Here is a 45,099-nt window from a genome sequence, read left to right on the forward strand (position 1 = left end):
CATTGTTGAAGGACAGCGAAAGCGTGCAGATCGCGCCATTGGCGGCCTTGAGCTGGATGCTCATGTCCATGGCGATGCCGAGAGTCGGATGGATCGGCCCCTGGATCGCATTGGCCTTCACGATCGGGCTTCCCGCCTGATAGGCGAAAAGATCGACTGTGTGGGCCGCGTGATGCCACAGGAGATGATCGGTCCAGCTCCGGGCTTCGCCCAGCGCATTCATATTGGTGCGGCGGAAGAAATAGGTCTGAACATCCATCTGCTGGAGATTGAATTCGCCCGCCTTCACCTTGCGATGCACATATTGATGGCTGGGATTGAAACGGCGGGTATGGCCGCACATGGCGACGAGGCCGGAGGATTTCTGCAGCGCGACGACGTCCTGCGCATCCTTCAGGCTGTCGGCGAGCGGGATCTCGACCTGAACATGCTTGCCAGCCTTGAGGCACTGGATGGACTGCGCGGCATGCATCTGCGTGGGGGTGCAGAGGATGACGGCGTCCACTTCCTTCAACGCGAGGCTGTCCGCGAGGTCGGTCGTGACGTGGCCGATACGATATTTGTCGGCGATCGCCCTGGTCTTGTCGATATCGCGACTGACTAGAGAAACGACTTCGACGCCGGCAATATGCTTGATGCCGTCGAGGTGCTTGACGCCGAAGGCGCCGGCCCCAGCCAGAGCGACTTTGATGGGTTTGGTCATAACAGGCCTCAGTTGGAATTTTCGAGAATGAGATGGCCCACCGCCGTGTTCGACGCGGGAACATGGTAGAAGCGATGGGCCAGTTTCGGCGCCGGGCCGCCTGCGACATCCGCCATGGCGCCGCGCGCGATCAGCCACATCACCAGTTCAATGCCTTCGCTGCCCGCTTCGCGCACATATTCGATATGCGACACTTTGGAGAGGCCGGTCGGATCGGCGATGAGCCGGTCAAGGAAGGCGTTGTCCCAGGCGGCGTTGATGAGGCCCGCGCGCGCGCCTTGCAACTGGTGGCTCATGCCGCCGGTGCCCCAGATCTGGACATTCAGCGGCTCGTCATAGCTTTCCACCGCCCGGCGGATCGCCTGGCCGAGCGCGAAGCAGCGCGCGCCGGAAGGAACCGGATATTGCACGACATTGACCGCGAAGGGGATGACCGGGCAAGGCCAGGCTTCAGGCTGTCCGCACATCAGGCTGAGCGGCACGGTCAGGCCGTGATCGACGTCCATCTTGTTGACGATGGTCAGGTCGAAATCCTGCTGGATCACCGATTGGGCGATATGCGCCGCCAGCTTGGGAGCGCCGATGACTTTCGGCACGGGACGCGGCCCCCAGCCTTCGTCGGCAGGCTGATATTCCGCCCCCGTGCCAATGGCGAAGGTCGGAATCAGATCGAGGCTGAAGGCCGTGGCGTGATCGTTATAGACCAGGAAAATCACGTCCGGCTTGTTGTCCTTCAGCCATTTCTTGGAAAACTCATAGCCCTCGAACACAGGCTGCCAATAGGGCTCCTGCGTCTTGCCCTGATCGATGGCCACGCCGATGGCGGGAACATGGGAGGTGTAGACGGATGCTGTAATCTTGGCCATGTCAGGCGCCTCCCTTTTCATTGCGCGCCTTTTCTCCCGCCTTCCCCTGCGGTTGACGGTGAGGCTGCGCGTCCCCGTCTTCGCCGAGATAGCGATTGCCTTCGACCGAGCGTCCGCCGCCGACCATCATGTCGCGATATTCCTGCTCGCTCATGCCGGTCATGCTTCCCGCCATTTGCTGGAAGCTGGAGCCGTCGGTCGCGCCGATTTTCGCCAGAAAATAGATATTGCCGCCAAGCGCGATGCAGCGATTGAGATCGCGCGCCATCACGGCCAGCTTCTGGTCCTCGGTCATCGCCCACTCGTCGAGATAGGCGCGCTCATTGGCTTTGAAACGCGCGCGGTTTTCGGCCTTCATCAGCGACATGCAGAACTGGTTGAGCCAATAGCCAGCGCGCGATTGTTCGGCGTCGAAAATCGTCGTGCCAGGCACATCGAGATAGGGTTTGTCGAGCGACATATCAGGCTCCTTTTTCTTCGGGCCAGTACAGCCGCATTGGGTTGTCGACCAGCAGCTTGCGCTGCAATTCGGCGGTCGGCGCGATATGCGGGATGAAGTCGACCAGCAGCCCGTCGTCGGGCATGTGATCTTTCAGATTGGGGTGCGGCCAGTCGGTGCCCCATAAGACGCGGTCGGGGAATTCCTCGACCACGCGGCGCGCGAAGGGAACCACATCGCGATAGGCGTCACGTTCGCCGTTCAGAGCGCGCGGACCACCGACAGAGAGGCGCTCGGGACAACTCACCTTACTCCAGACATTCTCATGTTCGCGCATGAACTTGAGGAACAGGCTGAATTCCGGCCCGTCGATGGGTTTGGAGACATCGGGCCGCCCCATGTGATCGACGACGACCGTCGTCGGCAGAGCGGTGAAGAAGTCCCAAAGCTCAGGCAAATCGACCGCTTCGAAATAGATCACGACATGCCAGCCGAGTTTGGCGATCCGCCCTGCAATTTCCAGCAGTTCGTCCTTGGGCGTGAAATCGACCAATCGCTTGACGAAATTGAACCGCACGCCCCGCACGCCCGCCTGATGCAGGCGCTGCAACTCCTCATCCGTCACACTGCGACGCACCGTGGCGACGCCGCGCGCCTTGCCGTTCGCCGCAATGCAGGCGTCCACCATCGCGCTATTGTCGGCGCCGTGGCAGGTCGCCTGCACGATGACATTTCTGGCGAAGCCGAGGCGGTCGCGCAGCGCGAAAAGCTGCTGCTTGCTGGCGTCGCAGGGCGTGTATTTGCGCTCCGCCGCGAAAGGAAACTCGCCGCCGGGGCCGAAGACATGGCAATGGGCGTCGACCGCGCCGGCAGGCAGGACGAAGCGCGGCTTGCTCGGGCCTTCGTACCAGTCGAGCCAGCCGGGCGTTTTCTCGAAGGGACCGGATGTGGGTTTGGACACGGGAGCCTCCAGCTCAATCGATATATTTGAAACCGGCTTTCGCCAGCGTCTCACGCATTTCATACAGGTCGAGACCGAGAACGCCCGAGGCGAATTTCTCGCGCTTCTCGCCTTCGAAGGATTCCCGCTTTTCGCCTGCGTCCGCGACTCTATTGGCCCAGTCGGCGGGCACGACGACAATGCCGTCGTCATCGGCGACAATCGCGTCGCCGGGATTGACGAGCGCGCCGGCGCAGACAATCGGAATATTCACCGAACCAAGCGTCGCCTTGATCGTGCCCTTGGCGCTGATGCATTTGCTCCACACCGGGAAGCCCATTTCCTGCAAGGTCGTCACGTCGCGGCAGCCGGCGTCGATGATCAAGGCCCGCGCGCCGCGCGCCATAAAGCTGGTGGCCAGCAGATCGCCAAAATAGCCGTCGGTGCAATCGGCCGTGACGGCGGCGACGACAATGTCGCCGGGCTGGATCTGTTCGGCGGCGACATGCATCATCCAGTTGTCGCCGGGCTGCAGCAGCACGGTGATGGCCGTTCCCGACACCTGCGCGCCGGGATAGATCGGGCGCATATAGGGCTTCATCAGGCCGACCCGGCCCATGGCCTCGTGCACGGTGGCCGAGCCGAGACGTTTCATCCGGTCGACGGCGCCCTTGTCGGCGCGGATGATGTTGCGTTTGCAGATTCCGAGTTGAGTCATGAATGAGTCCTCCCTTGTTGGCTCTTAGAGGCCCTTGGCCTTCAGTACGGCGTCGAGGCGTGGGAACACGCGGCGGGCGTTGCCTTCGTAAATCTGGAACCGCTCCTGCTCGTTGAGGTTCAGCGTGTTCTCGATGTAGCGTTTGGTGTCGTCGTAATAATGCCCCGTCTCGGGGTCGATTCCGCGCACCGCGCCGATCATTTCCGACGCGAACAGCACATTCTCGACGGGGATCACCTTGGTCAGCAGGTCGATGCCGGGCTGGTGATAGACGCAGGTGTCGAAGAACACGTTTTTCAGCAAATGCTCGGACAGAAGCGGCTTCTTCAGCTCCTGCGCCAGACCGCGATAACGGCCCCAATGATAGGGCGCGGCGCCGCCGCCATGCGGGATGACGAAACGGAGCTCGGGGAAATCCTTGAACAGGTCGCCCTGGATGAGCTGCATCACGGCCGTCGTGTCGGCGTTGATGTAATGCGCGCCGGTAGTGTGGAAACAGGCGTTGCAGCTGGTCGAGACGTGGATCATGGCGGGAACGTCATATTCCACCATTTTCTCATAGATCGGATACCAGTGCCGGTCGGTCAGCGGCGGGCTGGTCCAGTGGCCGCCGGACGGATCGGGATTGAGATTGATCCCGACGAAGCCATATTCCTTGACGCATTTTTCGAGTTCCGAGACGCAGGTCTTCGGATCGACGCCGGGGCTTTGCGGCAGCATGGCCGCGCCTATGAAATAATCGGGGAACAATTGCGCGACGCGATAGCAAAGCTCGTTGCAGATCGCCGCCCAGGTCGAAGACACTTCGAAATCGCCAATATGGTGCGCCATGAAACTGGCGCGCGGCGAGAAGATGGTCAGGTCGCTGCCGCGCTGCTTCATCAGGCGGAGCTGGTTGGCCTCAATGGTTTCGCGCAATTCATCGTCGCTAATTTTCAGATCAGCGACCTTGGGCTTTTGCGACGGATCCTTAATGCCGGCGATCTGCTGGTTGCGCCAATTTTCAAGCGCTTTGGGCGCGGTCGTGTAATGGCCGTGGCAATCGATGATCATGGTCGTTCCTATCGGATAGTTTGATTTGATATTTCAGTTTTGGCCGCCCCATACGGCCGCCGGAACCATGGCCTCGCCGCGCATCAGAAGACGCGCCGTGCGCAGAAGCGCGGCCTTGGTGACTTTGGTCGGGTCAGCGGGGTCGGTCTCCAATGTCACGCTGAATTCGCCCGTCGGATGTTCGACCGAAACGATCGGCGCCGCGCCCTTCGACATTTGCGCGACGCCTTCGCAGACCGACCCCGGCAGGACGCAAGCGGTGGCGACAGTGACGGCCGCCATGACGCCAATCGCGTCATGGCAAACATGGGGAATGAAGCTGCGGGTGGCGATCGCACCCCCTTCCCGGGGCGCGGCGATCAGCGTCATTTTGGGATAATTCTTCTTGGAAACGTCCCCGAGCCCCATGAGGCGCGAGACCTGGAGGCGCAGCGCCTCGATCCGCGTCTTCAACTCAGTATCGCCATTCATCTCGGCGACGCTTTCGTAGCCCGTGCGGCCGACGTCGCTCGCTTTGAAGATCACCAGCGGCATGCCGTTGTCGATGCATGTAACGTCGAGCGTGAAAGGCGCGAAACCTTCGCCCTCAACCGTCACACGATCCTTGACCTTGCCTGTCGGCAGCAGGCCGGAGCAGACCGAGCCCGCCGTATCGAGGAAATTGATGGTGATCGGCGCCGAGGTTCCCGGCGCCCCGTCAATGCGGGCGTCGCCGTCATAATTGACGATGCCGCCGGGCGTCTGCACCGCGATATCGCATTGCATGTCGGTATTGAGCGTCAATACGCGAAAACTGCTGACGTCTCCCTTTGCGGCGACCATCCCCGTTTCCAGCGCGAAGGGCACGACGGCGGCGAGCATGTTGCCGCAATTGGGCGTCGTGTCGACGGTGTCCTTGTCGGGCTGCAATTGCGCGAAAAGAAAGTCGAGATCGACGCCAGGTACCGCGCTCTTGCGCACGATGCCGACCTTGCTTGTGAGCGGATGCGCGCTGCCTAATCCGTCAATCTGGCGGCGATCGGGCGAGCCCATGACCGAGAGCAGAACCTTGTCGCGGGTTGCGACATCCGCGGGCAAATCGCTTTCCTTGAAAAACGGCCCCTTTGAGGTGCCCCCGCGCATCAACAGGCAGGGAACCGCCGTTTGCGACGTCCGTGTCATTCACATTCCTCCCCACGCGCCGCTGAGCGGCTTGTCGTGCTTTTCGTCGTTACTTGGCGATTGCCGCCCGGCGTTGATGGCTGTCGGCGACCGCCCTGATCAATTCCGGATCGCGGCCCATATCGGCGAGCATGGCGGCGGCTTCCCGCATCTCTGCGGCGCGGCGCACGCCATGTTTGGCGACGCGCTGGTCCATCAGTTGCGCCAGTTCCGCCCAGTCGGCGCCGGAAAAAGTCTGATTGAGCGAAGAGAATACGTCCTCGCTGACTCCCCAATGAGCGCTGGCCTTGGCGCTTTCGATGATCAGCGCCTCAATGCCCTTGATCATGATCGAACGGCACAGTTTGGTCGCCGAAGCGCGTCCGATCCGGTCGGAAACATGGCGCAGATTCATCCCGAAACCGTTGAGCGCCTCTGTCAGTTCCGCCGCCCGCGCGCCGCCGGTCAGGATCGGCACGCGAATGCCGGGTCCGACGACAGGAGCCATGACGGCGCCTTCGACATAATCGAGGCCTTTGTCTTCGAGCGCCTTGGCGCAGCCCGCCTTGGTCGAGGGAGAGGCCGAATTCACGTCGAAGAAGATCTGGCCGGGAGCGAGATAGGTCGCGGCTTCCTCCGCCACCTCGGCGGCCGCGTCAGCGGTGACAGCCGAAATGATGATTTCCGCACCCGAAGCCGCGTCGGCCGCGCTGCGCGCCAGATGCACGCCGGAAGCTTGCCCGGCCGCGATCAACGGCGCGGCGTCTTCCGCGGAATTCAGCTTGAGGTCGAAGGCCGATATCTGCACGCCGGAGCCGTCTCGCAATTGTTGCGCGAAAAGGCGTCCGACCTCACCGTAGCCGATAAAGGCCAATTTATTGATTTTGAACATGTCGTGCTCCCAAACCCGACGGTTTGAAAGTGACGCACCCGATTGATGATTTCAAATGACAAGAATAGGACGATTAATGAATTGACTTCATCCGTCACCATCATCCGCGTCGCGGAATTTCTGGATGACGATGTCGAGCATGATTTCGCCGGCGGCGGAAAAAGGATAGCCGCGCTTTGAGACAAGCCCAAGCGTTCGCGTGATCGTCGGATTTCGGATCGGTAGGGCGGCAATGCCAGGCGTGATGGAAACATCGACAGCGAGACGCGGCGCGACGGTCAGCGCGACACGCTCCAGCACCAGACGAACGGCAGTGGCGATATGCTGGACCTCGTAGCGCCATTGCATGAATTCACGACGACTGCCGAGGGCCTCGTCAATGATGGCGCGATTGGCGGTTTGCGGACTGATGCGCACGAGCGGAGCGCCTTCGAAATCGCTCCAGCTGACGAAATTTTTCGCGGCCAGCGGATGATCCGCGGGGCAAAGGAGAACATAGCGCTCCTTCATTAGAGGCTTCATTTCAAGATCCCAGCGACTGGCCGATAGCACCGTAATGCCGAATTCAGCCTCGCCCTTCTCGACCAAAGCGGCGATTTCATTGGCCGAATTGTCGTGGACGCGGACACTGATATCCGGCAGGCGGCGTGAAAACTCCTTGAGGAGGCTGGGGAGATAATAGGTTGCAATGGTGGGCAGGCAGCCTATCGATAACCGCTCCTGCCGCTCGCGGCCTTGCGCCCGCAAGGCTTCATAGGACTCCGTCAGATTTTCCAGCATCGCCCGCGCCTTGGGCAAAAGCTCGGCTCCCGCGGGAGTCAGCGAGACTTGTCTTGTCGTGCGCATGAAAAGTTTGACGCCGAGATCGGCTTCGAGTTTTCGGATCCGATGGCTGAGCGCCGTTTGCGACAGATTGAGATGCGTCGCGGCGCGCTGAAAACTTCCGCGTTCGGCAATGCTTAGAAAGGCTTCAACGCCGAGAAAGTCGATCCGCATGAGGACGCCTGTCCAGAGGACTGTAACTTGAAGACAAGCCAATGTGACGATTTGGCGCGGGATAACAAGACGGGCGACCGGTACGAAACGACATCGGCTTTGCCGCCTTTGCGGTAAATCGAAATCGCCTTCAAGATGACTGAAGGAAAAATGTCACACTCGGTCGAGTCACGATGTGCGAGGACGGATTCCGGCGGCGCCCCAAACCGGCCAAGACCCCATGAAAACAAGGAGAAACAGCACCCTCCGACATCCATTCAACTAACATAATGTTACGACAGCCACCGAAATTTATAGTCGCGTTATATGAAAAAAAATTTATTGACGAACGAGGCAAAAAAAACAGCGCGGCGGCCCGAAGAACCGGAAACCGGTCGAAGGCCAAACAGAAAACGGCGGCGCAATCGGCGGGAGGACGCAGGATGTCGATTTTGAAGAACAGTTCCCCCGCCATTGCGACCGGCGGATCCTGTCCGAGGCGATCAACATGAGTCTCACGGACCTTACTCGGGCTTGCTCACAAGCCTGACAAAGAGCCGTCGCAGTCGGCAAGATTGCTTGATGCAAAACCAAGAGGCGCCCGCGACCAAGCGGAGAGCGTCGAAGCTGGAATGTTGTTTCACGCGGCGTGACACGCCTCGCATCGATTCAGATTTTCCTCGGGGGAGTTAAATGGAACATCGTGACCGCACGGCGACGCCGCGCACAAGCCTTAGCCGCAAGCGGGCGCTGACCGCCGCCATCGCCATTCCGGCTTTCGCGCTCATCGCTTGCGCCGCTCAGGCGGATCCGGCTGCTCCGGTCGAGAACCACCCGAACAAGATGCATCACGCCGCCGTCAAGAAGCCGGCGAAAAGCCAGATGGTCGCGCTCGCCACGGATCCCGCCAAACCGGCGCCGCTTCCCGCGCCCGCGGGCACGTGGCTGCACTTCGATTGGCGAGCGGTGCCGGCTCCCGTTTCGCCTTATGATCCCAAAAAATATATGTCTGGCGACTGGGGCGGCGAGCGCACGCGTCTGCACAATATGGGCGTCGATGTCCGCATGGACATGGTCAATGAATCGGGCGCCAATGTCGCCGGCGGCAAATCTCCAGGCACGGCCTATGCGCAGCAGCTCGGCGCCGGCTTCTCGGTCGATACGGTCAAGGCCTTCGGCTGGCAAAATGGCGGACTTTTCGCCTTCTACATGACCGACCGCGCCGGTTCTCCCTTGTCTCCTTACACTCAGGGCACGGCCGCCAACACGGGCAATGGCCTCGAGCCCTTGCAGATCTTCGGCCAGGGTCAGAACTTCCGCCTGTCCCAGTTATGGTATGATCAGCCGTTTTTCGAGGACAAGGCCAGCCTCCGCATCGGCTTCTATCCCTATGGCAATGAATTCGGCACCTCCCGGGTCTGGTACAATTTCGTCAACACGAATTTCTGCGCGCATATGCAGTCGATGCCCGCGGATTCGAAGGGTTGGTATGACGCCCCGCGCGGTGCCTGGACGGCCCGCGTGAAATTGACGCCGACCGATAATTTCTACGCCATGGCCGCGATCACGACGTTCCAGCCGCAGCTGACGGGCGTCACCCACGGCTGGGATCTGGGCCTTGAGAACAGCAAGGGTTATAATATTCCGGCGGAAATGGGCTACCTCTGGGGCCTCAATCCGACCGATCTGGACGGCTCTTTCAAGCTCGGCGGTTACTTTGACAGCGTCCATGGCGATACGACCTTGCTTTACAAGGGCGCAACCTATGGACTGTATCAGTATGGCGTTTACGCCATGTTCGAACAGCAGGTTTTCAGAACCAATGGCACAGGCGATCAGGGCCTCCGGGTGTTCGCTTCCGGCTTGATTGGCGATCACACCACTGCGCTTTGGAAAAACCAGGTTTCAGCCGGCGCAACATGGAGAGGGACCTTCGCTGGCCGTGAGAACGATACGGTCTCGTTCGCCGTCTCCTACGTGACCTTGAACAACAGCTGGGTCGCCTTTAAGGAAAGGACGCTGGGTGTTCCGGTCAAAAACAACTTCACGACGCTTGAACTCAACTACGGCGTCCAGTTGACGCCCTGGCTGAACTTCAAGCCCTTCGCCCAGTTGCAAACCAATCCAGGCGCCCTCGTAGCGACCAAGGCCTCGGAGCGTTACGCCAATTCCAAGGTGATCGGCCTCGAGACCAAGTTTGTTTTTTGACGTGAATGCTGGCGCGTCGTTCAGGGTGATTGCGCGCCTTACGAAACAGCCCTGCAATCCCGCTCGCGGTTGCTGGGCTGTTTCAGTTCGAAATGAACCACCAGTTGGCCTGTTTCACGAAAATTGTTAGACTGAAACATGCAAGCCGACGTCAGTTTGGCGCTTCGGGGAGCTTTTCCGCATGGCACGACAGATGCTGACCCTCCGACAATTAGAGGTTCTCCGTGCAGTCATGGTTTCCGGGACCTTGGCGGGCGCGGCGCGCCTTCTCAATGTTTCGGCGCCTGGGCTCAGCCGACTGGTCAAATATACCGAGCAGTCCCTGGGCTTCCTGCTGTTCGACCGTCGTCAGGGACGCCTGATTCCGACCAAGATGTCACAGGCCATTTTCGAACAAATCAACGGCGTTTTCGGCAAGGTCGAAGATCTGCGTTACATCATCCAGAATCTGGAAAGCGGCGCATCCCAGGAACTCAAAATCGCCTCCGTTCCCAGCATCTCAATGTCCATGGTGCCCCGCGCAGTCAAGCGCTTGCGCCAGGCTCATTCCGACTTGCGGCTCGACATCAATGTTGTGAAAATTGAGGAAGCGATCGATTACCTCCTCCTGGGCAAAGGCGAATTGGTGGCGATGAGTTATCGCATCGAACACCCGGCCCTGCGCTTCGAGCCGCTCAGCTCAGGGGAACTCTATTGCATCGTGCCGGAACACCATGAACTTGCGAGCCAGCAAATCGTGTCCGCGAAAGACATCGTTCGCTACCCTCTGATCGGCATCGATCCCAATGATCCTTATGGACGGATCATGGCGAATATTTTCGCCCAGAATAATTATCCTTATGACATCACAATTCGCGCCCGGTTTGGCATGACGGTTTGCGCGCTCGTACGCGCGGGGCTTGGCATAGCTATTATCGATCAATTCTCTGTCGCCGACGAAATCATGCCTGGAATCAAGCTGTTGCGGATCGCGGAACCCACGCATTTTGACACCTGGATCGCCACGAAGATTGGCTCACCCTTGTCGACTTTCGCGATGGGTTTCATCAAGCTGTTGCGCCAGGAAATGCAGGCGGCCGTGAAGCCCCATAAACTCAGCGCTTAGCCGCCGTCGCGGTTCAGGCCAGATCTGATTTTTCATTCTTGCGCTGCGCCTGGACGACAGCCACTGCGGTTATGTTAGCAATGCCGTGCGCGATGATTGAAGGGGTGAGCGAACGATCATTACGTCGCTCCGCGCAGGCGAGAAGGAGGAAAATCATGTCGAAACTGGCCGCCTGGTCGCCGCACGCCCTTGCCGTCCTGCGGATCATGACCGCATTGCTCTTTATCGAGCACGGTTCGATGAAGCTTTTCCATTTCCCGGCGGCCCAGCCCGGGGCGCCGGATCCGCTGCCGCTCCTGCTACTCGCCGCGGCGATCATCGAAGTCGTCGGCGGCGCCTTGGTCGCCATGGGCTTCCTGACCCGCTTCGCGGCTTTTATTTGCTCCGGAGAAATCGCTGTCGGCTATTTCCTGCTTCACGCGCCGAAAAGCTTCTGGCCGGCGCTCAACCAGGGCGACGCGGCGATCCTGTTCAGCTTCATCTTCTTCTACCTGATTTTCGCCGGCCCCGGCGCCTGGAGCCTCGACGCCGTTTTGCGCAGATCGTCATCGTTGCCGCAGTGAAAATTGGTCGGTGCGGGCAAAATCGCTGGCCAGATCTGGCGCGATGCCGGACCCAGCGCAGACGGCTGCTGCATGGCCAAAGCCGCTCGCCGCGCATCGCCCTGCTTTGTTGTATTCAGCGTCACTCCACCGTGACGCTTTTCGCCAGGTTGCGCGGCTGATCGACGTCCTTGCCCATATGGACCGCCGTGTAATAGGCCAGCATCTGGATCGGCGCGGCATAGACGATGGCCGTGAATTCCGGCGCCATGTCGGGCATGCGAATCTCGCCGGAGAGCGTGACCGCCGCAGCTTCGATGGCGTTGGAATCGCCGACCAAGATGATTTTCCCGCCGCGCGCGGAAACTTCCTGCAGGTTCGAGACGGTCTTTTCCAGCACCGGATCGGTCGGCGCGATCACGATCACCGGCAATTCCTCGTCGATCAGCGCGATGGGGCCATGCTTCAGCTCGCCGGCGGCATAGCCCTCGGCGTGGATATAGGAGATTTCCTTGAGCTTCAGCGCGCCTTCCAGCGCCAGCGGATAAGACGTGCCGCGTCCGAGATAGAGCACGTCGGTCGCCTTGGCGAGATGCTGCGCCAGAGTCTCGATGCCCGCCTCCAGCTTCATCGCCTCGGCCAACAGGCCCGGCACGACCATCAATTCATTGACCAGCCGCCTTTCCTCCGCCGCGTCGAGCACGCCGCGCGCCCGGCCCAGAGCCACCGCGAGCGCCGCCAGAACGGTCAGCTGGCAGGTGAAGGCCTTGGTGGAGGCGACGCCGATTTCCGGACCGGCGAGGGTCGGCGCCGCGACGTCGCTCTCGCGGGCGATGGTCGAAGTCGGCACATTGACCACGCCGATGATCGTCTGGCCATTGGCCTTGGCGTAGCGCAGCGAGGCGAGCGAATCCGCCGTCTCGCCGGATTGCGAGACCACGATCATCAGCCCCTGCTCCGGCAGCGGCGCTTCGCGGTAGCGGAATTCCGACGCCACGTCGATTTCGACTCGCAGCCGGGCGAAACGCTCGAACCAGTATTTCGCGACGAGACCGGCGTAATAGGCCGTGCCGCAGGCCGTCAGCGTGATGCCGGTCAGGCTCTTGGCGTCGAACGGCAGTTCGAACGGCAGCCGCACCGCGCCGGCGGAAAAATCGATGTAATGGGCGAGCGTGCGCGCGACGACTTCCGGCTGTTCATGGATTTCCTTGGCCATGAAATGCCGGTAATTGCCCTTGTCCACCAGGAAGGCGGAAGCTTGCGTCTTCAATTTGGGCCGCGACACCGGCTCGTTGTCCTCGTTGCGGAATTCCGCCGAGCCGCGCCGCAGGATCACCCAGTCGCCGTCTTCGAGATAGGTGATGGTGTCGGTGAAGGCCGCGAGCGCCAGCGCATCGGAGCCGAGATACATCTCGCCGCCCTCGCCATAGCCGACCGCCAAAGGGGCGCCGCGCCGCGCGCCGATCAGCAGGTTTTCCTCGCCGTCGAACAGAAGCGCCAGCGCAAAAGCGCCCTTGAGCCGGGGCAGGCTGGCGGCGACCGCCTGTTCCGGCGACAGGCCGCGACGGATCTGCTCCGTCACCAGATGCGCCACGGCTTCGGTGTCGGTCTGGGTGACGAATTCATGGCCCTGCGCGATGAGCTCGTCGCGCAATTCCCGGAAATTCTCGATGATGCCATTATGCACCACCGCGAGCTTGTCGGTGGTGTGGGGATGGGCGTTATTCTCGGTGGGGCGGCCATGCGTCGCCCAGCGGGTATGACCGATGCCGACGGAGCCGTGCAGAGGCTTCTCGCGCAAAAGGGCTTCGAGATTGCGCAGCTTGCCCTCGGCGCGGCGGCGCTGCAGCCTTCCGTCCTCCAGCGTGGCGATGCCGGCTGAATCATAGCCGCGATATTCGAGCCGCTTGAGCGCGTCGATCAGCGGCCCCGCGACGGGACCCTGACCGAGAATGCCGACAATGCCGCACATGAATGCAAAATCTCCGATTGATCGCGCCGATCAGAAAGGCCGGGTTCAAGGCCCGACGCAAGTCAATTTGCGCGACAATGCTTTAACAAGACTTAGGCGACGCGACGAAGGGCCCGCGCATGCGCCGAACGCCGCATCTTTTTAAAAACTCTGCAACCTTTCGCAAAATTCGCAAAGCTCGGGCCTGGCCATCTTTGGAAGCGGCTATCTAAGCCTTATGGCCGGGAGCCTCGCCTATTTGGCGGGTTTGAGCGCAGCCATCTTCTTGCGGAAGGCCGCAGCCCAGCCAGGCAGGACCGCCTGACGACCGCGCGCGACGGCTAGCGCGTCGGCTTCGACATTCTCCGTCACCACCGAGCCGGAGCCGACAAAGGCGCCGTCGCCGATCTTCACCGGCGCGACCAATGCCGAATTCGAGCCGATGAAGGCGTCCGCGCCGATGCTGGTGCGATATTTGAGGAAGCCGTCGTAATTGCAGGTGATGACTCCGGCGCCGATATTGGCGCGCGCGCCAATGCTGGCGTCGCCGATATAGGTAAGATGATTGACTTTGGCGCCTTCTCCGATATCCGCCTGCTTGATCTCGACGAAATTGCCGATCCGCGCCTTGTCCGCCAGTTTCGCTCCGGGCCGCAGCCGGGCGTAGGGGCCGATCGAGACATTCTTGGCCAAGGTCGCGCCTTCGAGATGCGAGAAGGAATGAATGACGCCGCCGTCGCCGACCGTCACGCCGGGTCCGAACACCACATGCGGCTCGACCAGCACATCGGAGCCCAGAACCGTGTCGAAGCTGAAGAACACCGTCTCCGGCGCGATCAAAGTGGCGCCGCCGAGCATGGCCGCCAGCCGCAGCCGCCGCTGAATTTCCGCTTCAGCGACCGCAAGCTGGGCGCGGTCGTTGACGCCCAGCACTTCCTGCGCCGGCGCCATGACAAGCGCGCAGGCGGCGCCTTCCGCTCGCGCCATGACCACGGCGTCCGGCAGGTAATATTCCTGCTGGGCGTTGGAATTGCCGATGCGCGCCAGCCAGTCGAGCGCTCTCTTGCCGTCGAGCGCCATCAATCCGGCGTTGCAGGCGCCGACCGCCAGCTCGGCGGGGCTGGCGTCCTTGTGCTCTCGGATCGCCAGCAGCCCGCCCTCATTGTCGGTGAGCAGCCGGCCGTATCCAGTTGGGTCCTCGGGCTCGAAGCCAAGCACGGCGATGCCCGAACCGTCGCCAAGTTTTTTGCGCAAATGGACGAAAGTCTCGGGCCGGGTCAGCGGGGTGTCGGCGAAAAGCACCAGAACATCGTCGAAGCCCTCGGCCAAGGCGTCGCGGGCCGCGAGCACGGCGTGGGCGGTGCCGAGTCGTTCCGCCTGCACGAAAATCCGGGCTTCCGGCGCGGCGGCGCGCGCCTCGGCGGCGACATCGTCCCGCCCCGGCCCCACCACCACGGCGACCGCGTCCGCACCCGCCCGGTTTACCGAATCCAGCACATGGGCGAGCATCGAGCGCCCGGCGACCTTGTGCAGCACTTTCGGCAGGGCCGAGCGCATGCGCTTGCCTTCGCCGGCGGCGAGAATGATGGCGAGGCAGCGGCGCGGCGCGGCGCGGCTTTCGGTTTCGGTCGTCATGAGACCCTCGGCACTTTCAGGTAGGCGTGTATAGGGGAGCGGCAAAATCCGGCAAAGCAAAAAATCCGCCTCGCAACCGCCGCAAATTAGTTTATAAACCCGCCAGCCGGCGAAGAGCGGACGGATAAGGACGATCTCTATTCGTATAAAGCCTTTGGCCATTTGTATGAGACTTTTTGCGGTCGCCGGCCCTTGGCAGGAGCGGCTTTCGCGCCAAGAATAACAAGACCATCGGAACGGACTGCCTCTCCCATGTTGAAGCGAAGGGAAGTGTTACAACTGGCGGGAAGCGCCGCCGCCCTTGCCGCCGCCAACACATTGCCTTCCGCATTCGCCCAGGAACAGCCCGCCGAGGCGATGCCCTTCTCCGGCCCGGCGGTGGTCGACATGGCGCGCGCGCTGGCCGCGAAGCCCTTCGCCGCGCCCAATCTCGACCTGCCCGGCGCCCTGACCAGCCTCACCTATGAAGGCTATGTCGCTATCCGCGCGAAGCCGGAAGGCTTGATCTGGTCCGACGATTCAAGCGGCTTCGTCATCGAACCGCTGCATCGCGGCTTCATCTTCACAAACCCGATGCAGATCAACCTCGTCGAGGGCGGCCTGTCGCGGCGGTTGAATTACGACGCCTCGAAATTCGTCTTCGGCGGCGTCAACCTCCCCGCCCCGCCAACGAAGCTCGACTTTTCCGGGTTCCGCGTGCTGCGGCGCGACGATCGCGGCGAGTTGCAGGAATTGGCCATTTTCCAGGGCGCGAGCTTCTTCCGCTCGGCGGCGCGCGGCCAGAACCTCGGCGTCACCTCGCGCGGCCTCTCGATCCGCACCGGCGACGCGCGCGGCGAGGAATTTCCCTTCTTCCGCACGGTCTGGATCGAGAAGTCCAGCCGCGCGGCCAACGCCCTGACCATCAACGCACTGCTCGATTCGGAAAGCGTCTCCGGCGCCTATCGCTTCACGATCCACCCCGGCGACGCCACCATCATCGACGTCGAATGTTCGCTGTTTCCGCGCGCCGCGCTCGATAATTTCGGCCTGGCGACCATGAGCGCGACCAGCCTTTTCAGCCCGCTCGACCGGCGCGGCGACGACGATGTGCGCGACGCGGCGGCCGAATGCACCGGCCTCCAGATGCTGACCGGCGCGGGCGAATGGGTCTGGCGTCCTGTCTCGAACCGCAACAATCTCCAGATTTCGGAATTCGTGGACAGCAACCCCAAGGGCTTCGGCTTCCTCCAGCGCAACCGCGAATTCGATGATTTCTACGACCTCATTCAACATTGGGAGCGCCGGCCCTCCCTCTGGGTCGAGCCGATCGGCGACTGGGGCCCCGGCTCGGTCGAACTGGTCGAAATCCCCTCGGATAACGAGAACGCGCAGAACATGATCGCCTTCTGGCGATCGAAGACGCCGCTCGCCAAGGGACAGCAGGCAGATTTCGCCTATCGCCAGTTCTGGTGCTGGTCGCCCCCGTCGCGTCCGCCGGCCGCCGCCGTGACGGGCTCGCGCGGCGGTCGCGGCGGCGCGGCCAAGCAACGCCGTTTTCTGGTCGAATTCCGGGGCGATGCTCTCGGCGATTTCGCGCGCATGGCGGATGTGAAAGCCAATCTGAGCATTTTCCCAGGGAAGATCGCCAGCCTTCGCACCTATCCGGCGCCCGAGCGCAAGAGTTGCTATGTCCAGTTCGACATTGACGTCGCGAGCGAAAACGCTTGCGAAATGCGCCTGACCCTTGAATCCCAGGGCGCGCCCCTTTCCGAGACCTGGCTTTATAGATGGACGCTGTAACCGAAACCGCCCCCGCCCACGCGTCGAACGCCCCGCCGGCGGGGCCCTTCGCGCCCGCCATGCCGGAGGAATCGCGCCTCAACATGCCGGAGCAGAAGCTGTCGCGCTTCGATCCGGCGACCGAGCGGCGCAAATTCGTCAACAAGTTTTCCTCGCCCTGGCTGTCGCGCTTCATCACCTTCGGCGGCGGCCTCGCCCTGACCGGCTGGGGCGCCTATGAAATGTACCGCGTCATCGACGTGGGGGGCATCACCTTCCTGAAATGGGTGCTGCTGGTCCTGTTCCTGGCCAATTTCTCCTGGATCGCCCTGTCCTTCGCCGCCTCCGTGGTCGGCTTCCTGCACTTGCTGTTCGTCCGCCCCAAGCCGCCAGCCCAGCCAGAAAAGCTCTCGACCCGCACCGCCGTGGTCATGCCGATCTATAATGAAACGCCCTCGCGGGTGTTCGGCGCGCTCCAGGCCATTTACGAGGATGTCGAGGCCACCGGCCTTGGCGCGTGTTTCGACTGGTTCTTCCTTTCCGACACCACAGATCCCGACGTCTGGATCGCCGAGGAGCGCGCCCTGCTCGCCCTGCGCGGCAAGCTCGGGCCGCAGGCGCGGGTCTATTACCGCCATCGCGCCAAGAACACGGCGCGCAAGGCCGGCAATGTCGGCGATTTCGTCGCCCGCTGGGGCGGCGCCTATGAACAGATGGTCGTGCTCGACGCCGACAGCCTGATGACCGGCCACGCGATCGTCTCGCTCGCCGCCGCAATGGAGGCCGACCCAGACGCCGGCATCATCCAGACCCTGCCGCTGATCATCAACCGCAACACGCTTTTCGCCCGCGTGCAGCAATTCGCGGCGCGCATTTACGGCCCGGTCATCGCCGACGGCCTGTCCTGCTGGATGGGCCGCGACGGCAATTACTGGGGCCACAACGCGATCATCCGCACCGCCGCCTTCGCCGCCCATTGCGGCCTGCCCCATCTCAAGGGCAAGCCGCCCTTCGGCGGCCATATCATGAGCCATGATTTCGTCGAGGCGGCGCTGATCCGTCGCGCCGGATATTCGGTCTACATGCTGCCCTCGCTGGGCGGCTCCTTCGAGGAAAGCCCGCCTTCGCTGATTGACGTGGCCGCACGCGACCGCCGCTGGTGCCAGGGCAATCTCCAGCACATCAGCGTGCTTCCGGCCAAGGGGCTGGTCTGGCCCACGCGCCAGCATTTCGCCACTGGCATCATGGGCTATGTCGCCTCGCCGCTCTGGCTGGCCCAGCTGCTGGTCGGCATTCTGCTCGTGCTGCAAGCGAGCTATATCCGCCCGGAATATTTCTCCAAGGATTTCACGCTTTTCCCGACTTGGCCGCGATTCGACGCCGAAAGGTCGCTGGAGCTGTTCATCGTCACAATGGCGGTGCTGCTGGCGCCAAAATTGTTCGGCCTGATCGTCGCCTTGTTCGACAGCCCGACGCGCCGGGCCTCCGGCGGCGTGTTCGGCCTCATCTTCTCGACCCTGTTCGAAGTGCTGATGTCGGCCTTGCTCGCGCCGATCATGATGATGGTCCATGCCGGACATGTCATGCACATCATCTTCGGCTTCGACACCGGCTGGGAGCCGCAGCGGCGCGACGACGGCTCGGTGCCCTTCAAGGCCATCATGCGCCGCCACCGCGACCATGTGCTGCTGGGCTTCATCTCGCTCGTCGCGGCGCTTCTGATCTCGCCTTCGCTGGCCGCCTGGATGTCGCCGACCATCGCCGGCCTGATCCTCGCCATTTTCCTCTCCTGGGCCAGCGGTCAGAAATCCATCGGACTGGCCTTGCGCCGCGTCGGGCTGCTGGTGACGCCGGAAGAAAAGAACCCGCCGCCGATCGCCTCGCGCGCCAACGCGCTTTCGGAAGCGCTCGCCGCCGATGGCCACGACCACGCCGACGGGCTGCGCGCCCTCCACGACGACCCGAAATTCTGCGCCCTGCACCAGGCTTTCCTGCCGCCGGCGCCCCATCGCGCCCGGGGCGACATCACGCCGGAACGAGCCATGGCGGTGGCCAAGCTCAGCGACGCCCGCACCATAGACGACGCCGTGAACTGGCTACACCGCAAGGAGCGCATGGCGCTGATCCAGGACCGCGCCCTGATCGCCCTTCTGACGCGACTGCCCGCCTCGGGCGCCGCCGTCGCGGAGTGAGCCTTTCCGGCGGGGCGCCCGGGTTTGTTGAGGGTCCTGCCGGAGAGCGTGAGCGTGGTCTCGAAACTCACAAGAAAGTGAGAGCTTTCGCTCGCTTCACGGCTGACAACCTAGACTAAAAGATTAAACTGCCGAAACTGGGAATGAACCTTACGCGGGCGCTCCTGAAAGAAGCGAACGCCCCGCTTTCCAAGTCTTCAAGAGCGTCCGACGTTTGCTCGTGAGCGTCGAAGCCTGTCGTAAACGCAACGCATGTATCCTTGACGCCGACGGGCGTTGCGACTCGGCATGCATCGCGAACGACTTCGTCATGTCCGCCCGGCTCGACGCCGAACCACGGACAAAATAACAAGAATATCAAATTGCAATCCAGCGAATGGAGAGCAAAATGATGCGAAGCTTAAATAGAAATACGTATTGGTTCCGTTCGGGAAAAACTGAATCAATATTTTTCCCATTCGGCCTCGGCGAAAATGGCTATTATGTCAGCGACTCCGAGCGGGAGAGGATAATCCGCTGGGGCTTCTGGCATGCACAGATCCCGACCATCATTTTCATTCTGGTCGCCCTCCCCGCGCTGGCGTTCCTGCCTTCGACCCTTGCGCATGACCGCCGAACAGCCTGGCTCGCTCTCCTGGCGATGGGCGCATTCTATTGCGGCGCGGCGCAAGGCGTCGCCTGGATTGCGGGGCGCGTCATGTATGGCCTGCTGTTGTCGGATTGCCCGTGTGTCAGCCGGCGATTGTCGCGCGAGGAAAAACACAGCTGCACCGGCCAGATCGGCGGCCGTCTGTTCGGTTTCGGCCGGGCGTCGAAACTGGTTTGCCAGATCGGCGGCGCGGCGGCGCTCGCGACCGTCGCATTGGGCCTGGCGCGCCTCGACGCTTTGTCGATTGTTGTCGGTTTGGTCAGCGCCAGCGCGTTCTTTTCCCCCATCGTCGCCGCCCAAGCCACGGATTTCGTCAAAACCCTGAAACGTCACAGGAACCAGCGCGAGGCCATCGAGAAAAGCCGGGCTTCCGCCCTTGCCCCAATCCCCGGTCACACCATCGAATAGAAAGCGCGAAAGCCGCCGGAGAACCCTCGCGGAGCCCGCCCCCGGTCAGCCGCCATGGCGGAGTGAGGCGAATCGGCAACGCGCCTTGCGAAAATCGCGGCGTCGTTAATCGTGGGTTAAGGCGAACAATAGAAAATGACGGCTCTGGAACAGCGGGTTGCGCCAACCCGCGCGGAGCCTCCGATGAACGACCTGATTCCCCCGTCGCACCCCGTGCCGCAAACCCGGCGGCAGACTGAGCCGAACTGGGACGCTTCCCGTGAAGCCGCTTGGGACGCGTCCCGTGACGCTGCTTGGGACGCATCCTGGGACCAAGCGCCGGAAATCGAATTCCGGCCGGTTCCGCCGAAACGCCCCAAATGGCGCCGCTACTCCGCGTCCGCCGGGGCGCTGCTGCTGACCTTGGGCTTGGGCTGGGCTGCGTCGGACAAGATCGGCGGCTATTTCGGCCCGCCCGCGCCGGATCCGGCGGAGATCAAGGCGGCGGAGGCCCTCACGGCCGCCCAGGCGCAACGCCGGGAGCTCGCCGCCCTTCGCGTCCATGTCGAAACGCTGAAAAGCAAGTTGGAGGCCCAGGCGCAGAAATCTCGCGCGGCCGAATCGACCATCGCCACGCTGCAAAAGGGCCTTGCCGAGGAAAAGGCCGACGCCGCGTCGGCGGCTTCGCAATTGCAGGCCAAGATCGAGAAAATCCAGAGCCAGGCTGCGGAAAAAGCGGCCGAAAAGGCGGCTGAACGCAATATCGACAAGACGACGACCGCCTCAATCCCCAAGCCCCTGCCCCGTCCGGCCCAAATACAGGCGTCGGCGCCGGCGGCCCGTCCGGCGCCCTATCGCAACTTCGTTCTGCGCGATATCGGCCCCGGCCGCGCTCTGGTCGAAGGCGGCGGCCGGATCGAGGAAGTCGAGCCCGGCGACATCCTGCCCGGCGGCGCCATGGTGGAGCGGATCGAAAGGCGCGGCCAGAGCTGGGTCGTGATGACCGACCGCGGCTATATCGGCCCCGATTACAACTGGGACGATTGATCTTCAAAATTCCGGGCGCAAGGCCGCGCCCGGCGCCAGCGCCTCGGCAAAGGCCGCTTGCAGTGCGGGCAGGATGTCCTCGACCCTGTCGCGGACCAGATAGCGCGCCTCGCTATTCGCCCGGATGAAGCCCAGTTCGCGCATATGGTCGAGCAGCGACAGCAACGGGCGCCAGAATCCGGCGATATCGGCGATCAGCACTGGCTTGTCATGGCGTTGCAACTGCACCCAGGTCAATTGCTCGACCAGTTCCTCCAGCGTGCCAATTCCGCCTGGAAGCGCGACAAAGGCGTCGGCCTTTTCGAACATCAGCCGCTTGCGCTCATGCATGTCCTCGACCACCAGCAGGTCCTGCACGCTTTCGAGCATATTCTCGCGCTTTTGCAGGAAACGCGGGATGATCCCGGTGACATGGCCGCCCGCGCTGAGCACGGCGTGGGCGACGGCGCCCATCAGGCCAAGATCGCCGCCGCCATAAACCAGGCCGATGTCGTTTTCCGCGAGAATGCGGCCGAAATCCCGCGCCGCCGCGATAAAAGCGGGGTCGGCGCCCATGGATGAACCGCAATAGACACAGATTTTCCGAATTCCGCGCATCGATCGCCCCAATCGTCGCCCCTTTCTGTCCCGCCGCCCGGAACGGGTCAAGCCGCGCGCGGATAATCTCTTTTGTCGCATGGCGATTTTGGCCAAGCGGACATAAATAAGGCGCAACAGCCATTCCCCACGGAATCGCAGAATCCTTCGCGTCCGAGCCGTCCCCCGCAAACCTTAAAGAGGCGTCATGTCCGCCAAGCCTGAAGCCGCACACGCCCAGCCGGTCCGTCTCGCGGACTACCGCCCGACCGATTACCTGATTGATTCGGTCCATCTCGACATCAGCCTCAATCCGATCGCCACCCGGGTCATCTCGCGCCTCAGCCTGCGCCCCAATCCCGCCGGCGTCGCTGGCGCGCCGCTCGTGCTCGACGGCGGCGACCTGAAGCCCTACCGCGCCTTGCTCGACAATGAGGCCCTGGACCTTGCCGAAGTCGCGACGCCCGATCGCCTGACCATCGCCAACCCTCCCGCGCGGCCCTTTACGCTGGAAGTCGAAACCCTGCTCGACCCCTCCGCCAACACGCGGCTGGAAGGGCTCTACCGCTCCGGCTCGGCCTATTGCACGCAATGCGAGGCCGAGGGCTTCCGCCGCATCGCCTATTATCTCGACCGCCCCGATGTGATGAGCGTCTTCACCGTGCGCATCGAGGCCGACGAGCGCGAGGCCCCGGTGCTGCTCTCCAACGGCAATCCGGTCGAGAGCGGCGAGACGGGCAACGGCCGCCATTACGCCATCTGGCATGACCCCCATCCCAAGCCGAGCTATCTCTTCGCCCTCGTCGGCGGCGATCTCGGCTCCATCGAGGACGAATTCACCACCGCCTCGGGGCGCAATGTGAAGCTCGCCATCCATGTCGAAAAGGGCAAGGAACATCGCGCCCATTACGCGATGGAGAGTCTGATCCACGCCATGCGCTGGGACGAATTCGTCTATGGCCGCGAATATGACCTCGACGTGTTCAACATTGTCGCCGTGCCGGATTTCAACATGGGCGCGATGGAGAACAAAGGCCTCAACATCTTCAACGACAAATATATCCTGGCCATCCAGGAAACCGCGACCGACCATGATTACGCGGGCATCGAGACCGTCGTCGCGCATGAATATTTCCACAACTGGACCGGCAACCGCATTACTTGCCGCGACTGGTTCCAGCTTTGTCTCAAGGAAGGTCTGACTGTCTATCGCGACCAGGAATTCACCGCCGACCAGCGGTCGCGCGCGGTCGGCCGCATCGCCAGCGTCCGGACGCTGCGCGCCGCGCAATATCCCGAGGACGCCGGCCCGCTGGCCCATAATGTGCGCCCGGATACCTACAGCGAAATCAACAATTTCTACACGGCGACCGTCTATGAGAAGGGCGCCGAGATCATCCGCATGCTGCGCTGCCTGATCGGCCACGAGGCCTATCACAATGGCATGGCGCTTTATTTCGAGCGCTTCGATGGCAAGGCCGCCACTGTGGAGGATTTCCTGTCCTGCTTCGCCGAAAGCGCGGGGCGCGACCTCACCCAGTTCTTCCAATGGTACCAGCAGGCGGGCACGCCGAAGCTCACCGCGCGCGGCTCCTATGACGCCGAGGCGAAGACCTATACCCTCGACCTGTCGCAGGCGACGCCGCCCACCCCCGGCCAGCCCGAGAAAAAGCCGCTGCTGATGCCGATCCGGCTTGGCCTGATCGGCCGCGACGGCCAGGAAATCGCGCTGGTCCAGGACGATCCCTTGAGCGCCCGTGAGGCGACCTATGGCATTTTCGAACTGGCCGACGCGCAGCGCCGCATCGTCTTCAAGGACGTGCCCAGCAAGCCCGTCCCCTCCCTCGTCCGCCGCTTCTCCGCGCCGGTGATCCTCGATGTCGATCTCGACGAGGACGACCTGCTGCTGATGATGGCCCATGACAGCGACCCCTTCAATCGCTGGCAGGCGGCCCAGACCCTCGCCACGCGGCTGCTGATCCGCTCGACGCAGCTGATCCGCGCCGGCGAACTGCCCGACTTCAACCCCCCATTTGCGGAAGCGCTCGGCGCTGCGATCGAGGGCGGCGATTCCGATCCGGCCTTCGCCGCGCAAATGGCCGCGCTGCCGAGCGAGGGCGATATCGCCCGCGACATTGGCTCCGACGTCGATCCCGACGCCATCTTCCTGGCCCGCCGCGCCTTGCGCTCCGACATCGGCAAGCTGCTCGGCGAGCGCCTGCTCACCGTCTACAACCGCCTCGCCTCCGATGCGCCTTATTCGCCCGACGCCGCCAGCGCCGGCCGCCGCGCCCTGCGCAACGCCTGCCTCGATCTCTATGCGGCCGGCAATGCGGCAGACGGCTCCGAGATCGCCATGCGCCAGTTCCAGGCCGGCGCCAATATGACCGACCAGATGGCCGCGCTTGCGGTCCTTTCGGCCCACGCCACGCAGCAGCGCGAGCGTGCGCTGGATTCCTTCTTCCGCTCCCACGCCGACGAACCGCTCATCGTCGACAAATGGTTCTCGCTGCAGGCGATGATCCCCGAGCCCGAAACGCTGGCCCGCGTCAAGCGGCTGATGCATAACCACGCCTTCAGCCTGACCAATCCCAATCGCGTGCGCGCCTTGATCGGCGCTTTCGCCACCGGCAACCCGACCGGCTTCAACGCCGCCGACGGCGCCGGCTACCGCTTCGTCGCGGAAACCGTGCTGAAGCTCGACGAGGTCAATCCGCAGGTGGCCGCGCGCCTGCTCTCGGCGTTCCGCTCCTGGCGCAATCTCGAAGCCGGCCGCAGCGGCCTCGCCCGGGAGGCGCTGGAGCTCGTCGCGGCGCATGGCGCGCTATCGCCGGACCTGCGCGACATCGTCGCGCGCTCGCTCGCCTGACGCCGGAATCAAGCCTCGCGCAAGCCTCCGAAGCCGCCCTCAAGGCCCATGCCGAAAGGGCGGCTTCGCCTTGTTTTCGCTCCATTTTCGCCCTGTTTCCGTAAGGCCGCCCGAACCCGAGGCGACAATGAGGCGCCGCGCGCCGGCGACCCCCATTTTCCATGCTTCCTGTTGTTTTATAATAATTTTTTCTACCGCCACGCCCTCTGCTAGGCGCTCCGCGCCTTACGCCGCCGCGTTTTGCGCCGCAACGAAATTCGACCAAATTTTGCTTTCATTAACGAAAATTTAGGCTGGACAAAAAGCCGCCTTCGGATTCGAATGGAACTGATTCGGAGGCGTCGCTTTAAAGCTCCGGATCGTCAATTTTCACCTTTGTGGGAGCGAGTCATGGCGCGTGCGAACGCCGCCGATGCCTCATTTTGTCTTGATGCATCGAGCCCGCCTGAACCCATCTGGAAATCGACCGCGGCGTCCAGCCTTCCGCAGGGCGCCGCTGTGACGCATCTTTTTCCCACGGCGCGCCCGGCTCAGGCCCCGCAGGGCGACCATTTCCAAGCCCCGCAGGGAGAACATGCCCCGATGGCGGCGCTCACGCCGAAAGAACGCCTCGAGCCCCTGTTGCACAGCGCCGTGCCGGCGATGATCGTGCTGTTTCTCCTCACCCTGTTCGGCATCGCGGCGCAGGTCGCCCTGCAAAGCTATGACAAGGTGGTGCCGGAAGCGCTCGCCGAGATGGAAATGGTCGGCCGCCTCGCGGCGGAAGACCTCAATGTCGCAACGCGCCACGCGCCGCCCGGCGCGCCGGCCGCCATGATCCTGGAATCCGCCCTCGGCCGCTTCCTGACCCGCGGACGGATTATCGCCGTCACCGATCCCGAGGGCCAGATCGTCGCCGCCTTGCCGCCGGGCGCGATCCGCGCGAACTCGCTGTCCGGACATCTCGGGACGGCGCAACCCCTGACCGTCTTCGCCGAAAAGGCGGGGCCGATGCAAATCGCCCTGTCGAACGGAACCGAGGCGCTCGCGACCGTCCGCAATCTCGACGCGCCCTATGGCCAGCTTGCGATCATCCAGCCGGTCGACAGCGCCCTTTCCGAATGGCGCTCCGCCGCCTGGCGCTCCGCCATTCTTCTCATCGTCACCTCCGCCGTGATGGGCATCGTCGCCTTCGCCTATTTCGCCCAGGCCAGCCGCGCCATCGACGCCGAATCCGACCGCGCGCGCATCCGCAACCGCATCGACGCCGCGCTCGATCGCGGCCGTTGCGGGCTGTGGGACTGGGATCTCGCCAATGGCCGCATCTATTGGTCGGATTCCATGTATGACATGCTCGCCATGGAGCGCGCGGGCGAATTCCTGTCTTTCGGCGACGTCAAGAAACTGATCCACCCCGACGACGGCGACCTCGGCCAGATCGCTGAGCAATTGACCGCGCGGCGCGCCAACGCCATCGATCACGCCTTCCGCATTCGCGATTCCCGGGGCGAATGGATCTGGATCCGGGCGCGCGCCCAGGTCATCCACGAAGGCCGCGAACGCACGCCGCATCTGGTCGGCATCGCCGTCGACATTTCCGAGCAGGTCAGGCTGGCCGAACGCAGCGCCGCCGCCGACCTGCGCCTGCGCGACGCGGTGGAGACCATTTCCGAAGCCTTCGTGCTCTGGGATTCGCAGAACCACCTTGTTCTGTGCAACGCCAAGTTCCAGCGCCTCCACGGCCTGCCCGCCGAATGCATCGCTCCCGGCACGCCCTATGCCACGGCCATGGCGCAGTCGCAGAGCTTCGCCGAACAGGCCGAAGCTTTGCCGAACGAGGGCGCAGGCCGCGTCTACGAAGCGCGCCTCGCCGACGGACGCTGGCTCCAAATCAACGAGCGCCGCACCAAGGACGGCGGCTATGTGTCGGTCGGCACCGATATTTCCGCGCTGAAACAGCATGAGCAGCAATTGCTCGATAGCGAGCGCCGTCTGATGGCGACCGTGGCGGACCTGCGCAAATCCCGCCAGACGCTCGAATTTCAGGCGCAGCAGCTCGCCGAACTCGCCGAGCGTTACCTCGAGCAGAAGGCCGAGGCCGAAGGCGCCAATCGCGCCAAATCCGATTTCCTCGCCAATATGAGCCATGAGCTGCGCACGCCGCTCACTCATATCATCGGCTTCGCGGAAGTGATGGAGCAGCAATATTTCGGCGAGATCGGCAATGAGCGCTATGTGCAATACGCCAATCACATTCGCCAGTCGGGCCAATATTTGCATGGCGTGATCAGCGACGTGCTGGAAATGTCGCGGCTCGACGCCGGCCAGATCGCCCTTCAGGCTCGCGAGATTGACCTCGCCCCGACGCTGGCCGAGGCGGTGGACGCCCACCGTGCCCCGGCGGCGGCGAAACAGGTGGAGATATCCTTCGACGCCCCCGCCGACAGCCGTGTCGTCGCCGATCCCGACCTGTTGCGCCATGTCGTCGACATCCTGATGAAGAACGCCCTGAAATTCACGCCGGAGGGTGGCCGCATCGCCGTGCGCGCGATACGCCAGGGCGCGGCCCATGACATTATCGTGGAGGATAGCGGCTGCGGCATGAACGAGGAGGAGCTGACCCGCGTCTGCCGACCCTTCGAACAGCGGTCTCCGCTCATGCAGGACGGCATGAAGGGCCCGGGCCTCGGCCTGTCGATCGCCCATTCGCTGGTCGAACTGCACGGCGGCGAATTGCGGATCGATTCCGCGCCGGGAGAAGGCGCGAAAGTCTGCATCCACTTGCCGGGACCGCGCGAGCAGGCGCGCAACCGCATCGCCGCCATCAGCGCGGCGGAATGATCAGCGCCCGCGCGAAAACACCGCGTCCATATGGGCGGCCAGCGCGAAGTCCTGCTCGGTGACGCGCCCGGCGTCATGAGTCGTCAGCTCGACCCAGACCCGGTTGTAGATGTTCTTCCATTCCGGATGGTGGTCGACCCGCTCGCAATAGAGCCCCACTTCGACCATGAAGGCCAAAGCCTCGGCGAAGGCGAAGAATTTGAAGACCTTGGCGATCCTTTTGTCGTCGCCGCTCCAGCCATCGGGAATCGTGACCATATCCTGCTCTCCCATGCGAGGCGTGACGCGCTCGCCCTGCGCTGATAATTTATAATCCGATTCAGGCAGGAGCCGTCATGTCCAATCTCGATAAAGCCCTCACCGCGCTCGACGCCGACCGCGAGGGCGCGCTGGAGCGGCTGTTCGCGCTGTTGCGCTTCAAATCCATCTCGACCGATCCCGCCTTCGCCCCGGACTGCGCGGCGGCTGCCGACTGGCTGGTTGGGCAGTTGAGGGAACTGGGATTCGAGGCTTCGTCGCGGCCGACCGCCGGCCATCCCATGGTGGTCGCCAAGGCCAAGGCGGCGCGTCCCGACGCGCCCAATGTGCTGTTCTATGGCCATTACGACGTGCAGCCGGTCGATCCGCTGGAGCTGTGGCGCGCGAACCCCTTCGCGCCCGATCTCGTCGAAGCCGCCCCAAGCCGCAGGCAGATCGTCGCGCGCGGCGCCGCCGACGACAAGGGCCAGCTGATGACCTTCCTCGAAGCCTGCCGCGCCCTGCGCGCCAATGGCGGCCTGCCTTGCCATGTCACGATCCTGTTCGAGGGCGAGGAGGAATCCGGCTCGACCTCCCTGCCCGCCTTCCTCGCCGCCAATGGCAAGGAGCTGAAGGCCGATCTGATGCTGGTGTGCGACACCAATATGTGGGATCGCGACACCCCGCTCATCACCTGCATGCTGCGGGGGCTGGCGTTGGAGGAAGTCGTCGTCAAGGCCGCCAGCCGCGACCTTCATTCCGGCATGTTCGGCGGCCCGGCCGTCAATCCGATCCATGTGCTGTCGCGGATCATCGCCGGCCTGCATGACGAGAACGGCCGCATCACCCTGCCGGATTTTTACGAGGGCGTCCCCGAACTGCCGCCGGACATCAAGCAGCAATGGGCGGCGCTCAATTTCGACGAAAAAGCCTTTCTGGGCGAGGTCGGGTTGTCCGTTCCCGCCGGCGAGGGCAATTATTCCGTGCTGGAGCAGATCTGGGCGCGACCGACCTGCGACGTCAATGGCATCGTTGGCGGCTATACCGGCCAGGGCTCCAAGACGGTGCTGCCAGCGCAGGCCAGCGCCAAATTCTCCTTCCGTCTGGTGGGCAAGCAGGACCCGCAGGCGATTCTGGAAGCCTTCCGCGCCTATGTGCGCTCCTGCCTGCCTGAGGATTGCGAGGCGGAATTCATCAGTCACGGCGCCAGCCCGGCGCTGTCGCTGCCCTTCCGCTCCGAGGCGCTCCAGCGCGCCAGCCGCGCGCTTGAGGCCGAATGGGGCAAGCCGGCGGTGCTGGCGGCCTCGGGCGGTTCGATCCCGATCGTCGGCCTGTTCAAGCGCGAATTGAAAATGGATTCTCTGATGGTCGGCTTCGGCCTCGATGACGACCGCATCCATTCGCCCAATGAGAAATATGAACTGTCCTCGTTCCAGAAGGGCGCGCGCAGCTGGGCGCGGATTCTAACCGCGCTGGCGGATTGATGCCAAGCCACACAGTCGAGAGCCTGTGGGGCGTGGTTAGGTGCGACTGCGCCCGATAGCCCATCGCAGGACGGGCGTCTTCCGCCGCCCTGTTGGCTGATGCGAGGGATTTTTTGAAATGATATGAGGCGAAGAAAACCGGAACACGGGCGCGACGCTGATTCGCGCCTGTTTCGTTCGCGTCCTGATCGTTCTTTCCCGTTTCGGGCCGTCGCCGAGGCCGCGCGAAACGAAATTTGTTAACCGTCACCGCGCAAAGGCCGTCCCGTGCTCCCCTGGATTCTCCTCGACACCGCGCCAATTCCGGGCGGCGGCGCGCTGCGGCTCAAGCGGCGGGGCAATGAATTTTCGATCATGCTCGGCGACAATGAGCTGATGAATTCGCGCTTGAGCGGCTCCGAGGAGGCGCTGGCGAGTTTGAGCCTCGCGAAGATCGCCCAGCATCCGGCGCCCAAAATCCTGATCGGCGGCCTTGGCATGGGCTTTACCCTGCGCGCGGCGCTAGCGTCGCTGGGCGGCGCCGCGCAAGTCGAGGTGGCGGAACTCGTCCCCGCCGTCATCTCCTGGGCGCGCGGGCCAATGGCCGAGGTCTTCGGCGGCTGCCTCGACGATCCGCGCGTGAAAATTCTTGAGGGCGACGTTGGCGACATCATCGGCGCGCGCGCCGGCGTCTATGACGCCATCCTGCTCGACGTGGATAATGGCCCCGACGGGCTCACTTCAAGCGCCAATGACCGCCTGTATAACGGCCCCGGCCTCGCCGCCGCCCGCACCGCGCTCAAACCCGGCGGCGTCGTGGCTTACTGGTCTTCCGGGCCGGACGAAAATTTCACCCGACGACTGCGCAAGGCCGGCTTCGAGGTCGAGGAGCGCCCGGTGCGCGCGGGCCGCTCGCGCGGCGCACGCCACATGATCTGGCTCGCCACGCGAAGCTGACCGGCTGGAACAAAGCGGGACGGCCACACTGAAGCCGATTCGCGCCTGTTCTGTTCGCGCAAAATTCCGCCCTTCCCGATTTGGGGCGCCTGTCTCGGAAGGGGCGGAAAGCAATCCTTTACGCCGGGAACAAATCAGAAATATCCCCAAACCAGCGATTCGTTCAGGTCTCATTCCCGTCCTGATCGCCAAATCCCGTTTCAGGCCTTAAGCAAAGCTTAACAGGCAAGCTCCTGTTAAGGTTTCGCTTTCCCGCGCGGCTTGGCCGGCTTGGCGCCTTTGGCCGCTTTGGGAACCTTGGCGGGCCATGCGACGATCCGGTCGATCATCTCGTCCACCGACAATTCATCCTCCAGCGCATGAACGCGGCCAAGCACAGAAATCCCGGCCTCCACCACGCTCTCGCGCCGCCCGCTGACCAGCGGGTGCCACTCGGGCAGGTCCTTGCCATGGGCGACCAGCCGATAGGCGCATGTCGGCGGCAGCCAGCGCAGCGATGCCGCGCTGTCCGGCGTCAGGCGGATGCAATCCTTCACCCGCCGCGAGCGGTGTCCATAATCGGAACAGCGCGCAGTCGCGGGATCGAGTAGGCGGCAACCGACATCGGTAAAATGAATTTCGCCGCTATCCTCGTCCTCAAGCTTCACCAGACAGCAGCGGCCGCAGCCATCGCACAGGCTTTCCCATTCCGCCTTGGAAAACTCGCTCAGCGCGCGGTCCCGCCAGAAGGGTTTTCTGGCGTCGCTTTCACACTCGGGCTTCCTGGGCTTCTTCGTCTGCGTCATGGTCCGGTTCAAAATGGGGCAAATCGGGATGGCGCATGTTTTGCGCTTGAAGGTTGATAGCGTTAAGACAATGTTAAAGGCGTCGGCGCGCGCCGCCTGTCAAGGCCGGCGCCGCGACAACGGACCCACGAAGCGCGAAGCGCCGCAGCAAAGACCGGATGGAGCGCCGCAACCTTGGCCTATGACTTCAACCAAGCCAGATGGTTCCGCGCGCTGCGCAATGCGCTGCTCGGCTTCGATTCGTGGATCGACAGCGCGTTCTTCACGCTGAGCACGGATACAGCCGGACTGTGGCGGAATTTCTCGAGCTTCATGGAGCGGTTCCATGTGCGCGGCGCGAGCCGCGTCGCGGTGGAGCTGGCCTGCGAGGGCCTTACGCTTGGCGTGTTCGGCGGGCTGATCCTTGTGGTGCTGGCGCAGCCGGCCTTCCGCCTCACCGCCTCGGGCGACTGGCTGAAGAAGACCGACCTCGCCGTGACCTTCCAGGACCGCTTCGGCAAGGAGGTCGGACGGCGCGGCATTCTCCACGACGACGCCGTGACGCTCGACCAATATCCCGATTATGTCGTGCAAGCCGTTCTCTCGACGGAAGACCGCCGCTTCTATGATCATTGGGGCGTCGATCCCATCGGCCTCGGCCGCGCCCTCACCGTCAACGCCCGCTCCTCGGGCGTCGTGCAGGGCGGCTCCACGCTCACCCAACAATTGGCCAAGAACCTCTTTTTGTCCAATGAGCGCACGCTCACGCGCAAAATCAACGAGGCCTTCCTGGCGTTCTGGCTGGAATCGCATCTCAGCAAGAAGCAGATCCTGCAACTCTATCTCGACCGCGCCTATATGGGCGGCGGCACCTTTGGCATTCAGGCGGCGTCGCAATTCTATTTCGGCCGCTCGGTCAAGGATGTGTCGCTGGCGCAGGCGGCCATGCTCGCAGGCCTGTTCAAGGCGCCGACCAAATTCGCGCCGCATGTCAACCTGCCTGCCGCCCGAGCCCGCGCGCTCGACGTGCTCAACAATATGGTCGTCGCCGGCTATCTCCGCGAGAACCAGATCGCGGACGCGCAGCGCAACCCGGCCTCGCCGGTCGATCGCAGCGCCGAGGCCAGCACGCCCGACTGGTATCTCGACTGGGCCTTCAACGAGATCAAGGCGCTGTCCGAATCCGGCAAGCTCGGGCCGGACCGCGTCTTCACCGTGCGCACGGCGCTCGATTCGAGCTTGCAGAAAAAGGCCGAGACCACCATCGACGAAATGCTGCGCGAGAGCGGGCCGGCCTTCCACGCCAAACAAGGCGCGACCATCGTGCTCGAACCGCTCGGCGCCGTGCGGGCGCTGGTCGGCGGCCGCGATTACGGCGTCAGCCAGTTCAACCGCGCCACGGACGCCCAGCGCCAGCCCGGCTCGTCCTTCAAGCCCTATGTCTATCTGACCGCCCTCATGAGCGGAAAATTCACGCCGCAGACGACGGTAGTGGACGCGCCGATCTGCCTCGGCAACTGGTGCCCGAAGAATTACAAAGGCTCTTATGCCGGCTCAATGCCGATGTGGAACGCGCTGGCCCATTCGCTGAACACGGTCGCCGTGCGCCTTTCCATTGCGATTGGGGACGGCGACGCCAAGAAGGGCCGCGCCCGCATCATCGCCACCGCGCGGCGCCTGGGCCTCACCGCGCCCCTGCCCGACACGCAATCGCTGCCGCTGGGCGCCGACGAAGTCAGCCCGATGGACCAGGCCACCGGCTATGCGGCCTTCGCCAATGGCGGCAAGCGCATCAAGCCCTATGCCGCGCTGGAGATCGCCAACAGCCGCGGCGAGCTGATCTACACCCATGACCGCGACGGCGAACAGCCGCAGCAGGTGATCGACCCGCGCAACATCAACGATCTCGTCTTCATGATGACGCAGGTGGTCGAACAGGGCACGGGCCGCCGCGCGATACTGGACGGCGTCAAGGTCGCGGGCAAGACCGGCACGACCAATGAATATAAGGACGCCTGGTTCTGCGGCTATACCGGCAATTTCGTCGGCATCGTCTGGTATGGCAATGACGACGACCAGCCGATGGAGAAGATGACCGGCGGCACCCTGCCCGCCGCGACCTGGCACGACATCATGCAATTCGCCCATAGCGGCGTCGATCTGAAGCCCCTGCCCGGCTCGACCCTCATCGCCGAACAGGGACCGGTCGTGCAGCTGACCAATAATGCGGGCGCGCAGACGCTCAAGGTCCGCGAGCAATTATCGAAGAAATCATCGGAAGCGCTCGGCTCGATCGAGAACCTGATGAAGGCGACCGCCGAAAAGCACGGCGCGCTCGACCTGCTGCGTCCATCGCGCTACGCCGCCGCCGATCCCGCCGAAACTTTCGCGCGGCGCCGGGGCGCGATCGTGGACCTGCGCTAGAATCGGCCGACGGCTGCGGCCGTGTCTTTCGTCAGCACCTTGCCGATCGCGACGACGAAATAGGTCGGGCCAACAATGACGATGGCGGCGACGGTGGTTCCATGAAGCGAAACCAGCGCCGCCATGGTGCGTCCCGCGCCGGAAAAGCCGGAACGCCGCCTTTTATGGGCTCTCCCTTTCGGCCGGTTTCCGGCATGGCGAACCAGAACAGCAACAATGCGAGCGTGGCGACGCCGGAGAGAAAGAGAAAGGCCGCATTGAATCCGGCGCGATCGACGATGACGCCGGCGACGGCGTTGCTGAGCGCCGCGCCCGCGCCCCAGGCCGTCGCGGCGGCCCCGAGGACAAGGTTGTAGTGACCCGATCCCTTGGTCAAATCGGCGATGACGATGAAGAACAAAGCGCCAAAAATTCCGGCGCCAACGCCGTCGAGCAATTGGATCGATAGAAGATAGGACGGATCGTCCCACAAGGTATAGAGGACGCCCCGAAGTGGCAGGACGGCGAAACCGAGCAGGAAAAGCGGTTTCCGGCCCCAGTCGTCGGCCTTGGCGCCGACAAGCGCGGCCATCGGGACCATGACGGCCTGGGCGACGACGATGCACGCCCCGATAAACAAAGAACCGGCCTCTTTATGACCCTGGCTCAGCCGCTCGCCGACGAGCGGCAGCATGGCGGCATTGGCGAAATGGAACAGGGTGATCGCAGCCGTGAAGACCAGCAGCGGCCGCGATTCGAAAATCACGCTCAAGGCGCGGGGCCGCGCGCTGCCGTGGTCGGCATCGGACGATTCGTCCAGACCGCGCGCGAGAGAATAGTCAATGGCGCCGGAATCGATCGACAGAGCCGCGCCGGCGCTCAACAGCGCGAAAAAGACCGCCAGCCAAAGCACAGCAACGGGAGCGATCCAATAGCCGGCGAGGCCCGCGAGGACGGCGGCGACGACATTTCCGGCGTGGCTGAATGCTTCGTTGCGGCCTATCCGGCGTGTGAAAGCCTGCCTCCCGACGCTGCCAAGGCTGATCGCGGCGATGGCCGGCGGGAACGCCGCATCGCAAATTCCGACGATCGTCTGAGCGCCCGCAACCGGCCAAAAGGACGGAAAGAGGGCCAGCACGCCGACGCCCATTGCGACGACGACCGCGGCGGAGACGACCAGGCCGCGCTTGCACAGAGTCGAATCGACATAGGCGCCGGCGGGACTCCGCGCCGCGACCGTGGCGATTCCGCCGATCGTCATGACGAGGCCGACATGCGTCGCGTCCCACTCTCTGCCGGACCAGAGGTAGATCGCGAGAAAGGGCCCGACGCCGCCCTGCACATCGGCAAGCAGGAAATTGGACCAATCCAGAGCCGCCCTGTTCCGCATGCCTGACCCGCCTTCGCTTGCCGCGCCCAGCGGAAACGGCGACGCCAAAGCATGGTTCCCGCGACGCAGCCTAACCCTTCTTCCGCACCAGCCGCGAAAGCCCCATTTGCGCGGCGGTGACGCCGAGCGCCCGGCAGCCGCCGAACATGGCGCCGCCATAGACGACCAGCCCCACCAGCCCGAAACAGGCCAGCGCGATCAAGCTGCCGAAAATGCCCATGCTGGCGCCGAGCGCTGCGAAGGGCGCCTGAAGCCAGAGCGCGATATTGGCGAGAATAACTGTCGCCGTCGCCGCTGACAGCGCCACGCCCTTCAGCGTGTCGTCCGGCTGGAACAGATAGCGGCGCAGGCCGATATACATCAGCAGGCCGAGATTGATCCAGGCGTTGGCCGAGGTCGCCAGCGCGATGCCGACCGCGCCAAGAGGCTTGTAGAGAAGAATCTTGAGCAGGAGATTGATGACCAGCGCGCCCAGGGCGACATACATGGGCGTCTTGGTGTCGCCCATGGCCTGGAAGCCAGAGCGCAGGGCGTTGATGGCGATCATGGCCAGCAGGCCGGAGCCATAGGCGCGCAAGACCGCCGCCGTGGCGAGGGAATCGCCCGCCTTGAAGGCGCCATGCTCGAACAGCGCGCGCACGATGACGTCGGGGATAACCATGAAGGCGACGACGAAAGGCGCGGTCAGCACGATGGTCATGGCCAAAGTGCGGTTCTGCGCGGTGAAGGCGCCTTCCCAGTCCTCGCGCGCGAAACAGCGGCTCATTTCGGGCAACAGCACGGTTCCCGCCGCGACGCCGACGAGGCCGATGGGCAATTGATAGAGCCGCTCGGCGTAATAAAGCGACGACATGCCGCCGGTCTGCAACAGCGAGCCGATAATTGTATCGGCGAACATAGCGATCTGCACGCCGGACGAGCCGATCACGGCGGGGCCGAACCGGCGGAAGAAGGCGCGCACATCCTCGCCCCAACCCGGCCGCGCGATTTTTTCCATCAGGTTCAGACGGCGCGCGGCGACCATCAGCAGGGCGAGCTGGGCGATGCCTGAGGCCGTCACGCCCGCCGCCGCCGCATAGGCCGCGTTGGGAAACAGGAAGGCCACCGTCAGAAAAGCCATGGTGACCACGTTCAGCAGCACCGGCGCGAAGGCCGCTACGGCGAATTTGCCATGGGCGTTCAGCGTCGCCGAATGCATGGTGACCAGCGTCACGCAAAACAGATAGGGAAAGGTGATGCGGGTCAGGCTGACGGCGAGGTCGAATTTCGCGGGATCGGCGGCGAAGCCCGGCGCCATCAGGCGGATGAAGCCGGGCATGAAGATCCAGCCCAGCGCCAGAATCACGATCTGCGAAATGAGCAGCAAAGTGAAGATCTGATTGGCGAAATGGCGCGCCGACCAGATGTCGGTTTTCTCATAGACGCGCAGGTAGGTCGGCACATAGGCGGCGTTGAACGCCCCCTCGCCGAAAATGGCGCGGAAATGATTGGGCAGCCGCAGCGCCACCGCCAGCGCGTCGCCGAGCAGGCCAGCGCCGACGAGGCCGCTGAGCATCACGTCGCGCAGGAATCCGGTAACCCGGGAGAGCAGCGTGAAACCGCTGACCGAGAGGAAGTTTTTATACATGAACCGCCGTCAATTCCGGGTGGGACGATCTTTTTACGCTTATTCGCCCTTGGCCGGCGAGGTCTCGTTCTGAGCGGCGGCGCCGATTTTTTCGGCGACGATATAAAGCGGGCGCCCTTTCACCTCGGCGAAGACGCGCCCGATATATTCGCCCAGCACGCCGAGCGAAATCAGCTGCACGCCGGCGAAGAACATGATCGACACGATCAACGAGGCGAAGCCGGGCGCGGACACGCCCCAGATCAGGGTTTCCAGCACGTAATAGACCGCATTGAGCAATGCGAAGGCGGCGATGGCCATCCCGACATAGGTCCAGACCTTGAGCGGCACTGTGGTGAAAGACACGATGCCGTCAAAGGCGAAGCGCGTCAGCTTGCGATAGGAAAACTTCGAAACGCCGGAATGACGCTCCGCGACCTCGAAGGGCACGCCGATGGATTTGAAGCCGATCCAGGCATAGAGGCCCTTGGAGAAGCGAGCCCGCTCGCGCAGGTTTTTCAGCGCATCGAGCGCGACGCGGTCGAGCAGGCGGAAATCGCCAGCGCCCTTGGGCAACTCGATTTCGCCACAGACGCCGAAGAGATGGTAGAATTGCTCCGTGAGCCAGCGCCGCGCCGCCGAATCCGTCTCGCGGCTGAGCCGGACGCCGTAAATATTCTGATAGCCCTCGCGCCATTTGGCGACAAACTGGGCGATGGCCTCGGGCGGATGCTGCAAATCGGCGTCCATGATCACGGCGGCCCGGCCCCGCACGGAATCGACCCCCGCCGCGATGGCGATTTCCTTGCCGAAATTGCGCGAGAACGAGAGCGCGCGCAGGCGCGGATCCTGTAGATTGAGCGCGCGCAGCACCTCCACCGTGTCGTCGCTTGAGCCATCGTCGACGAAAATCACCTCGAAACTCTCGACGCAGGCCAGCGCCGGGACGAGCCGCGCGGCCAACTGATGCAGGTTCCCGCTCTCGTTGAACACCGGCACGACCACCGACAGCTCCGGCGGCGCGACGCTCATTGGGTCAGACATCTCGCGTTCGGTCCTTTTCGTCGCCAAGCACACGCGCGTCGGGTGCGGCATGGTCGCAGGAATATCTAGGCCGCAGCGCAAAAATGCGCAAGAAAGGGGCGAATTTGCGTCTGACTCGGAGCGGCCATGTCGACTTCCACCTGCTTCGCGCTCTGCGCCGACGACTTTGCTCTGTCTCCCGCCGTCACAGCGGGGATTCTCGAGGCTCTGGCGGCCGGACGGCTCACCGCGACCTCGGCCATGACGACGCAAGCCAACTGGCCGGACGCCGCGAAATCCTTCCGCGCTCTCGCGCCCCGGGCCGATCTCGGCCTGCATTTCAACCTGACGCTTGGCGGTCCACTGGGAAAAATGCCGAGTTTCGCGCCCAATGACGCCTTTCCCGCGATGAACTCCATCGTGCCCGCCGCCTGGCGCTCAGCCTTGCCGCGCGGGGAAATCCGGGACGAATTGCGCCGCCAGCTCGACGCATTCGAGAACGCGTATGGCGCCCCGCCAGATTATGTCGACGGACACCAGCATGTGCAGGTTTTGCCGGGAATCGCCGACGATCTCATCGCCGAACTTTCCGCGCGTGGCCTTGCCGGAAAGGTCTGGCTGCGCGACAGCGCCGACCGTCCCCGGCGGATATTTGCGCGCGGAAAACATTGGGGCAAAGCCCTGACGGTGGCGGCGCTAGCGCGCGGCTTCCGCGCCAAGGCGCGCGCGGCGGGCTTTGCGCTCAACGACGGCTTTTCGGGCTTTTCCGATTTCGACGCCCAAGGCGATTACGCCACCGATTTTGCGAGCTTTTTGCGCGCGCCGGGCGCCAAACCCCTCATCATGTGCCATCCCGGCCATGTGGACGCGGAATTGGCCCGGCTCGATCCCGTCACCGATTCGCGCGAGGCGGAGCTGGCTTTCCTGCTATCGGACCGCTTCATGGAAATTCTCGATGCGGCCGGCGCAAGGCTGGCGCCGCTTTCCGCGATGTGAGCGCCTTCAGGCCGGCAATTCGTCGAGACAGGCTCGAAGCGCAGCAAGATCGACGGAAAAGCCTGCTTTTGCGCCGACGCCGCGAAGGGCGACAAGATGGCTCTGCTTGGCTTCGACGAGCGCGCGGAAATGGTCGCCCTCCGTTCCGGGCCGGGTCAACACGATCGCCTGCACGCCGCGCGGCGCGACCGCCATATTGGCCAGCCCGGAGCCGCTGGCGCCGACGATGATTTCCGCGCGCGAAAAGGCGCGGATCTGTTCCGCGAAGGTCATGCCGGAAGGATCGACGGCGACGAAGCCCAGCGGCTGCAACAGCTCCATCAACGCCGCCTCATTGGCCGGCCCCTCCGCCTCGCCCGCGACATAGACGCGCTTCGGCGCATCGGGGGCGCCTGCGAGCCGCGCCGGCAGCGATTCCAGCACCTCGAGCGCCTGCGGCGAAACAAGCGCGCCGCGCTCACGCGGCAGGGGATAGACCGCGCGCTGCAGGAAGACAGGCGCTTCGCCCAGTGCGACGATCCGACCCGGCGCGACGCCGAACAGGGCCAGACTGTCGCGCAGGATTTGCTCCATCGCTTGCGGCTGGCCGGACAGGACGATGCTAAATTGCGACAGGTCGCAAAATTGCGCCGCGATGGCGACGCGGGGCAGCACGTCGAGCAGCCAATGGCCGTAATCGCCGTCGCCGCTCTGTCGCAGATAAATGAAATCGCCCGAAAGGCGCCGCATCCGGGTCAGCGGCCAGACTCGCGCGCTCCATGCTCCGTCTTTCTCGCGGCGGAGCGGCCCGCAACCAGCCCCCGGCTCCATCCCGGCGAGGCTTTCCGCAACGAGGGCGCCCCCCAAGGACATCAGGGCGCCCGCCCCGAGCGAACAGACTTCTTCAAAAACGGCCAGCCCGCCCGCGCCCGAGTCCGGCGGAAGCGAATGAAAGCTTCGGGCGATTTCCGCCGCCGGACGCACAGAAGCGGGACGCCGGCGCGGCGATGTCAGCGCCAGACGTCCATCGCCGAAATTGAAAAAGCGCCAGTGGTATGCGTCGGGCTCCGGCGCCGGCATCAGGCGCTCAATAACCCATAGGCGCGTCGCCGGCCGGCTCCGGTCCCGTCGCGCCGAGGGCGCCGACCGGAAGAGTCGCGGCGATGGCCCCCGCCTTGGCGAAATTGAGCGTAAGACGGACCTCGCGCCCCTGAGCCAAGGGCTGTTTCAGGCCCATCAGCATGAAATGGAGGCCGCCGGGCTTGAGGGTTACGGTTTCGCCAGGCTTGATCTCGACGCCGTCGGGCAGGCCGCGCATGGTCATGACGCCATTGTCCATGCCTGTTTCATGCAGTTCGACCTTTTCGGCGACATCCGCCGTCACCGAAACCAGCCGATCCGGCGCCGCTCCCTTGTTGACGATGGCCAGATAACCCACGCCGACCCGGGAGCCCTTGGCCGTCGCGCGGCTCCAGGGCGCCTGGATCTCGATATCGGCAGCCGAAGCCTTGTCCGCCAAAAGCCCCGCCCCGGCCAGCAAAAGCCCCGTCCCCAGCGCGACGCCGCGCAAAATTGCCTTGAAGGCGCGCATGTTGTCCTCCCCCTTTATTCTTCCGCGATGCGTTTGATCTTGCGCCCGCGCGAATAGCCATAAGCCAGCAGAATGGCGAGCAACGCGCCGAGCGGCGGTGCGAAATCGCCCATGATTTCCGGCGGCATCGCGCTGGCGAGCACGGCTGTATCGGCAGCCGCCATCCGCCCCGCGACCCAGCCGAGCAGGCCCGCGCTCGCCCACAGCAGCGGCGGCTTGCGCAGCGCGTTGATGAATTGCGCCGAGCCCAGCGCCAGCAGTGGGATGGACAAGGCCAGGCCGAACAGGACCAGCGGCTTGACGCCCTGCGCCGCGCCCTGAACCGCCGTCATGTTGATGAGGGCCCCCGGCGCGTCGAAGGCCAGCGCGGCGGCCATGGCCGCGCCGAGGCCCCGATGCGGCTTGATCTCGGGCGCCTTGTTCGTCTCGCCGCGTATCGCCGTCGCCAGCGCCGCCCAAAACAGCAAGACCGCGCCCGCGAGTCCGAAGCCGGGCAGATGCGCGCAAGCCATCAGCGCGTAAGCCAGCGCAATGCGCAACAGAATGAACAGGACCGTCCCGAGATTGATTCCCAGCCGCTTCTGCTCCTGTGGCAAGGCGCGGGTCGCCACGGCGAGCGCGACGGCGTTCTCGCTGGACAGGATGAGATCGAGCCAGAGAATTTCGATCAGGCTGGCGATGGTTTGCGAAAAATCCATATCTTTCCTGGCTACCCAAATCATTCCCGGCGGCTGTGGCGGCGGAGATTAGGCCAAGGCGAAATCTTTCGCCATCGACAGAATGACGCGGGTCGCGCTTTCCAGCCGCGCGCCGCGCCAATTCGGCACATGGATGAAACAGGCCCGGCGGTCCATCAGCAGCGAGAGATAGAAGCTTTCATTGCAAAGGTAATCGCCCGCGTCATGGGACAGCGCGGCGGGCAGGCCGTTGCGCCGCGCCAGCGCGACGAGGCGAGGCGCGGCGTCCACGCCACGCAGGACGTCCGGGCCGCCATGGACGATGAAACGGCAAAAAGGGCGCTGCTTCGCCGCGTCGGGCTTCAGGATCGAGGCGCGGTTGCGGGCCAGAGTCTCGATCGTCAGCCGCTTGCGCCGGGCCGCCACGCCGAGCAGCAGCACCGCGTCCGGGCTCGTCTCCGCGAACAGCCTGGAGAGCGTCGGCGACAGCGCGAAACGATCGACCGGCAGCACGGCCGTATGCAGGTCTATTCCCGCCAAAGCGAAAACGCGCTTGCTCCGCTCCAACCGCCGGGTCAGAAGTTCGGCCGGGTTGGTCCGCTGGCCGGGAAATGCCCCGAAACCTGCGACGAGCAGCGATTTCCCGGTGTTGAAAAAGCTCACAGGCCCAAAGCCGCCGCGATCTTTTCGACCGCCAGGGTCGGCGACAGCGATCCCTCCGCGACGCGCCCCTCCAGATCGGGCAGCAGCGCGCGCACATGGGCGTCGGAGCGCAGGCGCGAGAACAGCAACTCCTCCAGCATCGTCCACATCCATTTGACCTGCTGATTGCGTCGCTTGGCGGCGAATTCGCCCGTGGCCTCGAACCGGCGGCGATGCTCGACCACCTGCGCCCACATCTCGTCGAGGCCGATATTGTCGAGCCCCGAGACGAGCACGACCGGCGGAGACCAGTTTTGCGAGGCCGGCATCATGATATGCAGGGCGGCGCGATATTCCCCCGCCGCTCGCACGGCGCGGGCGCGGTTCTCGCCTTCGGACTTGTTGACCGCGATCATGTCGGCGATTTCGAGCACGCCCTTCTTGATGCCCTGCAATTCATCGCCGGCGCCCGGCAGCATCAGCACGAGGAAGAAATCGGTCATTTCCGCGACTGTGGTCTCGGATTGGCCGACGCCGACCGTCTCGACGAGAATGACGTCGAAACCCGCCGCCTCGCACAGCAGCATGGTCTCGCGGGTTTTCGCGGCGACGCCGCCGAGCGTGCCCGAGGAGGGCGAAGGGCGGATGAAGGCGTTGCGCTCGACGGCGAGCCGCGCCATGCGCGTCTTGTCGCCAAGGATCGAGCCGCCCGTGCGCGCGGAAGACGGATCGACCGCCAGCACCGCGACCTTCTGGCCGGCCGCGACGAGATTGGCGCCCAGAGTGTCAATGGTGGTGGATTTGCCGACGCCCGGCACGCCGGTAATGCCGACGCGCATGGCGCGGCCGGTGTGCGGCAGAACAAGCTGAACCAGTTCGCGCGCCTGTTGCTGATGTTCGGACTTGCGGCTTTCCACCAGAGTGATGGCGCGGGCCAGCGCGGCCCGGTCGCCCGCGCGCAGGCGCTCGGCGAGCGAGGGCACATCGTGGGCGCGCGGGTGCGGATGATGATGCGGATGCGGGGCGGTCATGCTGTCTTATAAGCGCGCCGCGCCCGGGACGGAAGGCTCCGATTGAACCGGGATCAGGGCATTCCGGGCTGCGGAACGAGAGGCGCGCCCCAGCCGCCGCGTTGCTGGACGGCATTGACCTGCACGCCCACTGTCAGGCGATCCGTGATGGCGTAATCGACGCCCGCGCCAACCGTCGTGATGGTGGTGGCGGGCTGCGAGCCGACGAACATGTCGTTGAGCGCGTCGAAGCCTTTGGGCGCGCCGTTCAGCGTGCTGGTCGGCCTGGCGATTCCGGCGCCGAGCGTGACATAGGGCATCAGCCGGCCCATATCGTAGCCGAGCTTGACCTCAGCCATTCCGAAATCATAGCCGCGCGGACCATATTCGGAGAGGCCCGGCAGATAGCCGACCGAGCCCTGCGCGCTGACCACGATGTTATTGGCGAACTCCTTGCCATAGCCGACATAGGTAGCGCCGCCGAAACCGCCGCGCCCGCCCCGCCCGGCGCCCGCTGCGGCAAAAACCTCGGTCCCCACCGTCAAGCCGCTCCAGCGACCGGAGGGCTGCGCCTCGTCCCAGGGAGCAAGCTGCGGTGGGGCGTCATAGGGCGAGGGGCCGCCGACGAAAAAAGGCAGCCCGTCGGACCGCGCCGGCGCGGCGACGGCGAGACACAGCAGGCAGGCGAAGGGGAAGGCGCGGATCATGGCGGCCTCTAAGGAAAACGCGACTCTCATCGCAGCCAAGTCTGGCGGCAAAAAGGCGGCGCTCCAAGGCCTTTTCGCTTATCGCTTCCTTGCCGACTAGCGGGGCGGCGGCGCGACTTCAGCGATGAAACCTCGGATTCGCTTCAAAGACTCATCAACCACAGCGTCGAAGCGGCGGATCGAGCGATCCAGATCGGCGTTCAGATCCAGTTTCTCAAAGCGCTCCCGGCTGCCGTCCAGAACGTGGCCCGGATGGCCGATGGGCACCGCCACCGATCCGTTGCGCATCCTGGCCTGGAACTCGGGGAAGGTCTTGCACTGGTAATGGTTGATCTGAATCCGATGATGCGCGACGCGATCAGAGATGCCGAAATTGATCATTTCGAACGGCTCGAAATCCGAAAGCGCACTTCGTCCGCTCGCGGCGACAATATTATGGGCGGTCGCGTCACGGGCCAGAGCCGTGCGGCCAAAACACTTGAAATGATGGTTGTTTCCCCATTGCCTGGGCGCGGCCAGTTCAAATGTGCGCGTGACCAGATCATAATCAGGCGACGAAACGCCGCCCGATCCAAAACCGCGCCAGTTGACCCGCACCGTCGAGACGTCCTCCGGAATGGTTGCGAGCCATTCATGGATCCCCGCATCCTCCAGCGGAACGACAAATTCGTCGAGATCGACGAACCCTACCCACGGCGTCCGGCACCAGCGCAACAGGTCGCGATAGGCCGAATTCTGCGCGGAATTTCCGGGAAGAGATGGCCAGTCGATCCACTGGACACGGCGGTCGTGCTTCGCAATTGCTTCCAGCACCTCGTTTTGATTGTCTTCGGGATCGTTCGAATATACGACGATGCGGTCGAAGCCAATTGCCAGATGATAGGCGATCCATTCGGGCAGATAGCGGCCTTCGTTCTTGGCGATCGCGCCAAGAGTCACGCCATGGCGACCCGCCAGTGGCGCCAGCGACCGACCAGCGATCTCGGCAGGAAACAGGTCGATGGGTCGCATTGCCTTCGGATATGGATAACGCATGATATCTATATCCTATTTCGACTTAGGATAGCCGCCGCAAAGCCCTTACTTCAATAATGGCCTCCAAATACTCGAAATAAGAGAGCCTATACTCTATAAAACCGCTTTGTCTTCAAGTTTTTAGCTCAAAATAAGCCATTACGGCCCTGCCCCGCACTACACCGCCAATTACAAATTTGGCCGCAGGATGGAGCAATGCCTTTCGGAGCCAAAGCGGCGGGCTAGACGCCAGCCTTCGGTGTGACCTGTGCGACAATGTCCTTAATGCGCTTCAGACACTCGTCAACGGCCGCGTCAAAGCGACGGATCGAGCGATCGAGTTGATCATTTCTGTCAAGTTCCATGAAACGCTCCAAGCTGCCGTCCTTGCTTCGGTGTTGGTTGCCCACCGGACGGACCGCCGATCCTCTCCGCATTCTCTCCTGGAACTCGGGGAATGTCTTGCATTGGTAGTGGTTGATCTGGATCCTGTCGTAGACGACCCTGCTCGACAGCCCATCGATGTAAGTTTCAAAATCTTGGAAGTCGGAAAGCGTTCTTCTCCCCCTGTGGACGGTAATATTGTGCACACTTGCTTCTTGCGCTGCGGCGACACGGGCAAATGACTTAAAATGGCAATGGTTGCTCCAATTCAGCACCGCCGCCCTCTCGAATGTGCGCGTGACCAAATCATAATCCGGCGAGACGACGCCGCTGGAGCCAAAACCGCGCCAGTTGACATGAACCGTCGAGACATCCGCCGGCACAGTCGCAAGCCAGGCATGAATGCTCTGGTCTTCGAGCGGAACAACAAATTCATCGATATCAACAAATGTGATCCAAGGCGTCGCGCACTGGCGCAGCAGGTCGTTATATGCGGAAACCTGTGGAGATACATCGGGAACGGAGCACCATTCGACCCAGCGCACCCGCTCGTCATGACTCGCGATCGCCTCCAGCAATTCATTTTGCCTATCTTCGGCATCGTGCGAGTAGACGACGATCTGATCGAACCCGATCGCGAGATGATAGGTATCCCTTCGGTGGCGGCCGCCTTCCGTTGAGATCGGATTTGGCGGAGAGATCGCTCTTACGAGCGCTCATACGAGCGCGCTTAAGAGTTGCTCATGGCTCATTCCATTTTGCTGACAGGTCCAGATCGTCGCCGCTCC

At 63.4% G+C, this 45,099-nt stretch carries 38 protein-coding genes and 1 pseudogene (1 of these 39 cut by a window edge); 13 read left to right on the forward strand and 26 right to left on the reverse strand.

The genetic code is table 11. The features are described from left to right. The 9 genes and pseudogenes from QZ409_RS09940 to QZ409_RS09980 form a co-directional block, all read right to left on the reverse strand. A protein-coding gene (locus QZ409_RS09940; RefSeq protein ID WP_296710121.1) for a Gfo/Idh/MocA family oxidoreductase crosses the window boundary here: on the reverse strand, nt 1-703 show its 5' portion. Its footprint begins 251 nt before the window's first position; the window shows 703 of its 954 coding nt (coding positions 1-703); the start codon lies at nt 701-703; its stop codon lies off the left edge, out of view. An 8-nt stretch (nt 704-711) separates the two neighbouring features. Then, nucleotides 712-1,569 (reverse strand): class III extradiol dioxygenase subunit beta, encoded by an 858-nt coding sequence (locus QZ409_RS09945; protein ID WP_296710122.1) that lies wholly within the window; start codon nt 1,567-1,569, stop codon nt 712-714. Between the two features lie 79 nt (nt 1,570-1,648). Continuing rightward, a pseudogene (gene ligA, locus QZ409_RS09950) lies at nt 1,649-2,029 on the reverse strand (protocatechuate 4,5-dioxygenase subunit alpha); the annotation flags it as partial. A 1-nt stretch (nt 2,030) separates the two neighbouring features. Continuing rightward, nucleotides 2,031-2,969, reverse strand: a complete 939-nt coding sequence (locus QZ409_RS09955; protein ID WP_296710128.1) for an amidohydrolase family protein — start codon at nt 2,967-2,969, stop codon at nt 2,031-2,033. Nucleotides 2,970-2,982: 13 nt separating this feature from the next. After that, the gene (ligK, locus tag QZ409_RS09960; protein WP_296710131.1) at nt 2,983-3,666 is read right to left on the reverse strand and encodes a 4-carboxy-4-hydroxy-2-oxoadipate aldolase/oxaloacetate decarboxylase; all 684 of its coding nucleotides are present in this window, start codon (nt 3,664-3,666) and stop codon (nt 2,983-2,985) included. 24 nt (nt 3,667-3,690) lie between these two features. After that, entirely contained in the window at nt 3,691-4,719 is a 1,029-nt protein-coding gene (locus QZ409_RS09965) for an amidohydrolase family protein (protein ID WP_296710134.1), read from the reverse strand. Nucleotides 4,720-4,752: 33 nt separating this feature from the next. Next, nucleotides 4,753-5,880, reverse strand: coding sequence for a 4-oxalomesaconate tautomerase (locus QZ409_RS09970; RefSeq protein ID WP_296710136.1), 1,128 nt, complete (start codon nt 5,878-5,880; stop codon nt 4,753-4,755). 49 nt (nt 5,881-5,929) lie between these two features. Continuing rightward, nucleotides 5,930-6,751, reverse strand: coding sequence for a DUF1932 domain-containing protein (locus QZ409_RS09975; protein WP_296710139.1), 822 nt, complete (start codon nt 6,749-6,751; stop codon nt 5,930-5,932). A gap of 87 nt (nt 6,752-6,838) precedes the next feature. After that, nucleotides 6,839-7,747, reverse strand: a complete 909-nt coding sequence (locus tag QZ409_RS09980) for a LysR family transcriptional regulator (protein WP_296710141.1) — start codon at nt 7,745-7,747, stop codon at nt 6,839-6,841. A 672-nt stretch (nt 7,748-8,419) separates the two neighbouring features. Between QZ409_RS09980 and QZ409_RS09985 the strand changes: the two genes are divergently transcribed. Then, nucleotides 8,420-9,934 (forward strand): carbohydrate porin, encoded by a 1,515-nt coding sequence (locus QZ409_RS09985; RefSeq protein ID WP_296710143.1) that lies wholly within the window; start codon nt 8,420-8,422, stop codon nt 9,932-9,934. 193 nt (nt 9,935-10,127) lie between these two features. Continuing rightward, nucleotides 10,128-11,039, forward strand: a complete 912-nt coding sequence (locus QZ409_RS09990) for a LysR family transcriptional regulator (protein WP_296710243.1) — start codon at nt 10,128-10,130, stop codon at nt 11,037-11,039. 13 nt (nt 11,040-11,052) lie between these two features. Here QZ409_RS09990 and QZ409_RS09995 read toward each other — a convergent pair whose 3' ends face one another. Continuing rightward, nucleotides 11,053-11,196, reverse strand: coding sequence for a hypothetical protein (locus tag QZ409_RS09995; protein WP_296710145.1), 144 nt, complete (start codon nt 11,194-11,196; stop codon nt 11,053-11,055). Between QZ409_RS09995 and QZ409_RS10000 the strand changes: the two genes are divergently transcribed. Then, complete coding sequence (locus tag QZ409_RS10000) at nt 11,195-11,602, forward strand: DoxX family protein (RefSeq protein ID WP_296710147.1); 408 nt, start codon at nt 11,195-11,197, stop codon at nt 11,600-11,602. The genes QZ409_RS09995 and QZ409_RS10000 overlap by 2 nt on opposite strands. A 121-nt stretch (nt 11,603-11,723) precedes the next feature. On the opposite strand, the gene glmS is transcribed toward QZ409_RS10000, so the two are convergent. Both glmS and glmU read right to left on the reverse strand, forming a co-directional pair. Then, nucleotides 11,724-13,553 carry a glutamine--fructose-6-phosphate transaminase (isomerizing) gene (gene glmS / locus QZ409_RS10005; RefSeq protein WP_296710148.1) on the reverse strand — a complete coding sequence of 610 codons (1,830 nt, stop codon included), beginning with the start codon at nt 13,551-13,553 and terminating at the stop codon, nt 11,724-11,726. 234 nt (nt 13,554-13,787) lie between these two features. Continuing rightward, nucleotides 13,788-15,167 carry a bifunctional UDP-N-acetylglucosamine diphosphorylase/glucosamine-1-phosphate N-acetyltransferase GlmU gene (glmU, locus tag QZ409_RS10010; RefSeq protein ID WP_296710151.1) on the reverse strand — a complete coding sequence of 460 codons (1,380 nt, stop codon included), beginning with the start codon at nt 15,165-15,167 and terminating at the stop codon, nt 13,788-13,790. 252 nt (nt 15,168-15,419) lie between these two features. Between glmU and QZ409_RS10015 the strand changes: the two genes are divergently transcribed. The 4 genes from QZ409_RS10015 to QZ409_RS10030 all read left to right on the forward strand — a co-directional run bounded on the left by QZ409_RS10015 (nt 15,420) and on the right by QZ409_RS10030 (nt 21,203). Further along, complete coding sequence (locus tag QZ409_RS10015) at nt 15,420-16,949, forward strand: glucan biosynthesis protein D (RefSeq protein WP_296710155.1); 1,530 nt, start codon at nt 15,420-15,422, stop codon at nt 16,947-16,949. Further along, nucleotides 16,937-19,120: a glucans biosynthesis glucosyltransferase MdoH gene (mdoH, locus tag QZ409_RS10020; protein ID WP_296710159.1), complete on the forward strand. Its 2,184-nt coding sequence runs from the start codon at nt 16,937-16,939 to the stop codon at nt 19,118-19,120. The genes QZ409_RS10015 and mdoH overlap by 13 nt, the downstream gene beginning before the upstream one ends. Nucleotides 19,121-19,508: 388 nt before the next feature. After that, nucleotides 19,509-20,177, forward strand: coding sequence for a hypothetical protein (locus QZ409_RS10025; protein ID WP_296710161.1), 669 nt, complete (start codon nt 19,509-19,511; stop codon nt 20,175-20,177). A gap of 183 nt (nt 20,178-20,360) precedes the next feature. Beyond that, nucleotides 20,361-21,203, forward strand: coding sequence for a hypothetical protein (locus tag QZ409_RS10030; RefSeq protein ID WP_296710163.1), 843 nt, complete (start codon nt 20,361-20,363; stop codon nt 21,201-21,203). Between the two features lie 3 nt (nt 21,204-21,206). Here the strand turns inward: QZ409_RS10030 and QZ409_RS10035 are convergent, their stop codons facing one another. Then, the gene (locus tag QZ409_RS10035) at nt 21,207-21,800 is read right to left on the reverse strand and encodes a TIGR00730 family Rossman fold protein (protein WP_296710164.1); all 594 of its coding nucleotides are present in this window, start codon (nt 21,798-21,800) and stop codon (nt 21,207-21,209) included. Nucleotides 21,801-21,987: 187 nt separating this feature from the next. On the opposite strand from QZ409_RS10035, the gene pepN reads away from it, so the two are divergent. Continuing rightward, complete coding sequence (gene pepN, locus QZ409_RS10040; protein ID WP_296710166.1) at nt 21,988-24,648, forward strand: aminopeptidase N; 2,661 nt, start codon at nt 21,988-21,990, stop codon at nt 24,646-24,648. 390 nt (nt 24,649-25,038) lie between these two features. After that, a complete protein-coding gene (locus QZ409_RS10045) occupies nt 25,039-27,468 on the forward strand; it encodes a PAS domain-containing sensor histidine kinase (protein ID WP_296710170.1) in 2,430 nt (809 codons plus the stop codon). Here QZ409_RS10045 and QZ409_RS10050 read toward each other — a convergent pair whose 3' ends face one another. Continuing rightward, nucleotides 27,469-27,726, reverse strand: coding sequence for a 4a-hydroxytetrahydrobiopterin dehydratase (locus QZ409_RS10050; protein ID WP_296710173.1), 258 nt, complete (start codon nt 27,724-27,726; stop codon nt 27,469-27,471). A gap of 77 nt (nt 27,727-27,803) precedes the next feature. Here QZ409_RS10050 and QZ409_RS10055 point away from each other — a divergent pair, with 77 nt between their 5' ends. Then, a complete protein-coding gene (locus tag QZ409_RS10055) occupies nt 27,804-29,189 on the forward strand; it encodes a M20/M25/M40 family metallo-hydrolase (protein WP_296710175.1) in 1,386 nt (461 codons plus the stop codon). Nucleotides 29,190-29,456: 267 nt separating this feature from the next. Next, a complete protein-coding gene (locus QZ409_RS10060; protein ID WP_296710177.1) occupies nt 29,457-30,125 on the forward strand; it encodes a hypothetical protein in 669 nt (222 codons plus the stop codon). Nucleotides 30,126-30,361: 236 nt separating this feature from the next. On the opposite strand, the gene QZ409_RS10065 is transcribed toward QZ409_RS10060, so the two are convergent. Continuing rightward, nucleotides 30,362-30,910 carry a YcgN family cysteine cluster protein gene (locus QZ409_RS10065; RefSeq protein ID WP_296710179.1) on the reverse strand — a complete coding sequence of 183 codons (549 nt, stop codon included), beginning with the start codon at nt 30,908-30,910 and terminating at the stop codon, nt 30,362-30,364. Nucleotides 30,911-31,084: 174 nt separating this feature from the next. Here QZ409_RS10065 and QZ409_RS10070 point away from each other — a divergent pair, with 174 nt between their 5' ends. Next, the gene (locus QZ409_RS10070) at nt 31,085-33,313 is read left to right on the forward strand and encodes a PBP1A family penicillin-binding protein (RefSeq protein ID WP_296710181.1); all 2,229 of its coding nucleotides are present in this window, start codon (nt 31,085-31,087) and stop codon (nt 33,311-33,313) included. Nucleotides 33,314-33,344: 31 nt separating this feature from the next. Here QZ409_RS10070 and QZ409_RS10075 read toward each other — a convergent pair whose 3' ends face one another. The 3 genes from QZ409_RS10075 to QZ409_RS10085 form a co-directional block, all read right to left on the reverse strand. Continuing rightward, complete coding sequence (locus QZ409_RS10075) at nt 33,345-34,682, reverse strand: MFS transporter (RefSeq protein ID WP_296710183.1); 1,338 nt, start codon at nt 34,680-34,682, stop codon at nt 33,345-33,347. A 70-nt stretch (nt 34,683-34,752) separates the two neighbouring features. Then, nucleotides 34,753-36,309, reverse strand: a complete 1,557-nt coding sequence (murJ, locus tag QZ409_RS10080) for a murein biosynthesis integral membrane protein MurJ (protein WP_296710186.1) — start codon at nt 36,307-36,309, stop codon at nt 34,753-34,755. A 39-nt stretch (nt 36,310-36,348) separates the two neighbouring features. Next, nucleotides 36,349-37,332, reverse strand: a complete 984-nt coding sequence (locus tag QZ409_RS10085) for a glycosyltransferase family 2 protein (RefSeq protein ID WP_296710189.1) — start codon at nt 37,330-37,332, stop codon at nt 36,349-36,351. A 126-nt stretch (nt 37,333-37,458) separates the two neighbouring features. On the opposite strand from QZ409_RS10085, the gene QZ409_RS10090 reads away from it, so the two are divergent. Next, nucleotides 37,459-38,307 carry a ChbG/HpnK family deacetylase gene (locus QZ409_RS10090; RefSeq protein ID WP_296710192.1) on the forward strand — a complete coding sequence of 283 codons (849 nt, stop codon included), beginning with the start codon at nt 37,459-37,461 and terminating at the stop codon, nt 38,305-38,307. Between the two features lie 6 nt (nt 38,308-38,313). Here the strand turns inward: QZ409_RS10090 and QZ409_RS10095 are convergent, their stop codons facing one another. The 8 genes from QZ409_RS10095 to QZ409_RS10130 form a co-directional block, all read right to left on the reverse strand. After that, the gene (locus QZ409_RS10095) at nt 38,314-39,366 is read right to left on the reverse strand and encodes a glycosyltransferase 61 family protein (protein WP_296710195.1); all 1,053 of its coding nucleotides are present in this window, start codon (nt 39,364-39,366) and stop codon (nt 38,314-38,316) included. A 7-nt stretch (nt 39,367-39,373) separates the two neighbouring features. Then, nucleotides 39,374-39,877: a copper chaperone PCu(A)C gene (locus tag QZ409_RS10100; RefSeq protein WP_296710197.1), complete on the reverse strand. Its 504-nt coding sequence runs from the start codon at nt 39,875-39,877 to the stop codon at nt 39,374-39,376. A gap of 14 nt (nt 39,878-39,891) precedes the next feature. Further along, a complete protein-coding gene (locus tag QZ409_RS10105) occupies nt 39,892-40,575 on the reverse strand; it encodes a TerC family protein (RefSeq protein ID WP_296710199.1) in 684 nt (227 codons plus the stop codon). A gap of 48 nt (nt 40,576-40,623) precedes the next feature. Beyond that, the gene (locus tag QZ409_RS10110; RefSeq protein WP_296710201.1) at nt 40,624-41,217 is read right to left on the reverse strand and encodes a hypothetical protein; all 594 of its coding nucleotides are present in this window, start codon (nt 41,215-41,217) and stop codon (nt 40,624-40,626) included. Then, the gene (gene meaB / locus QZ409_RS10115; protein ID WP_296710204.1) at nt 41,214-42,227 is read right to left on the reverse strand and encodes a methylmalonyl Co-A mutase-associated GTPase MeaB; all 1,014 of its coding nucleotides are present in this window, start codon (nt 42,225-42,227) and stop codon (nt 41,214-41,216) included. Before meaB ends, QZ409_RS10110 begins: the two co-directional genes overlap by 4 nt. A 53-nt stretch (nt 42,228-42,280) precedes the next feature. After that, complete coding sequence (locus QZ409_RS10120) at nt 42,281-42,913, reverse strand: outer membrane beta-barrel protein (protein WP_296710207.1); 633 nt, start codon at nt 42,911-42,913, stop codon at nt 42,281-42,283. Nucleotides 42,914-43,009: 96 nt separating this feature from the next. After that, nucleotides 43,010-43,948: a glycosyltransferase family 2 protein gene (locus QZ409_RS10125; protein ID WP_296710210.1), complete on the reverse strand. Its 939-nt coding sequence runs from the start codon at nt 43,946-43,948 to the stop codon at nt 43,010-43,012. Nucleotides 43,949-44,169: 221 nt separating this feature from the next. Further along, a complete protein-coding gene (locus tag QZ409_RS10130) occupies nt 44,170-45,012 on the reverse strand; it encodes a glycosyltransferase family 2 protein (protein WP_342394834.1) in 843 nt (280 codons plus the stop codon). Nucleotides 45,013-45,099 lie beyond the last annotated feature (87 nt).

This window comes from Rhodoblastus sp. (assembly GCF_019449565.1).
GTDB lineage: Bacteria > Pseudomonadota > Alphaproteobacteria > Rhizobiales > Beijerinckiaceae > Rhodoblastus.

Bases quoted from the DNA above. Each gene is read 5' to 3' on its own strand.
- QZ409_RS09945 (WP_296710122.1), bottom strand. From the start codon at position 1,569: ATGGCCAAGATTACAGCATCCGTCTACACCTCCCATGTTCCCGCCATC.
- ligK (WP_296710131.1), bottom strand. From the start codon at position 3,666: ATGACTCAACTCGGAATCTGCAAACGCAACATCATCCGCGCCGACAAG.
- QZ409_RS09965 (WP_296710134.1), bottom strand. From the start codon at position 4,719: ATGATCATCGATTGCCACGGCCATTACACGACCGCGCCCAAAGCGCTT.
- QZ409_RS09970 (WP_296710136.1), bottom strand. From the start codon at position 5,880: ATGACACGGACGTCGCAAACGGCGGTTCCCTGCCTGTTGATGCGCGGG.
- QZ409_RS09975 (WP_296710139.1), bottom strand. From the start codon at position 6,751: ATGTTCAAAATCAATAAATTGGCCTTTATCGGCTACGGTGAGGTCGGA.
- QZ409_RS09980 (WP_296710141.1), bottom strand. From the start codon at position 7,747: ATGCGGATCGACTTTCTCGGCGTTGAAGCCTTTCTAAGCATTGCCGAA.
- QZ409_RS09985 (WP_296710143.1), top strand. From the start codon at position 8,420: ATGGAACATCGTGACCGCACGGCGACGCCGCGCACAAGCCTTAGCCGC.
- QZ409_RS09990 (WP_296710243.1), top strand. From the start codon at position 10,128: ATGCTGACCCTCCGACAATTAGAGGTTCTCCGTGCAGTCATGGTTTCC.
- QZ409_RS10000 (WP_296710147.1), top strand. From the start codon at position 11,195: ATGTCGAAACTGGCCGCCTGGTCGCCGCACGCCCTTGCCGTCCTGCGG.
- QZ409_RS09995 (WP_296710145.1), bottom strand. From the start codon at position 11,196: ATGATTTTCCTCCTTCTCGCCTGCGCGGAGCGACGTAATGATCGTTCG.
- glmS (WP_296710148.1), bottom strand. From the start codon at position 13,553: ATGTGCGGCATTGTCGGCATTCTCGGTCAGGGTCCCGTCGCGGGGCCG.
- glmU (WP_296710151.1), bottom strand. From the start codon at position 15,167: ATGACGACCGAAACCGAAAGCCGCGCCGCGCCGCGCCGCTGCCTCGCC.
- QZ409_RS10015 (WP_296710155.1), top strand. From the start codon at position 15,420: ATGTTGAAGCGAAGGGAAGTGTTACAACTGGCGGGAAGCGCCGCCGCC.
- mdoH (WP_296710159.1), top strand. From the start codon at position 16,937: ATGGACGCTGTAACCGAAACCGCCCCCGCCCACGCGTCGAACGCCCCG.
- QZ409_RS10025 (WP_296710161.1), top strand. From the start codon at position 19,509: ATGATGCGAAGCTTAAATAGAAATACGTATTGGTTCCGTTCGGGAAAA.
- QZ409_RS10030 (WP_296710163.1), top strand. From the start codon at position 20,361: ATGAACGACCTGATTCCCCCGTCGCACCCCGTGCCGCAAACCCGGCGG.
- QZ409_RS10035 (WP_296710164.1), bottom strand. From the start codon at position 21,800: ATGCGCGGAATTCGGAAAATCTGTGTCTATTGCGGTTCATCCATGGGC.
- pepN (WP_296710166.1), top strand. From the start codon at position 21,988: ATGTCCGCCAAGCCTGAAGCCGCACACGCCCAGCCGGTCCGTCTCGCG.
- QZ409_RS10045 (WP_296710170.1), top strand. From the start codon at position 25,039: ATGGCGCGTGCGAACGCCGCCGATGCCTCATTTTGTCTTGATGCATCG.
- QZ409_RS10050 (WP_296710173.1), bottom strand. From the start codon at position 27,726: ATGGTCACGATTCCCGATGGCTGGAGCGGCGACGACAAAAGGATCGCC.
- QZ409_RS10055 (WP_296710175.1), top strand. From the start codon at position 27,804: ATGTCCAATCTCGATAAAGCCCTCACCGCGCTCGACGCCGACCGCGAG.
- QZ409_RS10065 (WP_296710179.1), bottom strand. From the start codon at position 30,910: ATGACGCAGACGAAGAAGCCCAGGAAGCCCGAGTGTGAAAGCGACGCC.
- QZ409_RS10075 (WP_296710183.1), bottom strand. From the start codon at position 34,682: ATGCGGAACAGGGCGGCTCTGGATTGGTCCAATTTCCTGCTTGCCGAT.
- murJ (WP_296710186.1), bottom strand. From the start codon at position 36,309: ATGTATAAAAACTTCCTCTCGGTCAGCGGTTTCACGCTGCTCTCCCGG.
- QZ409_RS10085 (WP_296710189.1), bottom strand. From the start codon at position 37,332: ATGTCTGACCCAATGAGCGTCGCGCCGCCGGAGCTGTCGGTGGTCGTG.
- QZ409_RS10090 (WP_296710192.1), top strand. From the start codon at position 37,459: ATGTCGACTTCCACCTGCTTCGCGCTCTGCGCCGACGACTTTGCTCTG.
- QZ409_RS10095 (WP_296710195.1), bottom strand. From the start codon at position 39,366: ATGCCGGCGCCGGAGCCCGACGCATACCACTGGCGCTTTTTCAATTTC.
- QZ409_RS10100 (WP_296710197.1), bottom strand. From the start codon at position 39,877: ATGCGCGCCTTCAAGGCAATTTTGCGCGGCGTCGCGCTGGGGACGGGG.
- QZ409_RS10105 (WP_296710199.1), bottom strand. From the start codon at position 40,575: ATGGATTTTTCGCAAACCATCGCCAGCCTGATCGAAATTCTCTGGCTC.
- meaB (WP_296710204.1), bottom strand. From the start codon at position 42,227: ATGACCGCCCCGCATCCGCATCATCATCCGCACCCGCGCGCCCACGAT.
- QZ409_RS10120 (WP_296710207.1), bottom strand. From the start codon at position 42,913: ATGATCCGCGCCTTCCCCTTCGCCTGCCTGCTGTGTCTCGCCGTCGCC.
- QZ409_RS10125 (WP_296710210.1), bottom strand. From the start codon at position 43,948: ATGCGTTATCCATATCCGAAGGCAATGCGACCCATCGACCTGTTTCCT.